This window comes from Actinoplanes sp. CA-030573, assembly GCF_050951115.1.
Classification (GTDB): Bacteria; Actinomycetota; Actinomycetes; order Mycobacteriales; family Micromonosporaceae; genus Actinoplanes.
The window spans coordinates 5,362,501-5,419,606 of sequence record NZ_CP192038.1 but is presented as its reverse complement, the minus strand read 5'-3'; the positions used below and the strand labels follow the sequence as shown (position 1 = coordinate 5,419,606).

The 57,106-nt window shown below is 73.2% G+C and carries 47 protein-coding genes, 1 pseudogene and 1 riboswitch (1 of these 49 cut by a window edge); of the genes and pseudogenes, 26 read left to right on the top strand and 22 right to left on the bottom strand.

All coding sequences use genetic code 11. The features are described 5' to 3' along the window. The 3 genes from ACQP2F_RS25135 to ACQP2F_RS25125 form a co-directional block, all read right to left on the bottom strand. Positions 1 to 46, bottom strand: partial view of a dihydrofolate reductase family protein gene (locus ACQP2F_RS25135; RefSeq protein ID WP_433291308.1) — the beginning only. It extends 548 nt beyond the left edge of the window; the window shows 46 of its 594 coding nt (coding positions 1-46); it begins with the start codon at positions 44 to 46; the stop codon falls past the left edge of the window. A 60-nt stretch (positions 47 to 106) separates the two neighbouring features. Continuing rightward, positions 107 to 916, bottom strand: coding sequence for a glutamate-cysteine ligase family protein (locus ACQP2F_RS25130; protein WP_433291306.1), 810 nt, complete (start codon positions 914 to 916; stop codon positions 107 to 109). An 83-nt stretch (positions 917 to 999) separates the two neighbouring features. Further along, complete coding sequence (locus tag ACQP2F_RS25125; RefSeq protein WP_433291304.1) at positions 1,000 to 2,604, bottom strand: methyl-accepting chemotaxis protein; 1,605 nt, start codon at positions 2,602 to 2,604, stop codon at positions 1,000 to 1,002. Positions 2,605 to 2,700: 96 nt separating this feature from the next. Next, positions 2,701 to 2,798, top strand: a riboswitch (glycine riboswitch). A 122-nt stretch (positions 2,799 to 2,920) separates the two neighbouring features. Here ACQP2F_RS25125 and ACQP2F_RS25120 point away from each other — a divergent pair. The 3 genes from ACQP2F_RS25120 to ACQP2F_RS25110 all read left to right on the top strand — a co-directional run bounded on the left by ACQP2F_RS25120 (position 2,921) and on the right by ACQP2F_RS25110 (position 9,931). Then, complete coding sequence (locus tag ACQP2F_RS25120; RefSeq protein WP_433291302.1) at positions 2,921 to 4,261, top strand: L-serine ammonia-lyase; 1,341 nt, start codon at positions 2,921 to 2,923, stop codon at positions 4,259 to 4,261. Positions 4,262 to 4,351: 90 nt separating this feature from the next. Next, positions 4,352 to 9,508 carry a diguanylate cyclase gene (locus tag ACQP2F_RS25115; protein WP_433291299.1) on the top strand — a complete coding sequence of 1,719 codons (5,157 nt, stop codon included), beginning with the start codon at positions 4,352 to 4,354 and terminating at the stop codon, positions 9,506 to 9,508. Positions 9,509 to 9,511: 3 nt separating this feature from the next. Next, entirely contained in the window at positions 9,512 to 9,931 is a 420-nt protein-coding gene (locus tag ACQP2F_RS25110) for a VOC family protein (RefSeq protein WP_433291297.1), read from the top strand. Positions 9,932 to 9,940: 9 nt separating this feature from the next. On the opposite strand, the gene ACQP2F_RS25105 is transcribed toward ACQP2F_RS25110, so the two are convergent. After that, positions 9,941 to 10,552, bottom strand: a complete 612-nt coding sequence (locus ACQP2F_RS25105; RefSeq protein WP_433291295.1) for a TetR/AcrR family transcriptional regulator — start codon at positions 10,550 to 10,552, stop codon at positions 9,941 to 9,943. 88 nt (positions 10,553 to 10,640) lie between these two features. Here ACQP2F_RS25105 and ACQP2F_RS25100 point away from each other — a divergent pair, with 88 nt between their 5' ends. Next, a complete protein-coding gene (locus tag ACQP2F_RS25100) occupies positions 10,641 to 11,756 on the top strand; it encodes an epoxide hydrolase family protein (RefSeq protein ID WP_433291293.1) in 1,116 nt (371 codons plus the stop codon). Positions 11,757 to 11,809: 53 nt separating this feature from the next. Continuing rightward, the gene (locus tag ACQP2F_RS25095; protein ID WP_433291290.1) at positions 11,810 to 12,310 is read left to right on the top strand and encodes a hypothetical protein; all 501 of its coding nucleotides are present in this window, start codon (positions 11,810 to 11,812) and stop codon (positions 12,308 to 12,310) included. Here ACQP2F_RS25095 and ACQP2F_RS25090 read toward each other — a convergent pair. After that, complete coding sequence (locus ACQP2F_RS25090; protein ID WP_433291288.1) at positions 12,262 to 13,587, bottom strand: hypothetical protein; 1,326 nt, start codon at positions 13,585 to 13,587, stop codon at positions 12,262 to 12,264. The two genes, ACQP2F_RS25095 and ACQP2F_RS25090, sit on opposite strands and share 49 nt — an antisense overlap. 86 nt (positions 13,588 to 13,673) lie before the next feature. Continuing rightward, entirely contained in the window at positions 13,674 to 15,182 is a 1,509-nt protein-coding gene (locus ACQP2F_RS25085; protein ID WP_433291286.1) for an MFS transporter, read from the bottom strand. 112 nt (positions 15,183 to 15,294) lie between these two features. Here ACQP2F_RS25085 and ACQP2F_RS25080 point away from each other — a divergent pair, with 112 nt between their 5' ends. From ACQP2F_RS25080 to ACQP2F_RS25065, 4 genes are read left to right on the top strand one after another with little or no spacing between them, the layout of a single operon-like run. Then, a complete protein-coding gene (locus ACQP2F_RS25080; protein WP_433291283.1) occupies positions 15,295 to 16,839 on the top strand; it encodes an MFS transporter in 1,545 nt (514 codons plus the stop codon). Beyond that, positions 16,832 to 18,187, top strand: coding sequence for a dipeptidase (locus tag ACQP2F_RS25075; protein ID WP_433291281.1), 1,356 nt, complete (start codon positions 16,832 to 16,834; stop codon positions 18,185 to 18,187). The genes ACQP2F_RS25080 and ACQP2F_RS25075 overlap by 8 nt, the downstream gene beginning before the upstream one ends. After that, complete coding sequence (locus ACQP2F_RS25070; protein ID WP_433291278.1) at positions 18,168 to 19,463, top strand: threonine/serine ThrE exporter family protein; 1,296 nt, start codon at positions 18,168 to 18,170, stop codon at positions 19,461 to 19,463. Before ACQP2F_RS25075 ends, ACQP2F_RS25070 begins: the two co-directional genes overlap by 20 nt. A gap of 34 nt (positions 19,464 to 19,497) precedes the next feature. Further along, entirely contained in the window at positions 19,498 to 20,022 is a 525-nt protein-coding gene (locus ACQP2F_RS25065; RefSeq protein WP_433291276.1) for a GNAT family N-acetyltransferase, read from the top strand. Here the strand turns inward: ACQP2F_RS25065 and ACQP2F_RS25060 are convergent. Continuing rightward, on the bottom strand, positions 20,012 to 20,239 hold the full coding sequence (locus tag ACQP2F_RS25060; protein ID WP_433291274.1) for a hypothetical protein: 228 nt from the start codon (positions 20,237 to 20,239) through the stop codon (positions 20,012 to 20,014). The two genes, ACQP2F_RS25065 and ACQP2F_RS25060, sit on opposite strands and share 11 nt — an antisense overlap. A gap of 178 nt (positions 20,240 to 20,417) precedes the next feature. On the opposite strand from ACQP2F_RS25060, the gene ACQP2F_RS25055 reads away from it, so the two are divergent. Next, on the top strand, positions 20,418 to 20,696 hold the full coding sequence (locus ACQP2F_RS25055; protein WP_433291272.1) for a hypothetical protein: 279 nt from the start codon (positions 20,418 to 20,420) through the stop codon (positions 20,694 to 20,696). 340 nt (positions 20,697 to 21,036) lie between these two features. Here the strand turns inward: ACQP2F_RS25055 and ACQP2F_RS25050 are convergent, their stop codons facing one another. The 3 genes from ACQP2F_RS25050 to ACQP2F_RS25040 all read right to left on the bottom strand — a co-directional run bounded on the left by ACQP2F_RS25050 (position 21,037) and on the right by ACQP2F_RS25040 (position 22,939). Then, the gene (locus tag ACQP2F_RS25050) at positions 21,037 to 22,062 is read right to left on the bottom strand and encodes a helix-hairpin-helix domain-containing protein (RefSeq protein ID WP_433291269.1); all 1,026 of its coding nucleotides are present in this window, start codon (positions 22,060 to 22,062) and stop codon (positions 21,037 to 21,039) included. A gap of 198 nt (positions 22,063 to 22,260) precedes the next feature. Next, the gene (locus ACQP2F_RS25045) at positions 22,261 to 22,527 is read right to left on the bottom strand and encodes a GlsB/YeaQ/YmgE family stress response membrane protein (protein ID WP_433291267.1); all 267 of its coding nucleotides are present in this window, start codon (positions 22,525 to 22,527) and stop codon (positions 22,261 to 22,263) included. Between the two features lie 34 nt (positions 22,528 to 22,561). Next, on the bottom strand, positions 22,562 to 22,939 hold the full coding sequence (locus ACQP2F_RS25040; RefSeq protein ID WP_433291265.1) for a YccF domain-containing protein: 378 nt from the start codon (positions 22,937 to 22,939) through the stop codon (positions 22,562 to 22,564). 114 nt (positions 22,940 to 23,053) lie between these two features. On the opposite strand from ACQP2F_RS25040, the gene ACQP2F_RS25035 reads away from it, so the two are divergent. From ACQP2F_RS25035 to ACQP2F_RS25025, 3 genes and pseudogenes are all read left to right on the top strand, one after another. Then, a complete protein-coding gene (locus ACQP2F_RS25035; protein ID WP_433291263.1) occupies positions 23,054 to 27,715 on the top strand; it encodes a molybdopterin-dependent oxidoreductase in 4,662 nt (1,553 codons plus the stop codon). A 138-nt stretch (positions 27,716 to 27,853) separates the two neighbouring features. Further along, positions 27,854 to 28,303, top strand: coding sequence for a hypothetical protein (locus ACQP2F_RS25030; RefSeq protein ID WP_433291261.1), 450 nt, complete (start codon positions 27,854 to 27,856; stop codon positions 28,301 to 28,303). After that, a pseudogene (locus tag ACQP2F_RS25025) lies at positions 28,288 to 29,217 on the top strand (MFS transporter); the annotation flags it as partial. The gene ACQP2F_RS25030 and the pseudogene ACQP2F_RS25025, both read left to right, overlap by 16 nt. 101 nt (positions 29,218 to 29,318) lie before the next feature. On the opposite strand, the gene ACQP2F_RS25020 reads toward ACQP2F_RS25025, so the two are convergent. The 4 genes from ACQP2F_RS25020 to ACQP2F_RS25005 are packed head-to-tail and all read right to left on the bottom strand — an operon-like array spanning position 29,319 to position 32,729. Next, on the bottom strand, positions 29,319 to 30,236 hold the full coding sequence (locus tag ACQP2F_RS25020; protein WP_433291259.1) for a metal ABC transporter permease: 918 nt from the start codon (positions 30,234 to 30,236) through the stop codon (positions 29,319 to 29,321). Beyond that, positions 30,224 to 31,120 carry a metal ABC transporter permease gene (locus ACQP2F_RS25015; RefSeq protein WP_433291257.1) on the bottom strand — a complete coding sequence of 299 codons (897 nt, stop codon included), beginning with the start codon at positions 31,118 to 31,120 and terminating at the stop codon, positions 30,224 to 30,226. The genes ACQP2F_RS25020 and ACQP2F_RS25015 overlap by 13 nt, the downstream gene beginning before the upstream one ends. Further along, positions 31,117 to 31,815, bottom strand: coding sequence for a metal ABC transporter ATP-binding protein (locus tag ACQP2F_RS25010; protein ID WP_433291255.1), 699 nt, complete (start codon positions 31,813 to 31,815; stop codon positions 31,117 to 31,119). The genes ACQP2F_RS25015 and ACQP2F_RS25010 overlap by 4 nt, the downstream gene beginning before the upstream one ends. Continuing rightward, complete coding sequence (locus tag ACQP2F_RS25005) at positions 31,815 to 32,729, bottom strand: metal ABC transporter substrate-binding protein (protein WP_433291253.1); 915 nt, start codon at positions 32,727 to 32,729, stop codon at positions 31,815 to 31,817. Before ACQP2F_RS25005 ends, ACQP2F_RS25010 begins: the two co-directional genes overlap by 1 nt. Before the next feature lie 309 nt (positions 32,730 to 33,038). On the opposite strand from ACQP2F_RS25005, the gene ACQP2F_RS25000 reads away from it, so the two are divergent. Together ACQP2F_RS25000 and ACQP2F_RS24995 are read left to right on the top strand one after the other, a co-directional pair. Further along, positions 33,039 to 34,457: an endo-1,4-beta-xylanase gene (locus ACQP2F_RS25000; protein ID WP_433291251.1), complete on the top strand. Its 1,419-nt coding sequence runs from the start codon at positions 33,039 to 33,041 to the stop codon at positions 34,455 to 34,457. 78 nt (positions 34,458 to 34,535) lie between these two features. Beyond that, a complete protein-coding gene (locus tag ACQP2F_RS24995; protein ID WP_433291249.1) occupies positions 34,536 to 35,891 on the top strand; it encodes an extracellular catalytic domain type 1 short-chain-length polyhydroxyalkanoate depolymerase in 1,356 nt (451 codons plus the stop codon). A gap of 70 nt (positions 35,892 to 35,961) precedes the next feature. Here the strand turns inward: ACQP2F_RS24995 and ACQP2F_RS24990 are convergent, their stop codons facing one another. Both ACQP2F_RS24990 and ACQP2F_RS24985 read right to left on the bottom strand, forming a co-directional pair. Then, positions 35,962 to 37,119: a 4-hydroxybenzoate 3-monooxygenase gene (locus tag ACQP2F_RS24990; RefSeq protein WP_433291247.1), complete on the bottom strand. Its 1,158-nt coding sequence runs from the start codon at positions 37,117 to 37,119 to the stop codon at positions 35,962 to 35,964. Positions 37,120 to 37,159: 40 nt separating this feature from the next. Beyond that, a complete protein-coding gene (locus tag ACQP2F_RS24985) occupies positions 37,160 to 37,903 on the bottom strand; it encodes an IclR family transcriptional regulator (RefSeq protein WP_433291245.1) in 744 nt (247 codons plus the stop codon). A 96-nt stretch (positions 37,904 to 37,999) separates the two neighbouring features. Here ACQP2F_RS24985 and pcaH point away from each other — a divergent pair, with 96 nt between their 5' ends. The 4 genes from pcaH to pcaC are packed head-to-tail and all read left to right on the top strand — an operon-like array spanning position 38,000 to position 41,704. After that, positions 38,000 to 38,746, top strand: coding sequence for a protocatechuate 3,4-dioxygenase subunit beta (gene pcaH, locus ACQP2F_RS24980; RefSeq protein ID WP_433291243.1), 747 nt, complete (start codon positions 38,000 to 38,002; stop codon positions 38,744 to 38,746). Next, on the top strand, positions 38,743 to 39,303 hold the full coding sequence (gene pcaG, locus ACQP2F_RS24975) for a protocatechuate 3,4-dioxygenase subunit alpha (protein ID WP_433291241.1): 561 nt from the start codon (positions 38,743 to 38,745) through the stop codon (positions 39,301 to 39,303). The genes pcaH and pcaG overlap by 4 nt, the downstream gene beginning before the upstream one ends. Continuing rightward, positions 39,300 to 40,451 carry a lyase family protein gene (locus ACQP2F_RS24970; protein ID WP_433291238.1) on the top strand — a complete coding sequence of 384 codons (1,152 nt, stop codon included), beginning with the start codon at positions 39,300 to 39,302 and terminating at the stop codon, positions 40,449 to 40,451. The genes pcaG and ACQP2F_RS24970 overlap by 4 nt, the downstream gene beginning before the upstream one ends. Then, positions 40,445 to 41,704 carry a 4-carboxymuconolactone decarboxylase gene (gene pcaC / locus ACQP2F_RS24965; protein ID WP_433291236.1) on the top strand — a complete coding sequence of 420 codons (1,260 nt, stop codon included), beginning with the start codon at positions 40,445 to 40,447 and terminating at the stop codon, positions 41,702 to 41,704. The genes ACQP2F_RS24970 and pcaC overlap by 7 nt, the downstream gene beginning before the upstream one ends. A 52-nt stretch (positions 41,705 to 41,756) precedes the next feature. Here pcaC and ACQP2F_RS24960 read toward each other — a convergent pair whose 3' ends face one another. The 3 genes from ACQP2F_RS24960 to ACQP2F_RS24950 form a co-directional block, all read right to left on the bottom strand. Next, a complete protein-coding gene (locus ACQP2F_RS24960; protein WP_433291235.1) occupies positions 41,757 to 42,656 on the bottom strand; it encodes a hypothetical protein in 900 nt (299 codons plus the stop codon). Positions 42,657 to 42,730: 74 nt separating this feature from the next. Beyond that, positions 42,731 to 43,777, bottom strand: a complete 1,047-nt coding sequence (locus ACQP2F_RS24955) for an MFS transporter (protein WP_433291233.1) — start codon at positions 43,775 to 43,777, stop codon at positions 42,731 to 42,733. A gap of 239 nt (positions 43,778 to 44,016) precedes the next feature. Next, complete coding sequence (locus tag ACQP2F_RS24950; protein ID WP_433291231.1) at positions 44,017 to 44,940, bottom strand: LysR family transcriptional regulator; 924 nt, start codon at positions 44,938 to 44,940, stop codon at positions 44,017 to 44,019. A gap of 130 nt (positions 44,941 to 45,070) precedes the next feature. Here ACQP2F_RS24950 and ACQP2F_RS24945 point away from each other — a divergent pair, with 130 nt between their 5' ends. From ACQP2F_RS24945 to ACQP2F_RS24920, 6 genes are all read left to right on the top strand, one after another. Beyond that, on the top strand, positions 45,071 to 46,192 hold the full coding sequence (locus ACQP2F_RS24945; RefSeq protein WP_433291229.1) for an FAD-dependent monooxygenase: 1,122 nt from the start codon (positions 45,071 to 45,073) through the stop codon (positions 46,190 to 46,192). Continuing rightward, positions 46,192 to 47,130, top strand: a complete 939-nt coding sequence (locus ACQP2F_RS24940) for a VOC family protein (RefSeq protein ID WP_433291226.1) — start codon at positions 46,192 to 46,194, stop codon at positions 47,128 to 47,130. The genes ACQP2F_RS24945 and ACQP2F_RS24940 overlap by 1 nt, the downstream gene beginning before the upstream one ends. Further along, a complete protein-coding gene (locus ACQP2F_RS24935; RefSeq protein ID WP_433291224.1) occupies positions 47,130 to 48,038 on the top strand; it encodes a fumarylacetoacetate hydrolase family protein in 909 nt (302 codons plus the stop codon). The genes ACQP2F_RS24940 and ACQP2F_RS24935 overlap by 1 nt, the downstream gene beginning before the upstream one ends. Then, entirely contained in the window at positions 48,038 to 49,183 is a 1,146-nt protein-coding gene (locus ACQP2F_RS24930) for an alpha/beta hydrolase family protein (protein ID WP_433291222.1), read from the top strand. Before ACQP2F_RS24935 ends, ACQP2F_RS24930 begins: the two co-directional genes overlap by 1 nt. Further along, positions 49,180 to 50,148, top strand: coding sequence for a cyclase family protein (locus ACQP2F_RS24925; RefSeq protein WP_433291220.1), 969 nt, complete (start codon positions 49,180 to 49,182; stop codon positions 50,146 to 50,148). Before ACQP2F_RS24930 ends, ACQP2F_RS24925 begins: the two co-directional genes overlap by 4 nt. An 86-nt stretch (positions 50,149 to 50,234) precedes the next feature. Further along, entirely contained in the window at positions 50,235 to 51,401 is a 1,167-nt protein-coding gene (locus ACQP2F_RS24920) for a phosphatase PAP2 family protein (RefSeq protein WP_433291218.1), read from the top strand. Between the two features lie 186 nt (positions 51,402 to 51,587). Here ACQP2F_RS24920 and ACQP2F_RS24915 read toward each other — a convergent pair whose 3' ends face one another. Together ACQP2F_RS24915 and ACQP2F_RS24910 are read right to left on the bottom strand one after the other, a co-directional pair. Further along, positions 51,588 to 52,400, bottom strand: coding sequence for an acyl-CoA thioester hydrolase/BAAT C-terminal domain-containing protein (locus ACQP2F_RS24915; protein ID WP_433291215.1), 813 nt, complete (start codon positions 52,398 to 52,400; stop codon positions 51,588 to 51,590). Positions 52,401 to 52,402: 2 nt separating this feature from the next. Further along, positions 52,403 to 53,320 carry a serine hydrolase domain-containing protein gene (locus ACQP2F_RS24910; protein ID WP_433291213.1) on the bottom strand — a complete coding sequence of 306 codons (918 nt, stop codon included), beginning with the start codon at positions 53,318 to 53,320 and terminating at the stop codon, positions 52,403 to 52,405. A gap of 63 nt (positions 53,321 to 53,383) precedes the next feature. Here ACQP2F_RS24910 and ACQP2F_RS24905 point away from each other — a divergent pair, with 63 nt between their 5' ends. After that, positions 53,384 to 55,090: a SulP family inorganic anion transporter gene (locus ACQP2F_RS24905; RefSeq protein WP_433291211.1), complete on the top strand. Its 1,707-nt coding sequence runs from the start codon at positions 53,384 to 53,386 to the stop codon at positions 55,088 to 55,090. Here ACQP2F_RS24905 and ACQP2F_RS24900 read toward each other — a convergent pair. After that, positions 55,087 to 56,700 (bottom strand): amidohydrolase, encoded by a 1,614-nt coding sequence (locus tag ACQP2F_RS24900; protein ID WP_433291209.1) that lies wholly within the window; start codon positions 56,698 to 56,700, stop codon positions 55,087 to 55,089. The two genes, ACQP2F_RS24905 and ACQP2F_RS24900, sit on opposite strands and share 4 nt — an antisense overlap. Between the last annotated feature and the right edge of the window lie 406 nt (positions 56,701 to 57,106).

The following is a 57,106-nucleotide window of genomic DNA, read 5'->3' as shown; positions in this document are numbered from 1 at the left end:
GCATCACGCCGTCGACCGAGATCTGGGTGATGGTGGTCAGCTTCATGCTCGGGGGTGCCCTTCGCTCGGGGACGGTGGACCGCTGGCGGACGGCCCTCCACGTCTACTACGAACGAGGGCTGTTGGCCAGAAGGTCGTCGGCCGGGCAGCGCGACCGCAGGACGTAGCGCTCGGTGAAGGCGGCCAGCGCGTCGCGCAGCGCGCGGTCGGCGCCGTGGCGGGCGAGCGCGGCGTAGGCGGCCAGGAAGCACTCCCGGGCGGCCGCGGCCAGGACCGGGTCGGTCAGGGCGTCCCGGGCGGCCCGCTCCCACAGGCGCGGCTCGGACTCCAGGTGGGCGGTCGCGCGCAGGGCGTCGGCGGCGGCCCGCGGGTCGTCCATCAGCGTCGTGACGACGGCGATCGGGAGGCGCCAGCCGCCGGCCGGCTGGTGGTCGGCGACGTCGATCTCCAGGTGGCCGTGTGCGGACACCGGCGCACCGGGCGCCTGCCGGGCGGTGGCCGCCACCGGCAGGTCGCGGCGGGTGGACTGCCGGGTGCTGCGCCAGCCGGCCGACGGCGTGCCGGCGAAGGCGGCGGCCAGGACCGGCGCCAGCACGTGGGCCCGCCGCCAGCGGCTCGCCCGGCCGAGCACGCCGCCGCCCTCGAGACCGGCCTCCAGACCGACCAGGATGCCGGCGCCGGGGTCGGGCGTCGCGAAGGACCCGGCACCAGCGCGGGCCAGGTCCTCGCCCATCCGGTCGAGGCACACGGCCAGCCCGGGGGAGGGCGGCCCGCTGACCACCGCCACCGAGGACGACCGGGCCTTGAGGAAGCCGTGCGGCAGCGGGACGCGGCCGGAGAGGCCGGGCCGGCCGGGCACGTCGACCGCGGCCCCGACGAAGCCGGGCGGGGCGGGAGCGAACGTCGGTGTGGTCACGGTGCGCCTCGCTGGGTGCGTGGTGGGCGGGCGGGCGCCTGACCATAGCATTCCCATCTGCAAGATAGGAATAGACCGCCGGCTCAGATCGTGAAGCGGTCCACCGTCTGCCGCAGCCGCGCCGCCAGCGCGTGCACGTCGCCGGCCGCGCGGCTCGCCTCGCTGACCGCGCTCCGGCTGGTCGCGGTGCTCTCGGCGACCGACGAGATGCCCTGCGCGATCTCGCTGGCGCCGTCGGCCGCCTCGGTGACGCCCCGGTTCATCTCGGCCGTCGTGGCGCTCTGCTCCTCGACCGCCGACGCGATCGTCGTCTGGTAGTCGCTGATCTGCTCGATGATCTGGCTGATCCCGTCGATCGCGGTGACCGCCTCGCCGGTGTCCTGCTGGATCGCCTGGATCCGCTGGGCGATCTCCTCGGTCGCCCGGGCCGTCTCCTGGGCCAGGTCCTTGACCTCGGACGCCACCACCGCGAAGCCCTTGCCGAGCTCGCCGGCCCGGGCCGCCTCGATCGTCGCGTTCAGCGCCAGCAGGTTGGTCTGTGCGGCGATCGCCTGGATCGTGGTGACCACCGTGCCGATCTGCGCCGACGACTCGCCGAGCCGGTTGATGGTCGCGCTGGTGTCGCGGGCGGCCGTCACCGCGCCCGCCGCCACCCCGGCCGCGTCGGCCGCGTTGCGGGAGATCTCCGAGATCGAGGCGCCCATCTGCTCGGCCCCGGCGGCCACCGTCTGCACGTTGCCGGAGACGCCGCCCGCGGTTCCGGCGACCCGGTCGGCCTGCTCGTACGCGTTGTTGACCGCACCGTCGATCTGCCCGCTCACCCGGTACATCGTGTCCGCCGCCGCGGCCAGGGCCCGGGCGTCCTCGCTGATCTGGCCGATGGTCTGCGCCACCCCGGCCGCGGCGTCGTCGGCGGCCCGTGCCATGTCGGCCAGCTCGTCCGTCCCGCTGTCGTTCACGCGTACGCCCAGGTCACCGCTCGCGATACTGCGGAGCGCGCCCATCACCCGGTGGGCCGGCCGGGAGATGCTGCGCACCACGATGATGGTCAGGACCACCGCGGCCAGCACGGCCAGCGCGAACGTCGCCAGCATCCAGTTGCGGGCGGCCGACGCCGAGCTGCGGGCCTCCCGGGTCGCCGCCTCCACCCGGTGCGTCACCGAGTCGACCAGCTTCTGCGTCAGCTGCACGATGTCGTAGTAGATCTGGTAGCCCGGCCCGAGGATCACCTTGTTGCCCTCCTCGACCTGACCCTTCGCGAAGTGTCCGACGATCTCGTCGTCGGCCTGGAAGTACGACGTCCACTTCTGCTGGAGCGTGGCGAAGATGTCCTTCTCCGCGGGGGTCATCAGGTCGGTACGCGTCGCCGCCAGCAACGCCTTGAGCAGCTTCGCGTCGGCGAGGAAGCCGGCCCGGTTGTCCGAGGTGGGATCGACGGCCTTCTGCGGCGACAGGCGGTAGACGTCCCACGCGTACGCGATCTGCCAGCCGGAGATGTCCCCGTCGTAGTACTTCTGCTCGTCGACCTGGCCGCGCAGGGTCTGCAGGTCGTGCACCTGGAGGGCGGTGTCCGACTGCCGTTGCAGGGCCACCACGCCGATCGCGACCACGATGCCCAGCAGGACCAGGATGAGGGCGAAAGAGGCGCCCAGGCGCGCGCCGAGGCGCAAACGTCGAACCAGCGTCACTTCCTCCCGTTCGGCACGGTTCGGCGCGGGCTGAGCGAGTTGACGCGGGCGATACCGGCTGTCACGCTCGATAGCACAATCGAAGATCGCGCCGCACGAACCGCGGCGGGAGAGCCCCCGGTCTCCGGACCGGGGCGCCGAAGGAGCAAGCCCTCCCCGGGAATCTCTCAGGCACCCGTAACCGCCGCATGGCAGGCGACTCTGGAAAGCCGGGACGACATGGTCCCGCACCCACGGTGCAAACCGCCCCCGCGGCGGTGAAGCTCTCAGGTACCCATGACAGAGCGGGGAGGCCACCCTACGAGGGGAGCCTTTCGTGCCGGTCAGCGCCTTCGACCTCTACTCCATCGGGATCGGCCCGTCGTCCTCGCACACGGTGGGGCCGATGCGGGCGGCCCAGCGGTTCGCCGCCGAAGCGCCCAAGGCCGCGCGCCTGCGCGTCGAGCTGTTCGGCTCGCTCGGCGCCACCGGCCGCGGCCACCACTCCGACGCCGCCGTGCTGCTCGGCCTGGAGGGCGAGGACCCGGCCACCGTCGACACCGCGACGGTGCCGGCCCGGGTCGCCGCCCTCCAGCGAGCCGGCGCCGTCTCCCTCGGCGGGCCGGACGGCGGTCCGGTGCCGGTCGAGCTGATCCTGCACCGCCGCCGCAGCCTGCCCTTCCACCCGAACGGCATGACCTTCACCGCCTGGGCCGGGGACGGCACGGTGCTGGCCGAGCGCACCTTCTACTCGGTCGGCGGCGGCTTCGTCCTGGAGGAGGGCGAGGAGCGGACCGCCGGCGACGCCGCACTGCCCCATCCGTTCCGCACCGGCGACGACCTGCTCGCCACCTGCGCCCGCGCCGGCCTGCCGATCTCGGGCGTCATGCTCGCGAACGAGGGGGCCTGGCGCGACGACACCGCGATCCGCGACGGCCTGCTGCACATCTGGCGGGTGATGCGCGACTGCGTCGAGCGCGGCCTGACCGCCGACGAGGGCGTCCTTCCCGGTGGGCTGGGCGTCCGTCGCCGGGCGCCGGGTCTCCGGCGCGATCTGGCCGTACGCCCGGACGCCGGCGACCCGTTGCACGTGATCGACTGGGTGAACCTCTACGCGCTGGCCGTCAACGAGGAGAACGCGGCCGGCGGGCGGGTCGTCACCGCACCCACCAACGGGGCCGCCGGCATCATCCCCGCGGTCCTGCACTACTACCGCCGTTTCGTGCCCGGCGCGGACGACGACGGCGTGGTCCGCTTCCTGCTCACCGCCGCCGCGGTCGGCATCCTGATCAAGGGCGCCGCGTCCCTCTCCGGCGCCGAGGTCGGCTGCCAGGGCGAGGTCGGATCGGCGGCGGCGATGGCCGCGGCCGGCTTGTGCGAGGTTCTCGGCGGAACGCCCGCCCAGGCCGAGAACGCCGCCGAGATCGCGCTCGAGCACAGCCTCGGGCTCACCTGCGACCCGGTCGGCGGCCTCGTGCAGGTGCCGTGCATCGAGCGGAACGCGATCGCGAGCGTGAAGGCGATCAACGCGGCCCGCCTGGCGCTGCGCGGCGACGGAAGCCACCGGGTCAGCCTCGACACGGCGATCCGCACCATGCGCGACACCGGCCGCGACATGTCGACGAAGTACAAGGAGACGTCGCTCGGCGGGCTGGCCGTGACCGTCGTCGAATGCTGAGCGGAGCAATCGCCTGACCCTTGGAGGGTCAAGTCCGCGCCGATGCTGCCGATGTGAGGTGCGAATCGAGAGCAGCGGAGTGATGTCCCAGTGACTGACACGGCCGGATGGACGCCCGACGGGCGCGGAGCGGCGGAGCTGACCGGCCTGGCCGTCGGGGACGAGCTCGGCCGGGGCGCCTTCACCACCGTGCACCGGGCCCGGCGCGGCACCGGCACGTACGCCCTCAAACGCCCCAACGGTGACGCCGCCGGCGATCGCGGCATGCTGGCCACCTTCCAGCGCGAGGCCGCCCTGCTCGCCTGTGTCGACGACCCGTCCGTCCCGGCCATCCACGCGGCCGGCTTCTTCGAGGGCGCACCCGCCCTCGTGCTGGAGTACATCCCCGGCGGCTCGCTGGCCGACCGTCTCGCCCAGGGCCCGCTCGAGCCCGAACGCGTCGTGGAGCTGGCCGCCCAGCTCGGCCGCGGCCTGGCCGCCGCGCACCGGGTCGGCCTCGTGCACCGCGACGTCAAGCCCGGCAACATCATGCTGTCGCCCGGCCGCCCGGCCAAGCTCATCGACTTCGGGCTGGCCCTGCTCGGCGCCGAGCCGGAGGACGACGACGACCGCGCGGTCGGCACGTTCCTCTACACCTCACCCGAGCAGTCCGGCATGCTCAAACGCCCGGTCGACGGCCGCTCCGACCTCTACTCGCTCGGCGTCGTGCTGTTCGAGTGCCTGACCGGCTCCGTGCCGTTCGAGGCGGACGACGTCGGCCGGCTGCTGCGGCTGCACCTGACCGCGCCGATCCCGGACGTCGCCGCGCTCTGCCCGGGCATCGACCCCGCCCTCGCCGCCGTCGTCACCCGGCTGCTGGCCAAGGACCCCGACGACCGCTACCCGGACGCCGCGGCCCTGCTCACCGCGCTGCGCACCGGTCCCGGCGGCGAGGCCGCGACGGCCGAGCCGGCCGCCGTGCGGTGGCCGCTGTGCGGCCGGGAGACCGAGCGCGAGGGCCTCGCCGACCGCTGGCGGCGGGCCCGCACCGGCCGCGGCGGCGTCACCGTCATCCGCGGGCCCGGCGGCTCCGGCCGCACCCGGCTCGCCGAGGAGGCGGCCTCGCTGGTCACCGACGTGCCGGTGTTGCGCGCCGCCTGCCTCCAGGACGAGGCCCTGCCGCTGGCCGCGCTGCGCGCCGCCGTCGAGGGCCACCTGCAGGCCGTCGCGCTGCTCGGCGACGACGCCCGGGCCGCCGCCGAGCGGCACGTCCGCGACGCCGCCGAGGTGGCCGGCCCGGCCCTGGTGGCCCGGCTCGGCGGCCGCCTCGAGGCGCTGCTCGCGGCCGACGCCGTGGAGGCCCGCGACGACCACCTGTTCGCCGCCGTCGCCACCTTCCTCGGCGAGCTGGCCAAGGAGCACGGCGGCCTGATGCTGCTGCTCGACGACGCGCAGTGGCTCGACGCGGGCAGCCGCACGGTGCTGGCCCGGCTCGCGCCCGACCTGCCCCGGCTGCCGCTGCTGGTGCTGCTGACCGAGCGCGACGGCGAGGACGGCCCCGCGCACACCGAGGCCGACCTCGAGCTCGACTGCGCACCGCTCGACCCGGCCGCGGTGGCCCGGCTGATCGCCACCCGGCTGCCCGGCGCCACCGTCCCGGCCGAGCTGATCGAGCACGTGGCCGGCCGCACCGGCGGCTCGCCGCTGGCCGTCGTCGCCTACCTGCTGCGGCTGCTCGACGCCGGCCTGCTCACCCCGCTGTGGGGCGCGTGGCACTTCGACGCGGCCGGCGCCGACGCGCTGCCGGCCGCCGAGGACGTACGCGCCCTGCTCGCCTCCCGCCTGGCCACCCTCACCGACGGCGACCGGCACCTGCTGGTCACCGCGGCCGTGGCCGGTCCCCGCTTCCGCACCGAGACGCTGGTCGCCGCCGGCGGCTCACCCGACCAGGTCGTGGCCGCGGTCGGCGCCGCCGTGGAACGCCGCGTCGTCGAGGCCCGCCCCGGCGGCTGGTTCGTCTTCCTGCACCCGCTGCTGCGCGAGGCCCTGCTCGACGGGGTCGGCGAGGACCGGCTGCGCGGCCTGCACGCCGCGATCGCCGACGCCCTCGAGGGACTGCCGGAGCCGCTGCGCGACGCCGACCACGTCTACGCGGTCGCCCGCCACCACCGCCGGGCCGGCGACGCGATCGAGCCCGGGCGCCGGCGGCGGAGCGCGTTCGCGGCCGGCCTGCGCGCGCTCGACGACATGGCCCCGGCCGAGGCGATCGGCTATCTCGAGGACGCCCTCGACGGCGACCCGGCACCGGGCTCGGACGTGCTGCACCCGCTCGCGCTGGCCTACCTGCGCGCGGCCCGGTTCGCCGACGCCGCCGCCACCATCGAGCGGGCCCTGGCGGCCGAGACCGACCGGCGCCGGCGGGCGCACCTGCTGATCACCCAGGTCGAGCTGCACCACACCGTCTGGGACGACGAGAAGGCCCTCGCCGCGACCGCCGCCGCCCTCGTCGAGCTGCGCCGCCCGCTGCCGGCGAGCGGCGTCGCCCGGCTCGCGTCCACGGTCGGCATCGCTCTGGCCGGCGGCGCGGTCCGGCGTACCGGATGGGGGTCCGGAAAGGTCTCCGGACGCCGCCGCGACGAGCTCGCCGACCTGGCCGCCGTCCTCGACGCCGGTGGCTACGCCGCCGGGATCGGATTGCGCCTGCGCGAGGCCGGCATCCTGGCCATGCGCGCGATGTACGCCGTGAACCGCCTCGGACCGTGCCCCGAGTACGTCCGCGTCTACGCGCTGATCGGCTACGTCTGCGCCGTGGTCAAGCTGCGCGGCACCGCCGAACGCTGCCTCGCGCGCGCCGCCGAGGTGGCGGCCGGGCTCGGTGACCCGGCGCTGGTCGCCTACGTGGAGTGGATGCGGGGCGTGTCCTGGCTGTTCGGCGGCTACGACGACGGCAGCGGATGGCAGGAGACGATCACCAGGAACGCCCGCTGGTTCGGCCCGGCCCAGCTCATTCCCGGTTTTGCCACGGTCGGCCTGCGGCAGCTGCTGCGCGGCTACACCGCCGAGGCCCAGGCCGAGTACGAGCGCGGCCTGCGCCGCCTCAACGACCTCGAGCTCGTGCGCGGCACCTCGTTCGGCATGCTCTCGGTGATGGTCCCGGCCGTGCAGGGCCGGCACGGCGACGCCGCCGCCGCGCTGGCCGCCATGCGGGCCAAGCTGCCGGACGGCGCCGGCACCACCGTGCAGCGGATGAACATGCTGGTCGCCGCCGCCTGCGCGACCATCGAGCAGGGCGAGTTCGGCGAGCCGTTCGAGGCGATCCTGGCCGAGTTCCGCGCGCTCGGCCTGCGCCGGCGCGACCTGATGCTGCAGCACAAGTACATCTACTCGTACCAGGCGCACGCCCGGATGGCGCAGCTACGGATGGCCACCGACGAGCAGCGCCCGGCCCGCGCCGCCGCCGCCCGCGCCGCCATCGCCGACCTGCGCCGGGTGCGCAAGGCGTCACCGCTGCTCAACGCCTCCTACCTGATCGGGCAGGCGGCCCTGGCCCAGATGCTCGGCGACCCCCGCAAGGCGATCGAGTGGAGCGACAAGGCCGAGCAGGTGGCCCGCGCGGCCGACGCGCCGCTCGTGCACTTCGAGGTCGCCCGGTTCCGGGCCCGCGCGTTCCGGGCCCTCGGCCAGGTCAACGAGTCCGACCGGCAGGCCCGCATCGCGCTGTCGCTGGCCACCACCCACGGCTGGGAGTCGCGGCGCCGGCAGGCCCGCACCGAGTTCGGCGCCGAGGAGGGCGCGGCGACCAACCGGCGCACGGTCGTGGACCGGCGCGGCGACGGCGGCCGCAGCCGGCGCCTCGAGGCCCTGCAGCAGGTCGGCGCCGCGGCGGCGACCGTGCTCGACCCGCAGGAGCTGGCCCGGGTCGCGCTCGACGAGATGCTGCGCATCCTCGGCGCCGAGCGGGCGCTGTTCTTCCTGCTCGACGAGGCGGGGGAGCCGGTGCAGTTCGCCGGCCGCGGCGCCGACGGCGCCGTCCTGGCCGAGACCACCGGCTACGGCACGACGCTGGTGCGCCGGGTGGCCGAGAGCGGCGAGCCGCTCGTGCTGACCGGCACCGAGCAGGGCGCCGCGCTCGGCTCGCGCAGCGCGGTCGTGCACGGGCTGCGCAGCATCATGGTGGTGCCGGTCCGGTTCAAGGGCACCACACTGGGCGTGGTCTACCTGGACAGCCGGATGGCGCGCGGCATCTTCACCGAGGACGACGTCGAGGTCCTCATCGGCGTGACCAGCCACGTGGCGGTGTCGCTGGAAACGGCCCGGGCCGCGCAGCTGCATCTGGCGGTGGCGGCGGCCCAGCAGCAGCAGGCGTTCGCCGAGATGCTGCGGGCGTCGCTGGCCGAGCTGAGCTCGATCCACGAGCCGTCCCGCCTGCTCAGCACCCTCTTCGCGATGCTCGCGGCGCAGGTTTCCGCCCATGCCGGCGTGCTGCTCGATGCCGACGGCAACGTGGTGCTCGAGGTGACCGGGAAAGCCGCGCCGTCGCTGCTGGGCGGTCCGCTGCCGGTCCACGTCGGCGAGGCTCCGATTCTCATGTCGGATTTGTCGCCCGAGCTCGGTGATGTCGCCCTGGTGATCCCGCTGCAGACCCGCGAGGGCCGGGTCGGCGTGGTGGTGCTCGGCGCCGACGCGTTCGACGAGTCCGCGATCCAGGTGGTGAGCGCGCTCGCCACCCAGGGCATGAGCGCCTACCTCAACGCGTGCCTGTTCAGCCGGGTCCAGGAGCTGGCCACCACCGACGAGCTCACCGGGCAGCACAACCGGCGGCACTTCTACGCCATCGCCACCGCGCTGGTCGCCACGGCCGCGCGCGGCGAACGCGATCTCGCCGCCGTCATGCTCGACATCGACAAGTTCAAGAGCGTCAATGACACGTACGGCCATGGCGTCGGCGACGAGGTGATCCGGACGGTGGCGGCGCGGGTGCGGGCGAGCATCCGCCACTCCGACGTGCTCGGCCGCTACGGCGGCGAGGAGTTCGCCCTGGTCCTGCCCGACCACGACGGCGACGCGCCGGAGCTGGCCGAGCGGATGCGCCGGGCGGTGGCCGACGAGCCGATCGCCACCACGGCCGGCCCGCTGCCGGTCACGATCAGCGTCGGCCTCGCCCACCTGGACGCCACCGACAGCACGCTCGACCAGATGCTGGCCCGCGCCGACCACGCTCTCTACCGGGCCAAGGAGAGCGGCCGGAACCGGGTCGTGGTTTGCTGAGGCATGACCGGATTCCCGACCCTGCTCCAGGTCGTGCTGGACGGCCCCGACGCCCGCAAGCTGGCCGAGTTCTACCGCAAGCTGTTCGGCCTGCTGTACCGGCCGGGCGACGAGCCGCCGGCGGCCGGTGAGCCGGACGAGCGCGGGCAGGACTGGCTGGTGCTGCAGAACCCCTCCGGCGGCCTGCAGCTCGCTTTCCAGCAGAACCCCTCGCTCGTACGCACGACGTGGCCGGATCCGGCCGTGCCCATGCAGCTGCACCTGGACACGACCGTCGAGTCGGTGGCGCAGCTCGACGCCCAGCACGAGCGGGCGCTGGCGCTGGGCGCGAGCGTGCTCTACGACCGCAGCGACGACCCGGAGGAGCCGCTGCGCGTCTACGCCGACCCGGCCGGGCACCCGTTCTGCATCTTCGTCGCGTAGCCGGCGCTCTCAGTCCCGCCGGCTCCACCGCCAGCCCAGCTCCTCGACCGTGGGCGGGAGACCGGGCAGCTCGCCGCCCGCGCGCAACCCGTCCAGCAGCATCGTCACGTACCGCCGGCGCAGCTCCTTGGTGCGAGCGGCGTCGGGCACGCGCACGGCCGCGCACATCTCCAGCAGCATGGTGATGTCGGCCGGCACCGCACCCGCCCGCATCCGCGGCCGGGCCCGCTCGAACAGCGCGGTGGCCAGCTCGTTGGCCCGGGCCGCGTCGGCGTCCATCGCCGGGCTGGGCGGGAACGTGCCGGCCAGGTGCACGGTCAGCGAGTGCACGTCGGCGTCGACCACGCCGCGTACGAACATCTCGAACGCCGCCCAGTCGTCGGGCTCGGCCGCGGCCCGCTCGGCCTCGGCGATGAACCACTGCAGACCGTCGTGGCACAGCGTGCGCAGCAGGTCCTCCTTGCCCGCGTACCGGCGGTAGAGCGCGCTGATGCCGACGCCGGCCCGCTCGGCCACCGCCGAGATCGGCGCCCGCTTGTCGGCCAGGAACACCTCCCGCGCCGCGGTCAGGATCGCCTCGTTGTTGCGCTCGGCCTGCCGGGCCCGTCCCGCTTGCGTCATGCGGCCAGATTAACAGTGGAACGGATCATTCCGCTCTGCTACAGTAACGGGAACGAAGCATTCCGTTCCGCTGTCGAGGGAGCCGACAATGTCCGAGATCCGCCCCTTCCGCATCGACATCCCGCAGGCCGACGTCGACGACCTGCGGGACCGCCTGGCCCGTACGCGCTGGGGCAGCGAGATCCCCGGCCAGGGCTGGCGCCGCGGCGTCCCGGTGGCCTACCTGCGGGAGCTGGCCCGCTACTGGGAGCGGGAGTTCGACTGGCGCGCCGCCGAGGCCCGGCTCAACGAGCTGCCGCAGTTCGTGACCACCGTCGACGGCCAGGACATCCACTTCGCCCACGTCCGGTCGGGCAACCCGGCCGCCGTCCCGCTGCTGATCAGCCACGACTGGCCCGGCTCGTTCGCCCTCTACCTGCCGGTCGTCGAGGCCCTGCGTCCCGACTTCCACCTGGTGCTGGTCAGCAACCCCGGCGTGGCGTTCTCCGGCCCGCTGACCTCGGCCGGGTGGAACACGTCGCGCACGGCGACGGCCCTCAACGAGCTGATGGCCCGGCTCGGCTACGAGCGGTACGGCGTGCAGGGCACCGGCGGCGGGGCCGCGATCGCCGTCGAGATGGGCCGGCAGCAGCCGGAGAAGGTGGTCGGCGTGCACGTCAACGGCCACATCACGTTCCCGTCCGGCGACCCGTCCGACTTCGCGGGACTGACCGAGGCCGAGCAGGAGCGCCTGCAGCGTCTCCAGGAGTTCCGCGACGACAAGATGGGCTTCAACGTCATCCAGTCGACCCGCCCGCAGACCCTGGCGTTCGGCCTGCACGACTCGCCGGCCGGTCAGCTGGCCTGGATCGTCGAGAAGTTCCAGGAGTGGACCGACCCGGCGGCGGCGCTGCCCGAGGACGCGGTCGGCCGCGACCTGCTGCTGACCAACGTGAGCCTGTACTGGTTCACCGGCACCGCGGGCTCGTCGGCGAACCTGTACTGGGAGGCGGCGCACGACCCGGCGGCGTGGGCGCCGAAGGAGAAGTCGCCGGTCCCGCTGGGCGTCGCGCTCGGGGTCACCGACATCACGATCCGCCGCTTCGCGGAGCGGGACACGACGGTCACCCACTGGACCGAGCTTCCGGCGGGCGGCAACTTCCTCTCCGCCGAGGAGCCCAAGTTGTACGCCGACGACGTGCGCGCCTTCTTCACCGCTCACTAGATTCGTCCGGGCGCGAGCGATGCGTTTCGCGGGTGCCGCCGGTCTGTCCCGGTGTGGAACACACCGACTCGACGCTCGTCGCCGCCCGGGCCGCCGCGGTTCTCGGGGTGGCCGGTTCGGCCGGCCACCTCGCGCTGGCCGGGGAGCACGCCCGGCACGCACCGGTCGTGACGGCCGGCATGCTGCTGCTCGCGCTGGTCTGCCTACGCTGCAGCGTCCACCTGTGGCGCCGCCCGGCCGCCCCCGCCGCCTGGCGGGACCTGCTGGTCCTGGCCGCGGTGATGACCGGCGTGCATCTGCTGACCGGCATGGGCGTGCCGGCCGGCCCGCACTCGCCCGGCGGCCTGCACCTACCGGCCGGCCTCCTGCTGCCGACCGGCCTGCACTTGCCGGCCGGCGCTCCGGCCGCCGTCCTGCTGGCCGTGCCGGCCGCACAGCTGGCGCTCGCCGCCGTGTCGTTCCTCGGCCGTGCCGCCGCCCGTGCGCGGTCGTCTCGCGAGTCGCCTCAGGAGGCCGCGAATCTGCAGTTCCCCGGCCCGGCGCAGAAGAAATAACTGGAGGCGATCGTCCCCATCGGAAAACGGCCGTAACCATCGGCCGTGAAGGTTCCGCTCACCGCGTTGTAATAGCGCCCACCGATGGATTCGTTCTCCCAGCGCCACCCCGGCGTCGAGAGACGCGGAACAGTCGGCGCCCCGGATTCGCAGCCCGCGGCCGCGCCGTTGGCCGCCCTCTCGGCCGTACCGTTGGCCCCCGTCTCGGCCGCGCCGTTGGCCGCCCCCTCGGCCGGCTCTTCGTCCGTCCGGTAGCCGTTCCCGTGCCGGCAGACGATCGCCGCGTCGTCGAGCGCGACCGGCGGCCCCGACCGCGGGACGACGGTGGTGCGCCACTGCGACCCGAGCCCGCCGAGGTTGGTGCGCAGGACGACGTCGAACCGCCCGATGACCTCCCGGCCGTGCCCGAACGCGACGCCGCCCCAGGTGACGTCCACATAGGAGCTCATGCGCCGGTGGCAGACGCCGTCGTCACACCGATCGGAAAGGCCCGTCCCGCCCGGCGCGGCGATCGTCTCACCGGAGGTGCGACCTTTGATGTCGACCGTCGTCAGCCCGTCGGGCGCGCAGACCCACCGCCGCGCCTGCCGGCTGCGTGCCTCGGCGATGCAGCCGGCCAGCGCCCGCCCGCCGGCACCCGACGGCGACACATCCACCCGGCCGGCTGCGCGCGCCGTCTGCCCTCGCCCCGCGCGTCCCGGCGTCACCTCTCCTTGCGCCACGCGTCTCGGCGCCACCTGCCCTCGCCCCGCGCGTCCCGGCGCCACCTCTCCTTGCGCCACGCGTCCCGGCGCCGCCTGCCCTGGTGCCACCTCTTCTTGCGCGGCGCGTCCCTGCGCCGGGTTGCTACGTGCAAGCCCGGCGGTCCCCGGAATGGCGGCCAGCCCGCGGGCTTGGGCGGCGGCCGCGTGGGCCGCTCCGTCCTCTTCTCGCCCGCGGACCGGGATGGCGGCCGCTCGGGTGGCGCCGCTCGCTGCTTGCCCGCTCCCGGTTTGCGGGTGCGCCGCTTGCGCAGTGTCGGTGGCGCTGTGGGCGGTGCCGGCGGCGGTGTGGCTGGCGCCGGTGGCGGTGTGGGCGGTGCCGGCGGCGGTGTGGCTGGCGCCGGCGGCGGTGTGGGCGGTGTCGGTGGCGGTGTGGGCGGTGCCGGCGGCGGTGTGGCCGGCGCTGTGGGCGGTGTGGCCGGCGCTGGCGGCGGTGTGGGCGGCGATGGCGTCGGCGTGTGTCGAAATGGCGGTGCACGGAAATGCGAGGAAGCCGCACACGGCGGCCACCAGCACATGACGTTTCCTCATCTATTTCCCCCGCGAAATAGAATGCAATGGCGTCCGCGCGCCATTCTAGGCGCGGACGCGCCGAGGAATTGTCAGTGATTTTCCACCGGGGCTGTCGGAATGGTGTGGGCGAGCGCCGCGGCGGCCGCCGCCCGGTGCACGGAGCGGGCCTTCGCGGCCTGGTGGCGGCCCATCAGCACGGCCAGCAGCACGCCGGCGAAGGCCATGACGGCCATCAGGATCGCGGAGCGGGAGAGGCTGGCGGCCAGTGACTCCGACGGGGTGAAGCCGTCGGCTTTGTGAGAAGCGGTCGCGGCCGCGTAGACGGTCGCGGTGGCGGCGGTGGCCAGTGAGCCGCCCACGTAGCGGGCCATGTTGGAGATGCCGGAGGCCTGGCCGACCTCCTCGGGACGCACGGCGGAGGTCGACGCCGAGGACGCCGGGCCGTTGGCGAGGCCGAGGCCGATCGCCATCACGACCAGGGGGACGACGAACATCCCGTACGCCCAGTCGGCCTTGACGAAACCCAGCGCGCCGAAGCCGATCGCCGAGAGCAGGAAGCCGAGCGCGACCGCCTGGCGTGAGCCGATCTTGACCGCGACGGGGGTGATGAGCGGGGTTATGGCGATCATGACGGCGACGGCGGGCAAGGTCGCGAGCCCGGCCTCGAGGGCGGTCATGCCGAAGCCGTCCGGGTCCTGGAAGTACAGGCTCAGGACGTACATCAGGCCGTTGATCGTGCCCGCGACCAGCAGGATCGCCAGGGTGGCGCCGACCAGGACGCGGTTGCGCAGCAGCGCGAGGTCGACCAGCGGGGCCGAGACGCGCTTCTCGGCCAGCACGAAGCCGACCACGCCGAGCGCCGCGATCACGAAGCAGCCGAGGGTCGCGAGCGACGCCCAGCCCCAGTCGCCGCCCTCGCTGAGCGCCAGCACCAGCGGCACCAGGATGACGGCGATCAGGATCGTGCCGGCCCAGTCGATCGAGCGCGGCCGGTTGGGGTCGCTCGACTCGGCCACCATGAGCAGGGTGATCGGGATGCAGGCGGCGGCGATGACCGCGTCGATCCAGAACAGGCCCTGCCAGCCGGTCGCGCCGACCAGCAGGCCGCCGATCAGCGGACCGGCCGCGCCGCCGGCGGCCGACGCCGCGCCCCAGAGCGTGACCGCCTTCATCTGGCCGGCGCCGGCCGAGTCGACCGACAGCAGGCTCATCCCGCAGGCCAGGATCGTCGAGCCGGCGGCGCCCTGGATCATCCGGCCCGCGATCACGCCGAAGCCCTGCTGGGACAGGGCGATCAGCACGCAGGAGGCGACGAACAGCAGCAGGCCGCCGAGGAACACCTTACGGCGGCCGAAGACGTCGCCGAGCGCGCCCGAGGTCACGATCACCGCGGCGCCGACCAGCATGTAGCCGGTCACCGCCCACTGCAGCGTCGACACCGGCGAGCCGGTGTCCTCGCTGATCGCCGGGAGCAGGATCGTCACCGCGGACGTGTTCGCGTTCACCACCAGGGTGGAGATGCACGCGGCGAGCAGCACGCCGAGGCCGGCGGCCTTGTCTTCCACGACCTTGACGGCGCGACCGTTCTGCGAGGACATGCGTGGCCTCCATCGACGAACCTTTTCGCCAGTCTCGGCAGCGGAGCCGTCCGGACACATCGCCCGGCACGGATGATGACCGAGGCCGGGACCGGGCCGAAGACTGATCCACGTGACCGACGCGGCCGTGACGACCCGGAGCCGCTGGATCTCGCTGGCCGCCATCTGCACCGCGGCCGGGCTGGTCTGGCTGGCGTTCGCCGACCTCGGCGTGGCCATCCCGACCATGGCCGAGAAGCTGGACGCCGACCTGTCCGCCCTGCAGTGGGCCAACAACGCGTTCAGCCTGGTCACCGGCGCCCTGGTGATCGCGGCCGGCAAGTTCGGCGACATCTTCGGCCGCCGCCGCATGCTGGAGCTGGGCGTGCTGCTGTTCGCCGGGTTCTCGATCGTGGCCGCGCTCGCCCCGAACGTCGAGCTGCTGATCACCGGCCGGGCCCTGATGGGCGTCGGCGCCGCGCTGATCCTGCCGGCCACCCTCGCGCTGATCCCGGCCGAGTTCACCGGCCCGGCCGAGCTGACCGCGTTCGGCGTCTGGCAGGCGGTCGCCTGGGGCGGGCAGGCCGTGGGGCCGGCCATCGGCGGCGTGCTCACCGACACCCTGGGCTGGCCCTGGCTGTTCTGGATCAACGTGCCGCTCGGCATCGCGACCGTCCTCGTCCTGCGTGCGAAGACCCCGGAGTCGCGCGACGAGCAGGCGTCGCGGCGCATCGACTGGCTCGGCCTGGCCACGATCGGGCTGGCCATCTTCGCGCTGATGTTCGCGCTGACCGACGGCCCGGCCCTGGGCTGGGGCGACCCGCTGATCGTCGGCCTGCTCGTCGCGTTCGTGCTGCTGGTCCTGGCCTGGTGGGCGATCGAGCGGCGCAGCGCCGACCCGCTGGTCAACCTGAGCCTGTTCAAGCTGCGCGCCTACGACGGCGCCCTGATCGCCAACCTGGTGATGAACCTGGCCTTCGGCGGGCTCAGCTACCTGCTCGTGCTGTGGCTGCAGAACGTGCGAGGGTACGGCCCGATCGAGGCCGGCCTGCTGATGCTCCCGTCCACGCTGGGCATCTTCGCCCTCATCCCGCAGGGGTCGCGGCTGGAGTCGCGGCGGGGCGGCCGGATGCCCGTACTGCTGGGTTTGCTCGTCCTCGCTCTCGGTTTCGGGGTCCTCGGGTTCCTCACCGTCGGGACGTCGCTGTGGCTGATCGGGGTGGCGCTGCTGGTCATCGGCGTCGGGCTGGGCGTGCTGTCGACCCCGATCTCGGACACCGCGGTCGGCGAGGTGCCGATCGACCTGGCCGGCTCGGCGGCCGGCGTGTTCAAGATGTCGAGCATGGTCGGAGGTGCCCTCGGCATCGCCGTGCTCAGCGCCCTGACCCGTGGCTTCGCGTCCGGGCCGACCGGCGACGCGCTGCGCGGGGCCGGACTGTCCGCCGCCGACATCGAGACCGCGAAGAACGCGCTGGTCGGCTCCTCCTCGTTCGACCAGGCGATCGCGTCGCTGCCGCCCGACCTCGGCCGCGCGGTGACCGGCGCGGTGGCGGCCGGCTTCACCAGCGGCATCGCCGACGCCCTGCTCGTGACCGGCGGGGTCGTCCTCGCCGCCCTGATCGCCGTCCGGCTGGTCTGGCCCGGCGGCCGCCAACCGAAGGGAGACTCCGGTGCTTGACGACGAGGTGCTCCGCGGCCGGATCAAGTCGCTGATGCCGAAGGCGAAGGACGACCTGGCCGCCATGGTCGCGTACAAGTCGGTGCACGACGCCAAGCAGTTCCCGCCAAGCGAGTGCGACGGCATGGTCGATTGGCTGCTCGGCACGTTCCGCGGCCTCGGGTTCGACGACGTCGACGCGTACGAGACGCCGGACGGCAGCAAGGCCGTCTGCGGCTCCCGCCCGGGCCCGGCCGGCGCGCCCACCGTGCTGCTGTACTTCCACCACGACGTGCAGCCGCCGCTCGACGACGCGGCCTGGCAGACGCCGGTCTGGGAGCTCACCGAGCGGGACGGACGCTGGTACGGCCGCGGCGCCGCCGACTGCAAGGGCAACATCGTCACCCACCTGACCGCGCTGCGGGCGCTCGGCGACGACCTGCCGGTCACCGTGAAGATCGTCGGGGAGGGCTCGGAGGAGCAGGGCACGGGCGGGCTCGAGGCGTTCGTGCCGGCCCACGCCGACCTGCTGCGGGCCGACGCGATCCTGGTCTGCGACGCCGGGAACTTCGCGGTCGGGCAGCCGGCGGTCACCAGCACGCTGCGAGGCCTGGCGAACGTGGTGGTCAGCGTGGACACGATGGCCGGGCCGATGCACTCGGGCATGTTCGGGGGCGCGGCACCGGACGCGCTGGCGGCGCTGATCCACATGCTCGCGACGCTGCGCGACGAGAAGGGCAACACGACCGTACGGGGTCTCGACGCCACCCAGACCTGGCCGGGCGCCGACTACCCGGTCGACCAGTTCCGCACCGACGCGAGCGTGCTGGACGGGGTCGACCTGCTCGGCGACGGCCGGGTCTCGGACCTGGTCTGGGCGCGTCCCGCGGTGACGGTCCTCGGCATCGACTGCCCGCCGGTGGTCGGCTCGTCGGCCGCCATCCAGCCGCACGCCCGGGCCCGGATCAACCTCCGCGTGCCGCCGGGGATGAACGCCAGGCACGCGCAGGACGCCCTCATCGCCCACCTCGAGCAGGTCGCGCCCTGGAACGCCCGGGTGACCGTCGAGCGCGAGGCCGACGGCGAGCCGTTCAGCGGATCCACCAGCGGGCCGGCCTACGACACTCTCACCGCAGCGATGCATGCCGCGTACGGCCGGAACGCGCTCGTGGAGGGGCAGGGCGGCTCGATCCCGCTCTGCAACGTCTTCCAGGACACCTTTCCGTCGGCCGAGATCATGCTGATGGGCGTCGAGGAGCCGCGCTGCCTGATCCACGCGCCGAACGAGAGCGTCGACCCGTCCGAGATCGAGCACATGGCGCTGGTGGAGGCGCTGTTCCTGCGGGACTATGCGGGAAGCCGGCGCTGACCACGCCCACCCGGGCGGTTCGGCGGACGAACGCGCCCTGCTGCGGTTCCTGCTGTTCCTCGGCAGCGGGATGACGGCGGCGGGGGAGGCCGTCAACGAGATCCAGGACCATCTGATCGAGGTGTCGGCGGCTTACGGACAGCCGCACGTGCGGGTGGCGGTCTTCCCGACGTACCTGGAGATCGCTCTGGAACCGGGACGCGCGGCAACGCTCGAACCCACCCGTCAGCTCCGCGGTCTGTTGCGGCTGGACCAGACGGCGGCGCTGTACGAGCTGCTGCGCGAGGCCAGGACCGGGACGGTGGCGCCGGAGGAGGGCAGCAGGCGGGTCCTGGAGATCGTCGACATGAAGCCGCGCTTCGGCCGGTGGGTGACCGTGCTCGGGCACGCGGTGCTCACCGCCGGCATCTGCCTGGTGCTGCAGCCGACCTGGGGCGACATGGTGCTGGCCTTCCTGTTCGGACTGCTCGTGGGCGGGCTGAAGCTGGTCGGCGGGCGATGGCCGAGCGTCCAGCTGATCATGCCGGTCACCGTGGCGTTCGTCGTCGCGTCGGTGACGTTCCTGCTGGCCGGGCCGGGGTGGGCGGACGCCGATCTGCGGGCGATGATCGCGCCGCTGGTGACGTTCCTGCCCGGGGCGGCGCTGACGATGTCGGTGGTCGAGCTGTCGGCGGGGGAGATGATCACCGGAGCCAGCCGGTTGGTCTCCGGGGCGCTGCAGCTGATGTTGCTGGCGTTCGGCATCACGGCCGCCACCCAGGTCGTGCACGTGCCGGCCGCCGAGCAGCTGATCGACAGCCCGCAGAACCTGATCGGCTGGTGGGCGCCGTGGCTGGGGGTCCTGGTGGTGGGGGCCGGCACGTACCTCTACTACTCGGCGCCGCACCGGTCGCTGCCGTGGTTGCTGCTCGTCCTGGGCGCGGCGTGGATCGGCCAGTATCTGGGCAACTCGATCTTCGGGGGCTATCTGAGCGGCTTCTTCGGCGCGCTGGCGATGACGCCGGTGGCGTACTTCGTGGAGCGGCGGCCGTCGGGGCCGCCGGCGCTGGTCTCGTTCCTGCCCGCGTTCTGGCTGCTGGTGCCCGGTGCTCTCGGCCTGATCGGCATCACCGAGTATCTCGACCGGGACTCGCTGGCCGCGGCCGAGGACCTGCTCGGCACCGTCTGGTCGATGATCGCGATCGCGCTCGGGGTCCTGTGCGGCTACCCGGTCTATCGATCGCTGGCACGGTCGCTCGGGTGGATCACGCGGCCGGTCGCCGATCGGGCCGGGTGAGGGCCGGGGGTGGCCGGGATGGGATGATCCGGCCGTGGGGAACCTGCGTCTGCGGCCACTGGAGCTCGAGGACTGGCCGGCCGTCCATGACTGGGCCCGCCTCCTCGACAGCTGCCGCTACCAGGCCTGGGGTCCCAACTCCGAGGCGGAGACCCAGTCGTACGTCCGGGAAGCCGCCCGCCTCTGGCACCAGCACCCGCAGAGCAGCTTCCCGCACGCCGTGGTCGCCGACGAGGACGAGCGGAGCACCGTGGTCGGGGTGGCGGACCTGCACCTGCGCGGCGACGCCGTCGGCGAGATCGGGTACGGCATCCACCCGCGTCTCTGGGGCCGGGGCTACGGGACGGCCGCCGCCCGGCTCCTGCTCGGGCTGGCGTTCCGCGAGCACGGGCTGCACCGCGTCTACGCGACCTGCGACCCCCGCAACACGGCGTCGGCCAGGGTGCTGCGCAAGGCCGGCATGACGTACGAGGGACGGATGCGCGAGACGGTTCTCATCCGGGACGGGTGGCGGGACTCGGAGCTGTACGCGATCCTCGACCGGGAGTTCAAGGCATAGGGGTTCGCCCACCCAGCGCGCTCGTCATCCGGTCGGCGTAGCGCTCGGCGATGGCGATGCTCTCGAGCGCGAGGATGCGCCGGTCGCCGGGGCTGACGCGGCCGGGGGCGGTCAGCCGGTTCCGGATCTCCCGCATCGCCGCCAGGTGGTCGTCCAGCAGCGTCAACACGTAGGCGGAGAGGTCGGCCTCGACGACCGGACCGGCTTCGAGCGTCATCGGTGGCTCCCCGGTGTGGAATGGGATGGCCGCGTGAGCGGCTGCGCTCCCATCTTTTCTGCAAGACCTCGTGATCTCAGCCTTCTTGAGGAAGCAACCACTCACCTCCTTCCCGGGGGGTGATTTCGCGAAGTAGGGTGGTCCGGCGGCTGAACGCACGGTGACGAAGGGTGACCCGATGCGCGCCTCAGTGCTGGAAGTGCGGACGAGCGCCGACGGGAGCGTGGTGATCGCTCCGCACGGCGTGGTGGGCCTGGACAAGGCGGTCGAGCTGCGGCAGGTCCTGGTGCACACGGTGCGGCGTGTGCGGCCGTTGCGCCTGATCGTCGACCTGGCCGATGTGCCCGAGCTGGACCCGATAAACGTCGGCTCGGTTGCGGCCGCGTGCGACCTGGGCGACGACCATCAGGTGGCCGTTTTCGTGCACATCCGCTGCCGGTCCTGGCCGAGCAACTGACCGCGGCCGGCGTTCCGCATCAGCGGCTCCGCCATTCCGTCGACTGATTCCTGACGCCGGTTCCCGCGGCCGGCGAATGGCGGTGGACCGTTTCCGGAGTCGCCGGGCTCGGTCAGCTGCGGGGCGTCTCACCGGCCGGCAATGAATCACCCTTCCGGGGTCGGCGGGACACTCGACCGGGTGACCGGGTGACCGGGTGACCGGGTGACCGGGTGACCGGGTGACCGAGCGACCGAGCGGTAGGCCGATAGGGCGACGCCCGGCGGGCTCGGGGCCGTGCCGGGCATCGCGGGTGTGGGCCGGGCGCCGTGGGTCTCGATCGGCGCCCGGCGGCGTAGGTCTAGTTGGTGGTGTCGAGCAGCTGCTTGGCGCGCTCCGGCCAGGAGGCGACGCCGGGCGCCGAGCGGACCCCGGCCGACGCCAGCGCCGCGCGCAGGCCGGCCTCGTCGGAGTCGGCGAGCTTGCGGTAGGTCGTGATCCCCGCGGTGGTGAGGGCCGCCGCCATCTTGGGGCCGATGCCGGCGATCTTCGTGAGGTTGTCGACCTGGGTGACCGCGGTCGGCGAGCCGTCCTCGACCGCGACAGGCTCGACAGCGACGGCAACCGGCTCCGGGACGGCGACCGGCTTTGTCGCGATCTCCGGCTCGGCGGCGGCAACGGGCTCGGCCGCGGCGGTCTCGGGCTCGGCGGCAGCGGTCTGGGGCTCGGCGGCAGCGGCGGCGACCGGGTCGGGCTCGGCCACGACGACCGGCTCGGGCTCCGTGGCGGCGATCGCCTCGGCGGCCGCGACCGTCTCCGTCTCCTTCGTGGCGGCCGGCTCGGTGGCGGCGGGCTCGGCGGTGGGCGCGGCCTCGGTGACCGGCTCGGCGACGACGATCACCGGCTCGACCTCGACCGCGACCGGCGACGCTTCGGCGGGATCGGCGGGATCGGCGGCCGCGGCGGCCAGCGGCTCGGCGTGGATCGGCTCGGCGTGGACCGGCTCGGCAACAGGCTCGTCGACGGCGGGTGCGGTCTCGACCGGCTCGGTCTCGGCGGCGGCGGGGGCGGCGGCGGGGGCGGTCTCGACCGGCTCGCTGTCGGCGGCGGGCGTGTCTTCGTCGGCCTCCGGAGTGGACTGCGTGGCGCTCTCAGCGGCGGTCGACTCGGACTCGGCGGCCGGCTGGGTGACGGCAGTCGTGGCGGTGGCTTCGGCGTCGGGGGCGGCGGTCGTGGCGGTGGCTGCGGCGTCGGGGGCGGCGGTCGGGGCGGTGGCTGCGGCGGCGGTCGGGGTGGGCTGTGACTCGGTGGCGCGGCGTCCCCGCAACAGCCACCCACCGATCAGGCCGATCACGACCCCGAGAATCAGATAAAGGAACGAAGCCATAAAGGGCCTCCGGGCAATCAAGAGCTGCGGATGTAGCGCGCAGCTTTGCACACGACCGGCGTTGCGCACCACGAGGGTGGGCGTGGTGACGGCCGGAAACTACCCGAGGTCACCGGGTGCGGACGGCGCGCGAACGTGAGGACGGCTCGCGGCGCCGGGTGGGGCGCCGCGAGCCTCGGGTCCATGGTGGAGAGCCGGTCAGGACCGCCGGGCCGCGAAGCCGGCGACCAGGGCCACGCCGGCGGCGGCCAGGGCGATCTGCAGGATGAGCTCGATCCAGTCGATGCCGGGGGTCTTGGCGACGCCGAACGCCGCGGCGATGAACGTGCCGACGAACGACGCCACGATGCCGACCAGCAGGGTCAGCCAGAAGCCGATCTTCTGCTTGCCGGGGAGCGCGAGGCGCCCGAGCGCGCCGATGATCAGGCCGACGATGATCGCGCTGAAGATGCCGCTGATTTCCATGACGGTGCCTCCTCATTCGAGAGCCGAAGGAGCCTTAGCCGAGGTCGACGATCTCGCGTCCCAGCGGCCAGAACGCCACCGGAACCAGCTTGAAGTTGGCGATGCCGAACGGGATGCCGATGATGGTCACGCACTGCGCGATGCCGGCCGTGATGTGCGTGAGGGCGAGCCACCAGCCGGCCACGACCACCCAGATGACGTTGCCGACGCCCGACGCGACGCCGGCGCCGGGCCTGCTGACCACGGTACGGCCGAACGGCCAGAGCGAATAGACCGCCAGCCGCAACGAGGCGATCCCGAACGGAATGGTGACGATGAGCGCGAAACAGATCAGGGCCGCGATCCCATAGGCGATGCCCAGGAGCAGGCCGCTGCCGAAGACGAACCAGAGCACGTTCAGAATCAGCCTCACGTACCAAGCATGACGCGCGCTCACAACCGCCGGCGGCACGTGGTGAGACCCGGGTAACCCCGCGCGCACCCCGGATTTGATCGCGGCGAAACGGCGCCCGCCTACCGTCGAGCCGTGATCGAAGCGCAGGTCCGGACCGTCTGCGGTTATTGCGGCGTGGGCTGCGGGATGGTGCTCGACATCGGGCGCGGACCCGGCGGCCGGCGCGTCGCGCTCAAGGTGCGCGGCGACCGGGACCACCCGGCGAACGCCGGCCGGCTCTGCACCAAGGGCGCCACCAGCGCGGACCTGCTCGCGGCGCCGGGCCGGCTGGCGACGGCGCTGGTCCGCGACGAGCGCGAGGGCGAGCCCCGGCCGGTGCCGGTCACCGAGGCGATCGAGGAGGCCGGCCGCCGGCTGCGGGGCATCATCGACACGTACGGTCCGGATGCCGTTGCTCTTTATGTCTCCGGCCAGATGACGCTCGAGGCGCAGTACCTGGCGAACAAGCTGGCCAAGGGCTTCATCGGCACCAACCAGATCGAGTCGAACTCGCGCCTGTGCATGGCCAGCGCCGGCACCGGATACAAGCTGTCGCTCGGCGCGGACGGGCCGCCCGGCTCCTACGACGACCTCGACCACGCCGACGTCTTCCTGGTCATCGGCGCGAACATGGCCGACTGCCACCCGATCCTGTTCCTGCGGATGATGGAGCGGGTCAAGGCGGGCGCCAAGCTGATCGTCGTCGACCCCCGGCGCAGCGCCACCGCCGACAAGGCCGACCTGTTCCTGCCGATCCGGGCGGGCACCGATCTCGCGCTGCTCAACGGGCTGCTGCACCTGCTGGTGGAGCAGGGGGACATCGACGAGGACTTCATCACCTCGTACACGCAAGGGTGGGAAGCGATGCCGGCGCTGCTGGCCGGATATCCGCCGGCGCGCGTCGCCGAGCTCACCGGCCTTCCCGAGGACGGCATCCGGCAGGCGGCGGAGTGGATCGGCAAGGCCGGGAACTGGGTCACCCTCTGGACGATGGGGCTGAACCAGAGCACGCACGGCACGTGGAACACCAACGCGATCTGCAACCTCCATCTCGCGACCGGGGCCATCTGCCGTACGGGTAGTGGGCCGCTCTCGCTGACCGGACAGCCCAACGCGATGGGTGGCCGGGAGATGGGCTACATGGGCCCGGGGCTGCCCGGCCAGCGTTCGGTGCTGGTGCCGGCCGACCGAGCGTTCGTCGAGAACGCCTGGGGACTGCCCGAGGGGACCCTGCGCACCGAGGTCGGCAAGGGCACCGTCGAGATGTTCTCGGACATGGCGGCCGGCCGGATCAAGGCCTGCTGGATCATCTGCACCAACCCGGTCGCGTCGGTCGGCAACCGGCGCACCGTGATCGCGGGCCTCGAGGCGGCGGAGCTCGTCATCACGCAGGACGCCTTCGCCGAGACGGAGACCAACGCGTACGCGGACATCGCCCTGCCCGCCGCGATGTGGTCCGAGACCGACGGCATCATGATCAATTCTGAGCGGAACCTGACGCTCGTGCACCCGGCGGTGGACCCGCCGGGGGAGGCCCTGCCGGACTGGCGGCTGATCGCGATGGTGGCGGCTTCGCTGGGGTACGGCGAGCAGTTCGCCTACGGCTCGGCCGAGGAGATCCTGGCCGAGATCAAGCAGTTCGGGAATCCCCAGACGGGCTACGACCTCCGTGGCGTGACGTATGCGCGGCTCGCCGCCGGCCCGATGCAGTGGCCCGTGGCGCCGGACGCGCCGGCCCGCAACCCGATCCGCTACCGCAACGACGGGGTGAGCCAGCCGCTGCGCTCGAACCCGGACGGAACCCGGCCCGCCCTGACGTTCGCCACGCCGGACGGCCGCGCGGTCTTCCACGCCCGGCCGCACCTGCCGCCGGCCGAGATGCCGGACGACGACTACCCGTTCGTGCTCAACACCGGCCGGGTCCAGCACCAGTGGCACACGCTGACGAAGACCGGCAAGATCGCGAAGCTGACGAAGCTCAACCCGGGCCCGTTCGTCGAGATCGCACCGGCCGACGCCGCCCACCTGGGCCTCACCGAGGGCACGCCGGTCGAGATCGCGTCCCGCCGGGGCCGGGCGGTGCTGCCGGCCGTGGTCACCGACCGGGTCATGCCGGGGAACTGTTTCGCGCCGTTCCACTGGAACGACCTGTTCGGCGAGTACGTGAGCGTCAACGCCGTCACCAACGACGCGGTGGATCCGCTGTCCTACCAGCCGGAGCTGAAGGCCTGCGCGGTCTCGCTGACGCCGGCTCCGGTGCCGGCACCGGCACCGGCACCGCGGCCGGTGTCGGACGCCGCCTGTGGATCGCCGGCCGAAAATGTCGGTCGGTCGTGGTCTCCTGGGCCCCACCCAGACGGGGTGGGGTTGGAATCCGCTCTGACCGGGATTTCGGGTGGAGCTTCCGCTCCGAACGGGGTGGCCGCTCCGGGCGCGCATCTTGCGCTGGGTGGGGCGTCCGTTTCGGAGCCACCCGCCGCGCTGGGCGGGGCGTCCGCTTCCGGCGCGCATGTCGCGCTGGGTGGGGCCTCCGCTTCGGGCGCGCATGTCGCGCCGGGTGGGGCGTCCGCTTCGGGCGCGCGTCTTGCGCTGGGTGGGGCGTCCGGCTCGGGCAGCGGTCTCGACCAGCTGCGGGGCTTGCTCGGGCTGCCCGCGGCCGCGCCGGTTCTGGACGATGAGCAGCGGCACTATCTGGCCGGCTTCCTGGCCGCTGCGTCGGGTCTGGCTGTCGCGCCGGGAACGGGTGTCGCGCCGGGGCCCGCGCCGGGAACGGGTGTCGCGCCGGGAACGGGTGTCGCGCCGGGAACGGGTGTCGCGCCGGGAACGGGTGTCGCGCCGGGAACGGGTGTCGCGCCGGGAACGGGTGTCGCGCCGGGAACGGGTGTCGCGCCGGGAACGGGTGTCGCGCCGGGAACGGGTGTCGCGCCGGGAACGGGTGTCGCGCCTGGGCCTGTCGCTGTGCCTGCGGTGGGTGCCGGGACATGGGTGGCGCCCACGCTTCCGGGCAACGCGCCCTTCGATCCGAAAACCCGAGCGTGGTTGAACGGGCTGCTTGCGGGGGCTTTCCCGGGCGCGCCGGCGCCGGGGCCAGGGCCGGCGGGCGCGTTAGATCCGGGTGTGGCGGTGGGGCCACCGGCGGCGGTGGCGGCCACCGCGGCGGGAAGCGCATCCCTCACGACCGCCGGAAAGGCACCCGCCCGCGCCCTGCAGGTGCTCTGGGCCTCGCAGACCGGCAACGCCGAGGACCTCGCCCGGGCCGTCGGCCGCCGGCTGGCCGCGGCGGGCCGGCCGGCGACCCTGCGCGGCATGGACGGCGCCGCCACCGAGCTGCTCGGGAGCGACGCCGACCTACTGGTCGTAACCAGCACGTTCGGCGACGGGGAGGCGCCCGACAACGGGACCGGGTTCTGGGAGTCGCTGGCACGCGACGACGCGCCCCGGCTCGATGGCCGTCGCTATGCGGTGCTGGCGCTCGGCGACTCCAGCTACGACGACTTCTGCGGGCACGGCCGCCGCCTCGACGACCGCCTGGCCGAGCTCGGCGCCGTCCGGCTGGCGCCTCGGGTCGACTGCGAGCCCGACTTCGAGGACGCCGCGAACGGCTGGCTGGAGAGCGTCGTGGTCGCGCTCACCGCGCCCGCCCCGGCGGCTGCCGCGACGGCGCCGCAGCCGACCCGGTCCTCCCCGCTGACCGCCCTGCTGTGCGGGAACGAGCTGCTCAGCGGCCGGGGCTCGGCCAAGGAGGTCCGGCGGTTCACGTTCGACACCGGCGGCCGCCTCGACTACGAGGCCGGCGACGCCCTCGGCATCTGGCCCACCAACTGCCCCGATCTGGTCGGCGAATGGCTCGCGGTCACCGGTCTGCGCGCCGACCAGTCCGTCGAGATCCCCAAGCTCGGCCGCCGTACGCTCCTCGACGCCCTCCGCGGCGACCTGGACATCACGCGGATCACCCCCGGCCTGTTGCGGTTCCTGGCCGAGCGGTCCGGTGACCCCTTCCTGCGCACGCTCCTGCGCCCGGACAACAAGGGCGAGCTCGCCAAATGGTCGTGGGGCCGGCAGGCCGCCGACGTCATCGCCGCGTACCCGGTGCGCGCCGCCGCGCAGGAATGGGCCGATGTCCTGAAGCCGCTCCAGCCCCGCCTCTACTCGATCTCCTCGACCCCGCTGACCGACCCGGACCGGGTGAGCCTGACCGTGTCGGTGGTGCGTTTCGAGAAGCGCAAGGGCGTCTGCTCGACGTTTTTGGCCGACACCGCGACCGAGGTCCCGGTGTTCGTGCAGCGGTCGCCGCACTTCCGGCCGCCCGCCGACCCGGCCACTCCGATGATCATGGTGGGTCCGGGCACCGGCGTCGCGCCCTTCCTCGGCTTCCTCCGCGAGCGCCAGGCCCGCGGCGCGACCGGCTCGAACTGGCTGTTCTTCGGCGAGCAGCGCCGCGCCACCGACTTCTACCACGCCGACGAACTGGCCGCCCTGCAGACCTCGGGCGTCCTGAGCCGGCTCGACCTGGCCTTCTCGCGGGACCAGAGGAGCAAGGTGTACGTCCAGGACCGTATGCGTGAGCACGGCGCGCAGCTGTGGGGCTGGCTGCGGGACGGCGCGCACCTCTACGTCTGCGGCGACGCGAGCCGCATGGCCCGGGACGTGGACCGTGCCCTGCGGGACATCGTCGCCGCCCACGGACGCGTCGATCCGGACGAGTACGTGAAGCGCCTGGCCGCCGAGAAGCGCTACCTGCGGGACGTCTACTGACCCTGCGAAACACGCATTGTGGCAACTATCCGACGGAGTGATGGTCAGCTTGGCCACTCCGGGGTTCGGGATCGCAAGCGGGTCTGGCATCCTACGGCGGCTGTGCTGGGGGGCGAATGCGCTGGGGGAAGTCTGGTCATGCCGGCTAGGAAGATCGTGAACGTCGACGAGGCGCGCGCGTGGATCGTCGAGGGCAAGAGCTATCAGTGGATCATCGAGCAGTACCGGGAGCGTTACGACGTCGAGACCACGGTGGCGATGTGGTCCAACTTCCGGCGGCGGCAGGGGGTCTCGACCCGCAACGTCCGGGACGAGAGCCTGATCCCGTGGCGCGTGGAGGCCCCGCACCGGCGGGCCTACCTGGCCGAGATGCTGCGCCTGGAGGCCCGGGCCCGCGCCGACGCCAAGCTCAGTGACCGCGAGCGGCACCGGCTCGGGCTGTTCCGGGCCAACCTGGCCGAGAACGACGCCGTCATCCACTACGACCCGGAGTCGGAGAACGGCTTCCACTACGTGCCGCGGCGGGCCGGCATCGACCTCGACCTGATCCGGGTGCCGGAGCGCACCACGAAATGGACCCGCCGCTGAGGAGATGGGCGGTCCTGGCCGCGGGGCTGCTCGCCACGACGGCCGGCTGCGCTTTCCAGTTCGGCCTGCCGTTCCTGATCCCCGCGTTCCGCGCCGAGGGCCGGACGCTGGCCGAGGCCGGCCTGCTCGCCGCCGCGCCCCAGGCCGGTCTGCTGGTCACGCTGGTCGCGTGGGGTGCGGCCGCCGACCGCTGGGGCGAGCGCCGGGTCATGACCATCGGGCTCGGTACGGCCGGAGCGGTCCTGGTCGTCGCTCCCCGGCCGTCGGTGCCCTGGCTGTTCGTCGCCGGTGCGGCCGGTGCGGCGGTCAACGCCTCGAGCGGCCGGCTGATCCTGGGCTGGTTCGCCGCCCGGGAGCGGGGACTGGCCATGGGCATCCGCCAGACGTCGGTGCCGCTCGGCGTGGCGATCGCTGCCCTGGTGCTTCCGTCCCGGCCGGTGCCGGCCGGCCTGGCGTTCCTCGGCTTGTTCTGCCTGGCCGCCACCGTGGTGGCCGCCGTGGTGGTGCGCGATCCGCCCGGCGCCGCTCCGGTGCCCGGGACCGGCCGCAACCCGTATCGCACGCCCGTGCTCTGGCGCATCCACACCGCGAGCGCCCTGCTGGTGGTGCCGCAGGCGACCGTGGCCACGTTCGCCCTGGTGTTCCTGGTCGAGGCCCACCGGTGGGACGCCGCGGCAGCCGGGCTGCTGCTGGCCTTGGCCCAGGCGGGCGGGGCCGGCGCGCGCCTGGCCGCCGGGTGGTGGTCGGACCGGGCCGGCTCCCGCCTGCGTCCGATGCGCCTGGTCGCGGGGGCGATCGCGGTCACCGTGGCCGTCCTCGCCGCCACCGGCCAGGTCGCCGCCCTGCTGGTGGCCGCTGTGCTCACGGTCAGCCCGAACGGCCTGGCCTACACGGCCGTGGCCGAGCGGGCGGGCCGGGCCTGGGCCGGGCGGGCCCTGGGCATCCAGAACACCGCCCAGAACCTGGTCGGCGCCGGCACCGCGCCGGTCATGGCGGTGCTGGCCGAGACCGCCGGCTACCGCAGCGCCTTCGCCGCCGCGGCCGCCTTCCCCGTGGTGGCCGCGATCGTCGTCCCCCGGGGTCCGGGCCCGGATGTCACCGATGCCGCCTCGGGCGACCCGCTTCCCGAGCTCCCGCCATGAGATCGGCCGCCGCGCCGCAGTGCGCCCACTGCCGTCGCCACGAGCAGGAAGCCCGTCGCGCACAGCGTGATCGAGGCGCCGGCCGCCACGTTCCACCGCCCCGACACGGCCAGCCCGAGAACGCCGCTCGCCATCCCGATTCCCATGGCCAGCGGCGTGAGCAGCCCGAGCCGGGAGGTGAGCGCCCGGGCCGCCGCGGCCGGAGCGACCAGCAGGGCCACCGCCTGAATGGTTCCCACCGCCGGGACCACCGTCACCACGACGACCTCGATCACGAGCAGAAGAACAAGGTCAACGGCTTTCGTCCGTACGCCCGAAGCCCGCGCCCCCTCGGCGTCGAACCCGCCGAAGAGCAGTGGCCGCGCCAGTCCCGCCAGCGTCACCGCCACCGCCACCAGCACCACCGCGGTCGTCAGCACGTCCCGGCCGGTGACCGTGACGATCGACCCGACCAGGAACTCCGACAGGTCGACCGCGAAGCCGTCCCGGGTCGCCACCAGACCCACCCCGAGCGCGAAACCGCCGGCCAGCAGCACCCCGGTGGCCGCCGACGAGCCCTGCCCCGGCCGCCGGCCGAGCGCCGCGACGCCGACCGCCACGATCGCCCCGGCGACGGCGCCGCCGAGGTAGATGTCGACGCCGAGGATGGCCGCGGCCACGACCCCCGGGAACGTCGCGTGGGTGAGCGCCATGGTGAAGAACGACAGCCGCCGCAGCACGACCTGCACGCCGGCGAGCCCGCCGAGCGCCCCGGCGAGCACCGCCTCCGCCCACCAGATCACCGCACCCACCGCACCCACCACGCCCGTCGGGCGAGGAGCGCCGATCGGGGCGAGCGCACGCGTCGAGCCCGCCGAAGCGCCCGGGCAGACCACCCGAGCGGCAGCAGCATCAGGTAGGCGGCCACCAGCAGCAGCACCACCGCCGAGGCCGTGGTCAGCCGCCACCCATGGTCGACGGATGCGGTCCAGCTCAGCCACAACCCGAGCCACCCGGCCCCGGCGATCAGACCGGTCGCGATCAGCATGATCGGCACGAAGCGGCCGGTCACCAGGCGCGCCGTCGCGGCCGGCACCACCAGCAGCGCCACCACCAGCACGGTGCCGGCCGCGCGTACGGCCGCGACGACCACCAGCGCGACGAGCAGGTTGAGCCACAGGTCGAGCCGCGCCACCCGGAAGCCGGCCGCGGCCGCGGCGGCCGGGTCGAACGCCCGGAACAGGAACTGACGGCCACCGGCCGCGAGCGACCCGAGGACCACGACCGCGAGCACGGCCGTCTCCACCAGTTGCCGGGGCGTGACGGTCAGGATCCGGCCGAACAGGAAGGCGGTCAGATCCGACGCGTACGACGAACGCCGCGACACCAGCACCACACCGGCCGCGAACATGCCCGTCAGCAGGACCGCCGTGGCCGCGTCCGAGCTCAGCCCGCCGGCCCGGGTCAGGATCGTCAGCCCGGCGGCGGTCAGCACCCCGGCCACCAGGGCCCCGGCGAACACGCCCTCGGCGCCGCCCGCGAGGAACCCGGCGACCACGCCCGGGAAGACCGTGTGCGTCAGCGCGTCGGCCACGAAGGACAGCCGCCGGACGAGCACGAACGCGCCGACCGGACCGCACAGCGCGGCCAGCAGCAGCAGCTCGCCCAGGGCCCGCAGCATGAACGGCGTGGTCACAGCGTCACCAGAGCGCCGTACGCCGATCGCAGCAGCGGCCCGGTCAGCGTCGCCGACGGCGGGCCGACCGCGTGCACCCGCCCGTTCAGCAGGCACACCTGGTCGGCGTGCGACCGGGCCAGGCCGAGGTCGTGCGTGCTGATCACGACCGCGCACCCGGCGGCGGTCAGCGACGCCAGGACGGCCAGGATCGCGTCCCGGCTCACCGCGTCGACCCCGTTGAACGGCTCGTCGAGCAGCAGCAGCTCGGGCTCGGCGACCAGCGCCCGGGCGACCAGCACCCGCTGCCGCTGGCCGCCGGAGAGCAGGCCGAACCGGTCGCGGGCCCGATCGGCGAGCCCGACCCGGGCCAGGGCGCCGAGCGCCGCCGCCCGGTCGGCCCGGCGGGTCGGACGCCACCACCCGAGGCGGTGGTAGGCGCCCATCAGCGCGACCTGCATTGCCGAGACCGGGAAGCCGGGGTCGAGAACGGCGGCCTGGGGAACGTACCCGCGCCGCTCGGTGACCCGCAGCGACCCGGCGCTGATCGACGCGAGCCCGGCCACCGCCTTGATCACCGTGGATTTCCCGGCCCCGTTGGGACCGGCGAGCGCCAGCGTCTCGCCCGCCCGGACCTGCAGCGACACCGCCCGGAGCACGGGATCGCCGCCGTAGCCGAGATCGCAGCCCGCGAGCCGCAGAACGACCTCGGACATCAGCCGGCCAGTGCCGAGACGATGGTCCGGGTGTTGTGCTCCTCGGCGCCGAGGTAGGTCGCCCCGGGGGAGCCGGCCGGCCCGAGACTGTCGCCGTAGAGCGAGGCGACGACCTCGACGCCCGCCCGCGCGGCGATGGCCTCGGCCGTCTTCGGCGGCAGCGAGCTCTCGGTGAAGATCGCCCGGACGCCGGTCGCCCGGATCGTGCCGACCAGGTCGGTGAGCTGCCGGGCCGAGAGCTCGGCCGAGGTGTCCATGCTCGGGATCACCGAGCCGACGAACTCCAGCCGGTAGCGGTCCACGTAGTACCCGAAGGCGTCGTGGTTGGTGACCAGCTTGCGCCGGGCGGGCGGGATCGTCCGGTACGCGGCGACATTCTCGGCGTCCAGCCGGTCGAGCGCCGTGTCGTAGGCCGCCAGGTTCCTCGCGAACGCGGGCGCGCGCGACGGGTCGGCGGCGGCCAGGCCGCGCTCGATGCCGGCGGCCATGATCTTGACGTTGAGCGGGTTGTGCCAGATGTGCGGGTCCGGCTCGCCGCCCTCGACCCGCAGCGTGACGCCCCGGCTCGCGTCGACCACCGGCCCGGAGTAGCCGGCGGCCGCGATCGTGCCGTCCAGCCACTTCTCGAGGCCGACGCCGTTCTCGACCACGAGCCGGGCCGAGGCGATCGCCCGCATGTCGGCCGGCGTGGGCTCGTAGTCGTGCGGGTCGACGCCGGGCTTGATGATCTGGGTGACCTCGACGTCGCCGCCGCCGATGTTGCGCACGAAGTCCGCCACCTGGGGCGTGGTGGCGACGACCGGCACCGGCTTGCCGGCCGCCGGTTCCCCGGCCGCGGCGGTCGAGGACGTGCCGGAGCAGCCGGCGACGAGAGCCAGGGCGGCGAGCGCCATCCCGAGGGCAAGTCTGTTCATGGCTGGAACGGTAATCATTTCCAATAAGAATGGTCTAATCGCGATATGTGCGCGCAGTGAAACGAATCATTTCCGGTTGGCGACGATGTCCCGGGCCGCTTTCCGAAACTTCCGGAGATTCGACGGCCGCCGTTCGTCCGTATTTATCGGGATTAAACTGGTCCTATTGCCCTAATGGGAGCGCGCCCATACGAGGAGAGCGAAAAGCAAGAGGTTGTGATTACCGGTACAGGCCGTTAATGTTTCGATCGATCCGGATCACTTTCTGCTGTATCGGTTCCACCGTCCCCTGCACAGCTGGAAGGAATCATGAACCGTTCCCCCCGGCGGCGCGTCCTCGCCGCTTCGATCTCCGCCACCGCGGCCGTGCTGGCCGCCGCCGGTTCCGTGCTGCTGACGGCCGGCAACGCCGACGCGGCCACCACGCTCGGCGCCTCGGCCGCCGCCACCGGGCGTTACTTCGGCACCGCCGTCGCCGCCTACAAGCTGAGCGACTCGGTCTACTCGACGATCCTCGACCGCGAGTTCAATATGGTCACGCCCGAGAACGAGATGAAGTGGGACGCCACCGAGCCCGCGCAGAACTCGTTCTCGTACGGCAGCGCCGACCAGATCGTCAGCCACGCCCAGTCGCACAACCAGCGCATCCGCGGCCACGCCCTGGCCTGGCACTCGCAGCAGCCGGGCTGGGTGCAGAGCCTCTCCGGCACCGCCCTGCGCAACGCGATGGTCAACCACATCACCAACGTGGCCACCCACTACAAGGGCAAGATCTACTCCTGGGACGTGGTGAACGAGGCGTTCTCCGACAACGGCGACGGCTCGCGGCGCAACTCCAACCTGCAGGCCACCGGCAACGACTGGATCGAGGTCGCGTTCCGGACCGCGCGGGCCGCCGACCCGGGCGCCAAGCTCTGCTACAACGACTACAACACCGACGGCGTCAACGCGAAGTCGACCGCCGTCTACAACATGGTCAAGGACTTCAAGGCCCGTGGCGTGCCGATCGACTGCGTCGGCTTCCAGTCGCACATCAACCCGCAGTCCCCGGTGCCCGGCGACTACCAGGCCAACCTGCAGCGCTTCGCCGACCTCGGCGTGGACGTGCAGATCACCGAGCTGGACATCGCCGGGTCGGGCACCGCGCAGGCCAACACGTACGCCACCGTCGTGCGCGCCTGCCTCGCGGTGGCCCGCTGCAACGGCATCACCGTGTGGGGCATCCGCGACTCGGACTCGTGGCGCTCGGGCGACACGCCGCTGCTGTTCGACAACAGCGGCAACAAGAAGGCCGCCTACAACTCCACGCTGGACGCGCTGAACGCCGGCGGCACGACCACGCCGCCGACGACCCCGCCGACGACGCCGCCGACCACCCCGCCCACGACGCCGCCGACCACGCCGCCGACCTCGGCCCCGACCACGCCGCCGGCCGGCGCCGGCTGCACCGCCACGGTGTCCTTGAACCAGTGGAACGGCGGGTTCGTGGCCACGATCCGGGTCACCGCCGGGTCGAGCGCGCTCCGGGGCTGGACGGTCGGGCTCACTCTGCCCGGCGGCGCGGCCGTCACCAACTCGTGGAACGCCACCGCGAGCGGCAGCAGCGGCGCGGTGAGCTTCACCAACGTCAGCTACAACGGCTCGGTCGCGGCCGGGCAGTACACCGAGTTCGGCTTCCAAGGCACCGGCACCGGCCCGTCCGGCACGCCCACCTGCACCGCCCGATAAGAGGCCGCGGCCGCGGAACCTCCCCCGTCCGGTGTTCCGCGGCCGCGCCACCCCGCCCGCTCCCGTCTAAGGACCGCCATGAAGAAACTGCTCGCCGGCCTCGCCGCCGCGGCGACGGTCGCCCTCGGGCTGGTGACCCTCCAGGCCTCGCCGGCCTCCGCCGCGTCCCTGCAACAGATCACGAACTTCGGCGCCAACCCGACCGGGCTCGGCATGTACCTGTACGTGCCGGACCGCCTCGCCGCCAAGCCGGCCCTGCTGGTGGCGGTGCACTACTGCACCGGCTCGGGGCCCGCGTTCTTCTCCGGCACCGAGTTCCGCTCGCTCGCCGACCAGTACGGCTTCATCGTCGTCTACCCGTCGGCGACCCGGTCCGGGAACTGCTTCGACAACTCCTCGCCGGGCGCGCTGACTCACAACGGCAACAGCGATCCGGCCGGCATCGTCTCGATGGTCCGGTACGTGCAGCAGCACTACAACACCGACGTGAACCGCACCTTCGTCACCGGCGCCTCGTCCGGCGGCATGATGACCAACGTCCTGCTCGGCGACTACCCGGACGTGTTCGCCGCCGGCGCCGCGTTCATGGGCGTCCCGTTCGCGTGCTTCGCGGCATCGGCCGGCGACCCCACCAACCCCGCGAACCAGGCCGGCTGGAACAGCACCTGCTCGTCCGGTCAGTCGATCAAAACCCCGCAGGCCTGGGGCGATCTCGTACGCGGCGCGTACCCCGGCTATTCGGGCCGGCGGCCGCGGATGCAGCTCTTCCACGGGACGACCGACACCACGCTGGCGTACCCGAACTTCGGTGAAGAGATCAAGCAGTGGACCAACGTCCTCGGCGTGAGCCAGACGCCGGTCCTCACCGACACGCCGCAGTCCGGCTGGACCCGCACCCGCTACGGCTCGAACGCGACCCAGGCCCCGGTCGAGGGCATCAGCGTCGCCGGCGTCGGCCACTCGCTGCCGCTCGCCGGCCAGGCCCGCCTCGCGATCGCGTTCTTCGGCCTCGACGGCAGCACGCCGACCTCGCCGCCGACCTCACCGTCCACCCCGCCGTCCACCCCGCCGACGTCACCGTCCAGCCCGCCCACGTCGCCGTCGAACCCGCCGGCCTCCGGCGCGTGCAAGGTGACCGCCCAGGTCAACGCCTGGAACACCGGCCTGACCGCCAACCTCACCATCACCAACACCGGCTCGTCGGCGATCAACGGCTGGCGGCTGGGCTTCACGCTGGCATCCGGCCAGACCATCACCAGCGGCTGGAATGCCTCGTACAGCCCGGCCACCGGCCAGGTGACGGCGACCAACGTCTCCTACAACGGCGCGCTGCCGGCCGGCGGCTCGACCACGATCGGCTTCCAGGCCACGCACACCGGCAACAGCGCGGCCCCGACCGGCTACACCCTGAACGGCACGGCCTGCACCACCTGACCGGGAGCCACCACCCGGCCGGGAGGGCCGCCGCGGTCACGCCAAGCGCCGCGGCGGCCCAGTGCCGTCTTCAGAAGCCGATCGGCAGGCCCGCGTAGTTCTCGGCGAGACCGGTCGCGCCGGCGGTCGAGGACGTGACCCACTTCAGCTGGGAGAGCTGCAGCTGGGCGTCGAACGGGTCGCCGCCGGTGTGCAGCATCGTGGTCATCCACCAGGAGAAGTGGGTGCACCGCCAGACGCGCCGCAGGGCGTCGTCGGAGTACGAGCTCACCAGCGCGTCCGACCGTTCCCGGAACCGGGCCACCAGCGCCTTCGCCAGCAGCGTCACGTCGGCGATCGCCAGGTTGAGGCCCTTGGCGCCGGTGGGCGGGACGATGTGCGCGGCGTCGCCGGCCAGGAACAGGTTGCCGTGCCGCATCGGGGTCTGCACGTAGCTGCGCATCGGCAGCACGCTCTTGTCGGTGATCGGGCCGGGCGTGAGCTTCCAGCCGTCCTGCCCGTGCCCGAGCCGCCGCCCGAGCTCCTCCCAGATGCGGTCGTCGGGCCAGGACGCCGGATCCGTGCCGTTGGGGACCTGCAGGTAGAGGCGGCTCACCGTGGGCGAGCGCATGGAGTGCAGGGCGAACCCGTTCGGATGCCAGGCATAGATCAGCTCGTCGGTCGACGGCGCCACGTCGGCGAGGATGCCGAGCCACGAGTACGGGTAGGTCCGCTCGTAAGTCTCGGCCGGAACCGCGTTGCGGCTCGGCCCGAACGAGCCGTCGCACCCGGCGATCACGTCGGCGTCGAGCCGCTGGGCCGTTCCCCGGGCGTCGACGTAGGTCACGTACGGCCGGGAGGTCTCGACGTCGTGCACCGTGGTTTCGGAGATCTCGTAGCGGACCTCCGCCGTACCCGCCGCAACCAGGTCCTTCTGCACCTCGGTCTGGCCGTAGACCCAGACCGTGCGCCCGGTGAGATCGACGAAGTCGAGGTGGTGCCGCTCGCCCGGCCACTGCAGGTAGATGCCGCGGTGCTCGTGGCCCTCGGCCCGCAGCCGGTCGCCCAGCCCGACCTCGGTGAGCAGGTCGACGCTCGACTGCTCGAGGATGCCGGCCCGGATCCGCGAGGCCACGTACTCCTGGCTGCGGGTCTCGAGGACGACCGCGTCGACGCCGGCGCGGGTGAGCAGATGGGAGAGGAGCAGGCCGGCCGGGCCCGCGCCGATGATGGCGACCTGGGTACGCATGGGACCAGCCAACCGGGCGGCCACCGGCTCGGGCAAGGCCCTATTTCCACTGGGCGGAAGCGAAGACCCGGGTGATGCCCTGAGCCGCCACCTGCAGCGCCGACACCAGCCGGGCCCGCTCGCGCCGCAGGTCGGGCACCACCAGGCCGAGCGCCGCGACCACCTCGCCGCCCGCGCCGCGCACCGGCACCGCCACCGAGCACGCGCCCAGGCTCATCTCCTCGCCGGTGGTCGCGTAGCCGTCGGCGCGCACCCGCCGGATCTGCTCCAGCAACCGGGCCGGCTGCGTGATCGTGTAGGGCGTCACCCGGCTGAGGTGCTTCAACGCTTCCGCGACGACTTCTTCCGGCGCGTACGCGAGGAGCACCTTCCCGACCCCGGTGGCGTGCATCGGGAGACGGGACCCCACCTCGCTCACCACCGGAACGGACACGTGCCCGGAGAGCCGGTCGATGTAGAGCACCTCGATGCCGTCCCGCACGGCCAGATGGACCGTGGCCAGCGTCGCCCCGTACAGGTCGTGCAGGAAGGGCGAGGCCGCCTGGCGCAGGCCGGCCTGCACCGGGGCGAGCAGGCCGAGGTCCCAGAGGCGGCGGCCGATCACGTACTCCCCGGTGTCGAGCCGGGCCAGCGCGCCCCACTCGCGCAGTTCGCCGACCAGCCGGTGAGCGGTGGCCAGCGGCAGGCCCGAGCGCCGGGCCAGCGCGCTGAGCGTAAGGGTGCGGTGCTCCGGATCGAACGCGCCGAGCAGCGCCAGGGCTCGCGACGTGACGCTGGCCGTCATGGTGGTCCTTCCGATCCCATCCGATCCCGTCCGATCCTTCCGATCAGTGGAAGGCCAGTATCGCGCCCGGCGGCCGGGGAGCCTAGCGTCGGTCGGGTGACGACGACCCAGGCGGACATCAGCCGCGAGATCCAGGACGGTCAGGAGGGCTCGCCCGAGCACCAGCCGCGCCTGGACTACCCGGCCTACCGCAGCAGCATTCTGCGCCACCCGACCAAGGCGCTGCAGCCGGCCGACCCCGAGGGCGTGGAGCTGTGGGCGCCCTGCTTCGGGCACTCCGACGTCGACGACGCCGAGGCCGACCTCACCATCCAGCACGCCGGTGAGCCGCTGGGCTCCCGGATCACGGTGAGCGGGCGGGTCCTGGACGGCGACGGACGGCCGGTGTCGCACCAGCTGGTGGAGATCTGGCAGGCGAACGCCGCCGGCCGGTACGCGCATCTGCGTGACCAGCACCCGGCGCCGCTCGACCCGAACTTCACCGGCCAGGGGCGCTGCCTGACGGACGCCGACGGGTGGTACCGGTTCACCACGATCCAGCCCGGGCCGTACCCGTGGCGCAATCATCTGAATGCCTGGCGGCCGGCCCACATCCATTTCTCGCTGTTCGGCACCGACTTCACCCAGCGGCTGGTGACCCAGATGTACTTCCCGGGCGACCCGCTCTTCGCGCTCGACCCGATCTTCCAGTCGGTGACCGACCCCAAGGCGCGCCAGATGCTGATCGCGACCTACGAGCACGACCTGACCAGCCCGGAGTTCAGCCTCGGCTACCGTTGGGACATCGTGCTGACCGGCAGCCACCGCACCCCGCTCGAGAAGGACCAGGAGGAGCCCGCGTGACCGCCGCGCCCGGACAGACCGTCGGCCCGTTCTTCCACCTCGGTCTGCCCTACGAGGGTGGCAACGAGCTGGTGCCGCCCGGCCGCGCCGGCGCGATCCGGCTGCACGGCCGCGTCCTCGACGGCGACGGCGTGCCGGTCCCGGACGCGATGATCGAGATCTGGCAGGCCGATCCCGCCGGGAACGTGTGCCGGGTGCCGGGGTCGCTGCGGCGCGACGGGTGGACGTTCACCGGGTTCGGCCGGGCCGCGACCGACGTGGACGGGCACTACTGGTTCTCGACGCTCGAGCCGGGGGAGACCCGGCCCGGGCGACCGCCGTTCTTCGCGGTGACGCTGTTCGCGCGCGGGCTGCTCGATCGGCTGTTCACCCGGGCGTACCTGCCGGACCCCGACGTGTACGGCGCCGATCCGCTGCTGGAGGCGGTCGGCCCCGAGCGCCGGGACACCCTGGTCACCACCCGGGACGACCAGGGCCTGGTCTTCGACATCCATCTGCAGGGACCGCGGGAGACCGTGTTCCTCAGCTTCCCGGAACACCGTGGCGTCTGGGGATGAGCGACCTGCTCTGGCCCGGCGACGCCCGGGCCGGCGACCTGTTCACCGACGCGGCCGTGCTGGCCGCGATGGTCCGCGTCGAGGAGGCGTGGCTGGCCGCGCGCGGCGTGCCGTCGTCGCTCGCCGGCCTGGTCACCCCCGCCGATCTGCCGCTCCTGGCGCGCGAGGCCGAGGGCGGCGGCAACCCGGTCATCCCGCTGCTGCGCCTCCTGCGGTCCCGCGGCGCCCCGGACGCGCTGCACACCGGGCTGACCAGCCAGGACGTGCTCGACACCGCCCTGGTGCTGAACCTGCACGCGGCCTGCACGGCCGTGCACGCGTCCTTGTCGCGGCAGATCGGAAGTCTCGGTGAGCTGGCCGATCGGCATCGCGGCACCCGGATGGCGGCCCGTACGCTGACCCAGCACGCGGTGCCGACAACTTTCGGGCTGAAGGTGGCCGGCTGGCTGACCGGCGTCCTCGACGCCCGCGACGTCCTGGCCGGTGTCGCGCTGCCGGTGCAGATCGGCGGGGCGGCCGGAAGTCTCGCGGCCCCGGCGGTCGTGCTGGGGTCGGCCGCGGGCGCGCTGGACGCGGTGGCCCGAGCGGCCGGAACTCTCGGTCTCGCCGCCGCGCCGCCGTGGCACACCGCCCGCGCCCCCGTCACCCGGGCGGCGGACGCGATGGTGAGCTGCACCGACGCCTGGGGCAAGATCGCCAACGACGTGCTGCTCGGGAGCCGGCCGGAAGTCGGCGAGCTGTCGGAGTCGCCGGCCGAGGGCCGCGGCGGATCGTCGGCGATGCCGAACAAGCAGAACCCGGTGCTCTCGGTGCTGATCCGCCGGGCCGCCCTGGCCGCGCCGCCGCTCGCCGCCACCCTGCACACCGCGGCGGCCGACATGATCGACGAACGCCCCGACGGCGCCTGGCACGTCGAGTGGGCCACGCTGCGCACGCTCGCCCGGCGTACGGTCGTCGCCGCCGACCAGACCGCCGAGCTGCTGGCCGGCTTGCGGGTCGACGCCGACCGGATGGCCGCGACGCTGGCCGGGGCCCGTCCCGGCATCGACGCCGAGCGCGACAAGCTCGGCGCCGACGGCCCCTACCTGGGCGCCGCCGGCGACATCATCGACGCCGTGCTGACGCGCGCCGAGGTGAAGCCGTGCTGACGGCGGTCACCCTGGTCGAGGCGCCCGGGCGGCCTCTTCTTCTGCTCGGGCCGTCGCTCGGCACGTCGGCCGAGGCGCTGTGGGGTCGGTGCGCGCGGCTGCTCACCGGGGGATACCACGTGGTCGGCTGGGAGCTTCCGGGCCACGGACGCGGGGCGCCGGCGACGGCGGCGTTCGGGATCGCCGGGCTGGCCGAGGCGGTGCTGGAGCTGGCCGACCGGATCCGGCCGGGCGAGACGTTCCGGTACGCGGGCGACTCGGTCGGCGGGGCGGTCGGGCTCCAGTTGCTGCTGGACGCGCCCGGACGGGTCGAGTCGGCCGTGCTGATCGCCACCGGCGCGAAGATCGGCGAGGCCGGCGGATGGCGCCAGCGGGCCGCGACGGTGCGCGCCGAGGGGACGCAGGCGGTCGTGGCCGGGTCGTTGCAGCGGTGGTTCTCGCCGGGCTTTCCGGAGAAGGAGCCGGAGGTCGTCCGGGAGCTGATCGACGCCCTGCGGGCGGCCGACCCGGAGAGCTATGCGCTGGTGTGCGAGGCGCTGGCGACCTTCGACGTACGCGACCGGCTGGGCGCGATCGAGGCGCCGGTGCTGGCGGTGGCCGGGGTCGATGATGGGCCGACCCCGCCCGAGGACTTGGCCCTCATAGCCGGAAATATCCGGCATGGGCAGTTGGTGATGCTGGATGGGGCGGCGCACCTCCCGCCGGCCGAGTTGCCGGCCACGGTCGCCTCACTGATGGACGACCATTTCGGCGCGGTGAGCACGGAGGATGGCGCCTCGGGTGGCGAGGGCGCGGGCGGCGGAGGTGCCCCGGATGGCGTCGGCTCCGGAAGTTCCGGGGGTGGGGAGCGGGCCCGGAGCGGGCAGCGGTGGCGGCGGATGGAAGACGTGCGGGCGGCCGGGATGGCGGTCCGGCGCGCGGTTCTCGGCGATGCGCATGTCGATCGCGCCACGGCGGGCACGACGCCGTTCACCGCGGATTTCCAGGAGCTGATCACCGCGTACGCCTGGGGGGAGATCTGGACCCGCCCGGGCCTGGACCGCCGCAGCCGGTCGATGATCACCCTGACCGCGCTGGTGGCGCTGGGCCACCACGAGGAGCTCGCGATGCATGTGCGGGCGGCGCGGACCAACGGGCTGAGCGTCGACGAGATCAAGGAGGTGCTGCTGCAGTCGGCGATCTACTGCGGCGTGCCCGCGGCGAACACGGCGTTCCGGATCGCCCAGCGGGTCCTGGAGGAGCTCGACGACTGATACCCGGTGACCGTGCGGTTCGTCGTGGCCCGAGGTGTCCAGCCGCCGCATTTCAGAGAACGAGCCGGCCGGCGGCCCGCAGGACGAACAGGGCGTCGACCGTGACCCACGGATTGCCGCGGCGGGTGCTCGTGCCGCCCCACTCCGGCGCCCGGTCGAACCGGCCGGTGGCCGGCCACCCGTCCGCGAGCCGCAGCGACTCGAGCAGGTCCAGCGCGTCCGCGCAGCGCGGGTCGGTGACGAGGCCGAGCTCGGCCATCGCCTTCAGGCCGCCGAGAACGTCGTAGTGCCAGTGCAGCGGGTAGTGCAGCTTCGCGAACTCGGGCCGGATCAGCTCGCCGTCCCGGCGGCGGAAGGCCAGCCGCCGGGGGAGGAACACCTCGGCCGCCCTCCGCGCCGCCTCGGTACGCCCGTACGCGTGAAGGCCGCGCATCGGGGTGAGCGTCTCGCAGAACGACGAGGTGTCCGCCGCGGGATGGCGGTCGCAATTCCACCCGCCGTCCGGCCATTGCCAGCGCAGGAGCAGCGCCGCGAGCCGGTCGCACCGCTCGTCGGCGAGGCCCAGCGTGGTCAGCGCCCGCAGGGCGTTGCCCTGTTGCGAGGCGTGCGCCCGGTGCCGGCCGTCGAGCAGCGGGACGCCGCGCCCGCCGTACGCCACGGCCGAGTCGCGGTCGTAGTCGGCGGCGAGCCAGGTCTCGAGGACCCGCTCGCGCAGCGGAGACAAGGCCTGATCGCCCGGCGGGTGGCCGATGTCGGCGAGCGTGGCGAGCACCCAGTGCGCGCCGTCCCACTTGGCGTAGGGCCGGCCGAGGTCGGCGCGGTCGAGCAGCCGCCGGGCGAGCGGCGACTCCGGCGGCGGCAGGCCGTGCTCGCCGAGCACGGCCGTGCGCACCCGCCACCGGATCGCCGGCTCCGGCGACGCGAGCAACGCTTCGACGATGGCCGCGTGCACGCAGCGATTGTGCCAGCTCCGGCGACTTCGGACGGCCATTGTGGATAACCCCGGAACGATCGCCGGCGCGTGCTCTAATCGGTGACGTTCAGGGGCGGCGCGCTGCGGGGCACCACCAGCAGGGCGACCACGGCCAGCGCGAGGGCGACCACCGCCAGCACGCCCAGCGCCTGCTGGAGGTCGCCGCTGGCGGCCTTGAAGGCGGCCACGACCAGAGGGGAGGCGAACTCGCCGACGAAGAGGAAGCCGGTCCACAGGCCGGTGCCGCGGCCGCGCTGGTCGAAGTGCAGGCGGTTGGTGGCCCAGGTCAGCAGGACGGGCAGCAGCAGGCCGGTGCCGAGGCCGGTCACCATGGCGCCGGCCGTGACCAGGGCGACGTTGCCGGCGGCGAAGACGATCGCGAGGCCGGCGGCGGCCAGGCCGAAGGCGATCGGCAGCAGGGTGCGCGGACGGCGGGAGGACAGCTTGGCGAAGGAGGCGGAGCCGGCGGCGGTGGCGATCGACATGGCGGCGCTCACGCCACCGATCGCGGCGCTCGAGGTGACGCCGAGGCCGTCGAGCACGAAGGAGAGCTGGACGACCAGGGCGTAGAAGACGACGCCGCCGACCAGCGTGATCAGGCACGGCACGAGCAGGGCGCGCCACGGCAGCGGCGGGAGCTTGCCCGACGAGGGGACAGGCTGCCAGATAAGGCGGTACATCGGCACGACAAGGACGAGCGCGACCAGATACAGCCAGAACGGGGTACGCCAGCCGGCCGCCCCCAGGCCGCCGCCGAGCGCGAGGAAGACGGTCGCCGCAACGGTCGCCACCAGGGTCTGCAGACCCAGGTAGCGACTGCGCCGCGAGCCCGCCCAGTAGTCGCCGATCAGCGTCGTGCAGCACGTCATGATGGCGGCCTCGCACAGGCCGACCACGGCGCGGCTGCCGATGATCGCGCCGAGGGAGTCGAGGTAGAGCGGGGCGGTGCCGGCCGCGGCGTAGACGACGAGGGCGGCCAGCAGCAGGCGCTTGCGGTCGATCGCGTCGATGACCAGGCCGGCGAAGGGGGGCGGTGAGGCCGACCAGCAGGGCCGGGATGGTGAGGACGATCGGCACGAGCACGTCGGCGCCGGCGACACCGGCGAAGTGGTCCTCCATCTGGGGCAGGACCGGCGCGATCAGGACCGCGCCCAGGATGGTCAGACAGCTCCCGGCCAGCAGCAGGACGAGCTGAGCCGGCCCGGCCTGGCGCGGGGGAGCGTCGACGGGAGTGGCCAGTGACATGGCGGTGTGCCCTTCGCAGCGGGGAGAGACGCGGGTCACACCGGACTATCGGGGCGGGGCGGCAATCAGCGGAAGAGCGATCCGCCTATGGCCGTCATAAGCGCAACTGATGGCCGGCCTCGGCGAGCACGCCGCGCAGCCAGACGTGGGCGGGGTCGTTCTGGTAGATCGGGTGCCACCAGAAGGCCTCGGCCAGGGGCACGGCGTCGAACGGGCACGGCAGGACGCGTACGCCCGCGGGGGTCGCCAGCAGCGCGGCGAGACGTTCCTGCAGCAGCGCGACGCGACGGGTTCCGGCGACCAGGAACGGCATCGGCAGGAAGCCGTCGGCGACGACCTCGACCCGCGGCTCGATGCCGAGCATCCGCAGCTGCTGGGCGGCCGGAGCGAAGGCGGTCCGCAGGTTGTAGAGCACGACCCAGGGCAGCGTGCCGAGCTGTTCGAGCGTGAGGGAGTCGCCGACGTCGGGGTGGTCCTCGGCGACGATGCACACCCAGCGGTCCTCGTAGAGGTCGACGAACGGGATGTCGGTCAGGAACCCGTGCGGCAGCAGCAGCCCGTCGGCAGTCCGCAGCGTCTCGGCGGCGTGGTCGACCGTGTACGGCGTCGTGTACTGGAAGCGCAGCCGGACTCCGGGGGCGGCACCGGCCAGCCGGCGGGCGATGAGCGGGCCGAGGACCGTCGCCGCGTAGTCGGACGTGATGACGGTGAACTCGCGCTCGACCGCCGACGGGTCGAAGTCGGGGGTGACGTCGAAGACCCGGCGCACGCCGGACAGCGCCGGGCCGGTCAGCGCCAGCAGCTGGGCCGACAGCGGCGTCAGCTCGTAACGGTTGCCGGCCCGGGCCAGCAGCGGATCGCCGAAGTGCCGGCGCAGGCGGGCCAGGGCGGCGCTCACCGCCGGCTGGCTCACGCCGAGCGCCTCCGCGGTGCGCGTCACGTTCCGCTCGCGCAGCAGGGCATCGAGCGTGACCAGCAGGTTCAGGTCGAGGTTGGCGAGGATCCGGTCGACCGGCACCGGCGCAGTATAAGCGCCAGTGATGGCCGACATCACCAGTTGACTCTTTCCTGATGACGTCCGCCGTCGGAGAGTGGTGCCAGTCACAAACAAGGCAGTCACAAAGACGAGGGGGAAGCCAGTGCCAGCCGTGCGTAACGTTCTCGTCGTCGGTGGCGGAGCCGCGGGCGCCGCCGCCGCGATCCTGCTCGCCGAGGGCGGCGTCTCGGTCGAGCTCATCGACATCAAGCCCGACGTCTCGGCGCTCGGGTCCGGGATCACCCTGCAGGGCAACGCGCTGCGCGTCCTGCGCCGGCTGGGCGTCTGGGAGCAGGTCCGGGAGCAGGGGTACGCGTTCGACTCGCTCGGCCTGCGCGCGCCCGACCCGGCCGGCACCCTGATCGCCGAGTTCGACGACCTCCGCACCGGCGGCCCCGACCTGCCGGCGACGGTCGGCATGTACCGGCCGGCCCTGGCCCGGATCATGCTCGACCGGGCGGCCGCGGCCGGGGTGAAGACCCGGTCCGGGACGACGTACACCGCTCTCGACCAGGACGACACCGGCGTGGCCGTCACCTTCGCCGACGGGTCGGCCGGCCGCTACGACCTGGTCGTCGGCGCCGACGGCATCCGGTCCTGGACCCGGCGCATGCTCGGCATCAACCTCGAGACCCACAGCGTCGGCATGGGCATCTGGCGGGCCTTCACCCCGCGGCCGGCGAGCGTCACCCGCACCGACCTCTACTACGGCGGCCCGAGCTACATCGCCGGCTACTGCCCGACCGGCGAGGACACCCTTTACGCGTACGTGGTGGAGGACGCCCGCGACCGCAGCACGCTCTCCCCGGCCGAGTCCCTCGCGGTCATGCGCGAGTTGTCGCAGGCCTACCACGGGCCGTGGGACGACATCCGGGCGGTGCTGACCGACCCGGCCCGGGTCAACTACACCTGGTTCGAGAGCCACCTGCTCGACGCGCCCTGGCACCGCGGCCGGGTCGTGCTGATCGGCGACGCCGCCCACGCCTGCCCGCCGACCCTGGCCCAGGGCGCCGCGCAGGCCCTCGAGGACGCGTCGGTGCTGGCCGAGCTGCTGCTGGCCCACGACGAGCTGAGCGACGAGCTGTGGGAGTCCTTCACCACCCGCCGCTTCGAGCGGGCCCGGACCGTCGTCGACGGCTCGCTCCAGCTCTGCCGCTGGCTGCTCGACCACGAGCGCGGCGACGTGCCCGGCCTGATGAACCGGATCTCCCACCTTCTGATGCAGGAAGCCTGATGAACGAGCGACTGATCACCCATCTGCGGCACGTCGACCTGGCGGTGCCCGACTACGACAAGCAGTTCGAGTTCTACACGACCATGTGGGGGCTCACGCCGTCGGTCACCGACTCGGGCATCGCCTACCTGGCGGCGGCCGGATCACCGGAGCAGTACTCCGTGCGCCTGCGCCGGGCCGCCGAGAAGCGCCTCGACCTGATCGCGTTCGGCGCCGCGACCCCGGCCGACGTCGACGCGCTGGCCGTGCGACTCGCTCGGGAGGGCGTCGAGCTCGTCCACGAGCCGGGGAAGATGCAGACGCCCGGCGGCGGGTACGGCTTCCGGTTCTTCGACAACGACGGCCGTACGGTCGAGGTCTCCGCCGACGTCGAGGTCCGCGCCCACCGCAAGGTCGAGGCGGGCGAGCCGGTCCCGGTGAAGCTGTCGCACGTGGTCATCAACTCGCCGAACCCGGAGCAGACCGTCTCGTTCTACGAGCGACACCTCGGCTTCGCGCTCTCCGACACGCTGATGCACCCGCGGATGGGCTCGATGATGTGGTTCCTGCGCACCAACCGCTACCACCACAGCCTCGCCGTCGCCCGCGGCCCGCACGTCTCGCTGCACCACGCGTCGTTCGAGATGCGCGGCATCGACGAGTACATGCGCGGCACCGGACGGCTGCTGCGGGCCGGCGTCGAGAAGGTGTGGGGGCCCGGGCGGCACATGGCCGGCAACAACACCTTCAGCTACTTCCTCGACCCGCACGGGAACACCGTCGAGTACACGACCGAGCTCGAGCTGCTGGACGAGGACACCTGGCACCCGCACCTCTACGACTTCTCCGACCCGACGGTGTCCGACCAGTGGGGCACGGCGAACCCGATGAACGAGCTGGTGGCCCGGCAGTCGTTCAACGACCCCGACCGCGGCGTCTTCGTCGCCCCGCCGGTCTGATGCGGCTCGCGACCTTCCTCCACCGCGGCGTCGAGCACGGCGGCGTGGTGCGCGGCCCGCTCGTCCACCCGCTGGCCGGAGGGCTGACGGTGCTGGACGTCGTCCGGGCCGGCCTGGCCGACCCGGAGCTGCTTCCCGGCGTACCGCTGCGGGAAGTGCGACTGCTCGCGCCGCTGCACCCGCCCGCTTTCCGCGACTTCGTCGCGTTCGAGGAGCATGTCGAGGGGGTACGGCGGGCGGTCGACGGCGTGGGCGGGGTGCCCGAGGCCTGGTACGACGCCCCGGCGTTCTACTTCACCAACCCGCACACGTTGATCGGGCCGGATGCCGACGTGCCGTTTCCCGCGTCGTCGGTGGCGCGCGACTTCGAGCTCGAGGTGGCCGCGGTGGTGGGCCCGTCCGGCTCGATCTTCGGCTACACGATCTTCAACGACTGGTCGGCGCGTGACCTGCAGAGCCGCGAGATGCGGGTGAACCTGGGACCGGCCAAGGGCAAGGACTTCGCCGGCAGCCTCGGCCCGTGGATCGTCACCGCCGGCGAGCTCGAGCGCCATCGCGACGCCGCCGGGTTCCTCGCGCTGACCTGCACCGCGTCGGTGAACGGCGCCGAGGTCGGCCGGGACCTGCTCTCGCACATGGGCTGGACCTTCGAGACCCTGCTGGCGTACGCGGCGCGCGACAGCCACGTGGCGCCCGGAGACGTGCTCGGCTCGGGCACCGTCGGCAACGGCGGCTGCCTCGCCGAGCTGTGGGGCCGCCGCGGACGCCAGGACCCGCCCCCGCTCCAGGACGGCGACGTCGTGACCCTGACCGTCGAGGGCATCGGATCGCTGACCAACCGCATCGTGACCGCCCCACCCGCGGCGCCCCTCCCACCGTTCCGCCGGTCCGTCGAAAGGCAACCGTGATGTTCGAGTACTTCCCGGGCAACTACGTCTGGAACCTCAGCGTGGTCGCCGCGCTCAACAGCGGCGGGCTCATCGACGAGGTGGACCGCGCGTGCCGGCCGATCCGGGAGCTGGCGGCGCAGGGCTCCGACGTCGGCACCACGGCGCTGATGGCCTCGTGGACCGCGGTCGTCGACGACCTCGAGGCGCAGGCCGTCGCGGACGAGGCGGCGGGGCACCGGCGGGCCGCGGGACACAAGTACCTCCGGGCCACCAACTACCTGACCCAGGCCGAGCGGATGCAGAGCGCGCACGCCCCCGGCCGGCGGGCGGTCTACCAGCGCTGCCTCGACCTGATGCGGAAGACCTTCGACCTGATCGACCCGGCCACCACCCGGGTCGCCGTCCCGTTCGAGGGCACCACGCTGCCGGCCTACTTCACCTCGGCCGGCCCCGGCGCGCCCTGCATGATCATGTGGAACGGCTTGGACTCGACCAAGGAGCACATGTACGTCTCCGGCTTCCCGCAGGAGCTGGCGGCGCGCGGCATCTCGACCCTGATGGTCGACTGCCCGGGCAGCGGCGAGGCGCTCCGCTTCGGCGGCCTCACCGCCCGGGTCACGACCGAGGACTGGGCCGCGGCCTGCGTCGACTACCTGCTCGCCCGCGGCGACGTCGACGCCGCCCGGATCGGCCTGGTCGGCTGGTCGCTGGGCGGGTATTACGCCCCGAGGGCGGCCGCCTTCGAGAAGCGCCTCGCCCTGTGCGTGGCGTGGGGCGCCAACCACAACTGGGGCGAGGTGCAGCTGCGCCGGCTCGAGCGGGAGGGCGAGAACCCGGTGCCGCACTACTGGGACCACGTGATGTGGGTTTGGGGCTCCTCCTCGATCGAGGACTTCATCAAGACCGCGAGCGACGTGCACCTGGACGGCGTCGTCGAGCGGATCACCGTTCCGTTCCTGGTCGCGCACGGCGAGAACGACCGGCAGATCCCGCTGAGTTACGCCCACCGGTCGTACGACCAGGCCACCGCGAGCCCCCGGCGCGAGCTGCGGATCTTCACGCCGGCCGAGGGCGGGGCCGAGCACATCGGGCTGGACCACCTGCCGCACGTGAGCGTCTTCGTCGCCGACTGGATCGCCGACTCGTTCGGGACCACCGCATGAGCCTCGACCGGACCGACCCCGAGGGCGCGATCGCGGCGGCGGCCAAGCGGAACACCAACTGGGGGCGGTGGGGTGCTGACGACGTACGGGGAACGCTGAATTTCCTGACCCCGGACAAGCGGGTGGAAGCCGCCAAGCTCATCCGCCGCGGGGTCTCGTTCTCGCTGGCGCAGTCGTTCGACATGGACGGGCCGCAGAAGGGCTGGCGGCGCCGCACCAACCCGGTGCACACGATGCTCGACACCGGCACGGACGCGGCCGCCGGCATCCAGGGCTTCCCGCACGGGATCGGCGGGGCCGACGACGTGATCGCGATGCCGCTGCAGTGCTCGACGCAGTGGGACGGGCTCGGCCACATCTTCGACCACGGCAACGCCTGGAACGGCCGGCCGGCGGCGACCACCGTGACCAGCCTCGGCGACGCGGTGACCGGCATCGAGACGGTGGCCGACGTGATCGCCGGCCGGGGCGTGCTGCTCGACGTGGGCCGGGCGCTCGGCGACGGCGGCGAGCTGCCGGACGGCTTCGCGATCACCGCCGCCCACCTCGAGGAGACGATCGCGCGGCAGGGACCCTCGTCCGCGGTCGGGCGGGGCGACATCGTGGTGGTGCGGACCGGTCAGCTCACCCGATGCCGGCGGGAGGGCTGGGGCGAGTACGCGGGCGGGCCGGCCCCCGGTCTGTCCTTCGCCACGGCCGACTGGCTGCACGACACCGAGATCGCCGCCATCGCCACCGACACCTGGGGCTTCGAGGTGCGGCCCAACGAGTTCGACGGCGCGTTCCAGCCGCTGCACCAGGTGGCGATCCCGAACATGGGCCTCTTCCTCGGCGAGATGTGGGACCCGGACGCGCTCGCCGTCGACTGCGCGGCCGAGGGGCGCTACGACTTCTTCCTGACCGCCGCTCCGCTTCCGATCACCGGAGCGGTCGGCTCGCCGATCAACCCGATCGCCGTGAAGTAGAGGTTGCTGTGCCTGGGCTGAGAGGGTGACTCAGGACTCACGCCAGAACTTTGCACGCTGAGAAAGATCGCGACCATCCTGGGAAGATGCGCCGAGCCCTCCGGGAGATCGCCTTCGTGGCCGTGCTGTTCCTGGCCTACAAACTGGGCCGGCTGCTGGTCGAGGGCCATGTCGGGGCCGCGCTGACCAACGCGCAGAGCGTCTGGGACCTCGAACGCGCGCTGCGGCTGCCCAGCGCGGCGGCCCTGCAGGCGACGATCCTCGGCCATGGGTGGTGGGTGCGGGCCGCGAACTGCTTCTACGCGTACGTCCATTTTCCCGCGACCGCCGCGGCGCTGGTCTGGACCTATCGGCGTCGCCCGGAGATCTACCTCTGGTTCCGCCGCACCCTCGCCTCGCTGACCGCGCTCGCCCTGGTGATCCACGCGCTGTTCCCGCTCGCGCCGCCGCGCATGCTGGCGAGCGCGGGCCTGGCCGACACCGGCCACCTCTACGGCCCGTCCGTCTACGGCTCGCCGAGCAGCGACACGTTGAGCAACCAGTACGCGGCGATGCCGTCCTTGCACGTCGGCTGGGCGCTGGCGGTGGCGGTGGCCTTGATCCACGCGTCCCGCTCCCGCCGGCGCTGGTGGTGGCTGGCCCACCCGGCGATCACGGTGCTCGTGGTCGTGGTGACCGGCAACCACTATTGGCTGGACGCCCTCGTCGCGGTTGTGGTCCTCGGCCTGGTGCTGGCCGTGGTGACGCCGCTTTCCCGGCTAGCGCCAGTGCCCGCGGGCCCGGCGGCGTCGCCGGCGCCGCTGGGGTGCACCGTGCCAGTGGCGTGGCCGGCGCCGCTGGGGTCGCTGGCGTCGCCCGTGCCGCTGGCGTCGCCCGTGCCGCTGGCGTCGCCCGTGCCGGTGGCCCCGGCGGTGCCGGTGGCGTCGCCCGTGCCGATGGCTTCGGCGGTGGCGGCGGTTCGGCCCGTTGTCGTGCCCGCTCCTCGGCAAACGATGGAGTCGGCCAAGCCGGCCGAGCTTTCCGAGCCCTCCGCGTCCGCTGAGTTGCCCGAGCCGCGTGAACCGTCCGCGCACTCCGAGCCGGCCGAGCCGTCCATGCCGCCCGCGCTCCCCGAGCCACTCCCGCCCGTCACCGGTAGTCCGGCGTCGCGCCGTCGGCCGCCGAGGCCATCAGTTTCCCGCCCTCACCGCCCTCGCCACCCCAGCCGCCCGGAGCCGACGGCGCCGCGCTCGCGCTACAACCCGCCGCGCTGACTCCCGCCTCGCTGGGGCCGCCTCGCTGGGGCCGCTTTGCGCGGGCCGCCTTGCTCGGGCCGTCTCGCTCGGGCCGCTTTGCGCGGGCCGCTTTGCTCGGCCGCTCTGCGCGGGCCGTCTCGCTGCCGCGCCGCTCGGGCCGCCTCCTCACCTCGCCGCGCGCCTCCCGGCTGCCTAGCGTGCGGATCACTGCTCCGGTTCCGGGGCGCCGGTCATCAGGCGGCGGATCTGGTCCCACGCGGCGGCGCCCAGCCGGCGGTCCGCGGCCTCCGAGCCGCCCCTTGCCATGCGCGCGCCGGCCGTGACGCGCGGCTCGCCGGGCAGCACGGCTCGATGGCCGGCGCCCGGATCGAGCACCACGGTGGTGGGCAGCCCGTGCCGGCGGCGGCGGTCGGCGATCGCCTCGGCGTGCGTTGCGCTCGGCCATACCCGGTCGTCCCGGCCGGCCACCACGATGAGGGCCCGGATGCGCTCGACCGGGATCGCGGCGGCGGCCACCGCCTCCGGATCGGCCGACCGCGACAATTCGTACAAACGGCGATAGCTCGGCGGGTCGTCGGGCGGCGTCCACGGGACGAAGGGGACGAACGGCAAGGGGTGGCCGGCCCGGGTCCAGTGCGAGGTCTGCGTGCCGTCGGGGCGGACGCCCGCCCACACCACGTCGGACGGCGCGAAGGCCACCACCGCGTCGACGCCGGCGGTGTGGGCGCCGGTCAGCAGCGCCGCCTCGGCGCCGAAGGACGTGCCCGCGACCAGGACGCGGTCGCACTCCCGGCGCAGGGCGGCCACCCGGGTTCGGAACTGCTCGAGCGGGATCTCCCACGGGCCCGGGTTCTGGCCCGGACCGCCGAACCACCTGATCGACTCGGCCAGCGCGCCGTGCCGGGCGAACAACCGGGCGCGGCCGGTGTCGACGCGCCCGCTCGACCCGGCCACGGTCAGGACGCCCCAGCCGTCGTGCTCGCGGCCGGTCCGCCGGTCGGGGTGGAAGCGGACCATCGTCAGGCCGCGAACCGGTCGATCCCGGCGGCGATGTCCTGGCCGGTCAGCGGAAGCTGCAGGTCGCTCAGCAGCCGCGCGGCCGCGGGCAACGCGTTCTCGTCGGCGGTGAGGACCACGCTGACGTACTCGTGGGCGGGCACCATCAGCATCGCGGCCCGGTAACCGGGCAGGCGTCCGTTCAGGAACATCTGGCCGGCGGGGCCGAGAGCCCAACCCAGCCCGTACGCCATCGGGTCGTCCCCGGTCGTCCGCGCTCGCCGGAACTCGCCGTCGCCGATCAGGCGCTCGCCGACGGTCAGCAGGTCGGGCACGCAGGACCAGAGGCCGCCGCTCGGCCGCCGGCCACGGGGGTAGTCGATCGGCGGGACGGCGTCGTCGCCGTTGCGGCCCGCCACCGGGCCGGGTGGCTCGGCGAATCCGGTCCGGGTGAGCTGCCACGGCCGAATCACACGGTTGTGGAGACTTTCCTCGTACGGGTGAAGCATCGCCCCCGCCAGGAAATAGTTGCCGTTGTAGTAGGACCACCGGGTGCCCGGCGGGCGCTCGTTGCCCGCACGCACCACCAAGCGCGCCGCCTCGCTCAGCGCTTGGTCGCCGGCGCCCAGCGCCGCGACCGTGGCCGCATCGACCGACTCGCGCAGGCCGGAGACCTGGCCGAGCAGCTGCTCGACGGTCAGCGAGCGGTCGGCGCGCCAGTCGTCGGCGAGGCCGGGCAGCAGCTCGATCGCGGGCGTGTCCAGCGGAATGCCGCGGTCGCGCAGGGTCAGCACCAGCGCGGCCGAGGTGAGGACCTTCGTCAGCGAGGCGATCCGGAAGCTCCCGTCGGCCCCGGCCACCGTGCGCGATCCGGCCACCGAGATCCCGGCCGCGGCGGTGACCGGGCCGAGCCGCCGGGAGAGCGCGTCCTGAAGATCCATCCGGTCAGTTTTCCATCCGGCGCGGGTGGGTCGGGCGCGGCCGTCAGCCGTTAGGTTCGGGCTGTGGCGATCGATCTTCGCGAGTGGGTGCCGGGCATCGGCGTCGCCCGCGGCTACAAGGCGGCCTGGCTTCCCAAGGACCTGGTCGCCGGCATCGTGCTGACCACGCTGCTGGTCCCGCAGGGCATGGCCTACGCCGAGCTCGCCGGGCTGCCGGCGATCACCGGGCTCTACACGTCGATCCTCTGCCTGCTGGCGTACGCCGTCTTCGGTCCTTCGCGCATCCTGGTCCTTGGGCCCGACTCCTCGCTCGGCCCGATGATCGCCACCGTTCTGGTCGGGTCGCTCGGCGCCGCCGCCGACCCGGCGCGGGCGGTCGCGATGGCGTCGGGCCTGGCGCTGCTGGTCGGCATCATGCTCGTGCTGGCCGGCATCGCCAAGCTGGGCTTCCTGGCCGACCTGCTCTCGCACCCGACCCAGGTCGGCTACATGAACGGCCTCGCCCTGACGATCCTGATCGGGCAGCTGCCGAAGCTGTTCGGATTCTCGGTCGACGGCGACGGCCTGATCGCCGAGACCCGCGGGTTCGTCGAGGGGCTCGCCGACGGCAAGACGGTCACCGCCTCGCTCGTGGTCGGCGTCTTCGGGCTCGCCGTCATCGGGGCGCTGCGCCGCTGGCTGCCGCGCGTCCCCGGCATCCTGGTCGCCGTCGTGCTCTCCACCCTGGCCGTGCCCCTCTTCGGGCTGGTCGACCGGGGCGTGGACGTCGTCGGGGCGCTCCCGCAGGGCTTCCCGCCGTTCGACGTGCCCTCGTTCGACCTCTCCGACCTGGGCGTGCTCGCGGCCGGGGCGCTCGGCATCACGCTCGTCTCGCTCACCGACACCATCTCCACCGCTTCGGTCTTTGCCGGCCGCACCGGCCAGGAGGTGCGCGGCAACCAGGAGATGGTCGGCATCGGCGCCGCCAACATCGCCGCCTCGTTCTTCCAGGGCTTCCCGGTCAGCACCAGCGGCTCGCGCACCGCAGTCGCCGAGCAGTCCGGCGCCCGGACGCAGGTCACCGGGGTGGTCGGCGCGGTCGCCATCTCGATGCTGCTGATCTTCGTGCCCGGCCTGCTGCGCAACCTGCCGTCGCCGACGCTGGCCGCCGTCGTCATCGCGGCCGCCCTGTCGCTCGCCGACTTCCCGGCGATGACCAGCCTGTGGCGCCGCCGGCGGGTCGAGTTCAGCCTCGCGATCGCCGCTTTCCTCGGCGTCGCGCTGCTCGGCGTGCTGCCCGGCATCGCGGTCGCCGTCGGATTGTCGGTGCTGAATGTGTTCCGCCGGGTCTGGTGGCCCTATCAGGCGGTGCTCGGCAAGCCCGACGGGGTCAGCGGCTACCACGACATCCGGGTCTATCCGGAGGCGGCGCGGCTGCCCGGGCTGGTGCTGTTCCGCTTCGATGCGCCGCTCATCTTCGCCAATGCCCGGGTGTTCCGCGACCGGATCCGGGCCCTGGCGCAATCCGATCCCGGCATCAAATGGATCGTCGTGGCGGCCGAGCCCATCACCGACATCGACACCACCGCCGCCGACGTGCTCGAGGAGCTCGACGAGGAGCTGAACCGGATGGGCATCAGCCTCGTCTTCGCCGAGATGAAGAGCCCGGTGCACGAGAAGATCGACCGTTATCAGCTGACCCGGACGATCGACCCGGCGCACTTCTTCCCGACCGTCGAGGACGCGATCGCGGCCTACCAGCGCTCGACCGGCGCGGAGTGGAGCCGCTAGCTCTCGTAGACCCGCTTGCCATCGATGAACGTCATGGCCACCTTGGTGTCGCCGATCTCCTCCGGCCGCCCGTCGAACGGGTCACGGTCGAGCACGGCCAGATCGGCGCGGAATCCGGTGGCGATGCGGCCGGTGTCATCGAGGTGATTCGCGAAGGCCGATCCCTCGGTGTACGCGCGCAACGCCGTACCCAAGCTGAGCTTCTGTTCCGGCAGGAAGCCGTCGGCGTCGTCGCCGTGATGGACCCGGTTGACCGCCACGTGAATGCCCTGCAGCGGATCCGGGGTGCTCACCGGCCAATCGCTGCCGCCGGCCAGGCGCGCGCCCGCCCGCTCCAGATCGCCGAACGGGTATTGCCGGCGGGCCAGATCCGGATCGAGGAACGGAATCGTCAGCTCGTCCATCTGCGGTTCGTGCGCCGCCCAGTACGGCTGCATGTTGGCGATGGCCCCGAGCTCGGCGAACCGCGGAACGTCGTCCGGATGCACCACCTGAAGATGCGCCAGATGCGGCCGGGTGTCGCGCATGCCGTTCGCCGCCCGCGCCGCCTCGACCGCATTCAGCGCGTCGCGCACCGCCCGATCCCCGAGCGCGTGGAAATGGGGCTGAAAACCCAGGGCATCCAATTGCGTCACGTACGCCGGGAGCCGCTCCGGGTCGATGAAGGACAGCCCTTTGTTGGCCGTCACGCAGCCGCACCCGTCCCGGTAGGGCTCGGTCATCGCCGCCGTGAAGTTCTCGGCGATCCCGTCCAGCATGAGCTTGACCGAGTCGCAGCGCAGCCGCCCGACCGTCATGCCCTGCCGTTTGGCGACCAGCTCCGGGATCTGTTCCGCGCCACGCTCGCGGTCCCACCAGAGCGCCCCGACCACGGTCGCCGTCAACGTCCCGTCGCGGGCCGCCGTGAGGTACGCGTCGGAGATGTCGTCGTACCCGTTGGTGGCGCTGACCATCGCGTCCTGCCAGGCCGTGATGCCGAGCGCGTGCAGCAGCTCCTGCGCCCGGAGCAGGCCGGCCAGCCGCTGCTCGGCGGTGGTGAGCGGCACGTGCACGAGATCCATGGCGCCCTCCTGCAACGCCCCGACCGGCCGTCCGTCCGCGTCCCGGTCGATGCGGCCGCTCGCCGGGTCCGGCGTCTGCCCGGTGATCCCCGCCAACTCCAGGGCGCGGCTGTTCACCCAGGCCGCGTGGTGGTCCCGGTTCATCAGATAGACCGGGCGATCCTTGACGATCCGGTCGAGCAGGGCCCGGTGGGGAACGCCGTTCTCGAAGCTCTCCATGGACCAGCCGCCCCCGACGATCCACTCCACGTCCGGGTTCGCCTCCGCGTAGGCCCCGACCCGGCGCAGGTATTCGTCGAGGTCGGTGGTGCCGGTCAGGTCGCAGAGGCCGAGCTCGACGCCGCCCATGACGGCGTGGATGTGGGCGTCCTGAAAGCCCGGCAGCAGCAGCCGGCCGCCGAGATCGACCACGTCGGTGCGGGGGCCGACCTGCGCACGTACGGCATCGCCGAGGGCAACGATCCGGCCGTCACGGACCGCAACCTCGGTCCGGTGGCGCTCACCGCTCGTGAAGACGGGGCCGCCGTGGAAGACAAGGTCTGCGTGCATGGTGGGGCTCCGATCCGAGGCCGGGAGGGGGCTCTCGCATCATCGCCTGGGGTGGGGGGTGCTGTCAGGTCGCTCTTGCGGGGTGGAGTGGTCGGGCCCGTTTGTGGGGGTGGTCCGCATGACGTGGGATTTCCGCGCGTGGGAAGAGGGCTTCGCCTAGCGATGGCTGTTTCGGCACCCAGGGTGAGAGTGCGGCTTGCGTGGCGACGCGGCGTTCACAGCCGGGGTCCGGTCCCGGTCTTTGCGGGAGGCGGGTCGCGGTCGTCCCCAGCACACGGCCCACCCATAGGGTGGGGGAGGTGGCGGCGAGTTGAGCCCAGTGTTGGCTTTGGTTGCTGCCCGCCCGATCGCCTGCTGCCCACCCAAAGGGTGGGGGAGGTGGCGGCCGGTGGGGGAGGTGGCGGCC

What these genes read in the sequence shown, in the direction of transcription:
- ACQP2F_RS24995 (WP_433291249.1), top strand. Translation starts at nt 34,536, where the DNA reads ATGAAGAAACTGCTCGCCGGCCTCGCCGCCGCGGCGACGGTCGCCCTC.
- ACQP2F_RS24915 (WP_433291215.1), bottom strand. Translation starts at nt 52,400, where the DNA reads ATGGTCCGCTTCCACCCCGACCGGCGGACCGGCCGCGAGCACGACGGC.
- ACQP2F_RS25110 (WP_433291297.1), top strand. Translation starts at nt 9,512, where the DNA reads ATGACCGGATTCCCGACCCTGCTCCAGGTCGTGCTGGACGGCCCCGAC.
- ACQP2F_RS25005 (WP_433291253.1), bottom strand. Translation starts at nt 32,729, where the DNA reads ATGAACAGACTTGCCCTCGGGATGGCGCTCGCCGCCCTGGCTCTCGTC.
- ACQP2F_RS24940 (WP_433291226.1), top strand. Translation starts at nt 46,192, where the DNA reads ATGAACGAGCGACTGATCACCCATCTGCGGCACGTCGACCTGGCGGTG.
- ACQP2F_RS24925 (WP_433291220.1), top strand. Translation starts at nt 49,180, where the DNA reads ATGAGCCTCGACCGGACCGACCCCGAGGGCGCGATCGCGGCGGCGGCC.
- ACQP2F_RS24985 (WP_433291245.1), bottom strand. Translation starts at nt 37,903, where the DNA reads ATGACGGCCAGCGTCACGTCGCGAGCCCTGGCGCTGCTCGGCGCGTTC.
- ACQP2F_RS25085 (WP_433291286.1), bottom strand. Translation starts at nt 15,182, where the DNA reads ATGTCCTCGCAGAACGGTCGCGCCGTCAAGGTCGTGGAAGACAAGGCC.
- ACQP2F_RS24970 (WP_433291238.1), top strand. Translation starts at nt 39,300, where the DNA reads ATGAGCGACCTGCTCTGGCCCGGCGACGCCCGGGCCGGCGACCTGTTC.
- ACQP2F_RS25050 (WP_433291269.1), bottom strand. Translation starts at nt 22,062, where the DNA reads ATGGCTTCGTTCCTTTATCTGATTCTCGGGGTCGTGATCGGCCTGATC.
- ACQP2F_RS25100 (WP_433291293.1), top strand. Translation starts at nt 10,641, where the DNA reads ATGTCCGAGATCCGCCCCTTCCGCATCGACATCCCGCAGGCCGACGTC.
- ACQP2F_RS24900 (WP_433291209.1), bottom strand. Translation starts at nt 56,700, where the DNA reads ATGCACGCAGACCTTGTCTTCCACGGCGGCCCCGTCTTCACGAGCGGT.
- ACQP2F_RS24930 (WP_433291222.1), top strand. Translation starts at nt 48,038, where the DNA reads ATGTTCGAGTACTTCCCGGGCAACTACGTCTGGAACCTCAGCGTGGTC.
- ACQP2F_RS24920 (WP_433291218.1), top strand. Translation starts at nt 50,235, where the DNA reads ATGCGCCGAGCCCTCCGGGAGATCGCCTTCGTGGCCGTGCTGTTCCTG.
- ACQP2F_RS24990 (WP_433291247.1), bottom strand. Translation starts at nt 37,119, where the DNA reads ATGCGTACCCAGGTCGCCATCATCGGCGCGGGCCCGGCCGGCCTGCTC.
- ACQP2F_RS25060 (WP_433291274.1), bottom strand. Translation starts at nt 20,239, where the DNA reads ATGACGCTCGAAGCCGGTCCGGTCGTCGAGGCCGACCTCTCCGCCTAC.
- ACQP2F_RS25010 (WP_433291255.1), bottom strand. Translation starts at nt 31,815, where the DNA reads ATGTCCGAGGTCGTTCTGCGGCTCGCGGGCTGCGATCTCGGCTACGGC.
- ACQP2F_RS25070 (WP_433291278.1), top strand. Translation starts at nt 18,168, where the DNA reads ATGCGGGAAGCCGGCGCTGACCACGCCCACCCGGGCGGTTCGGCGGAC.
- ACQP2F_RS25030 (WP_433291261.1), top strand. Translation starts at nt 27,854, where the DNA reads ATGCCGGCTAGGAAGATCGTGAACGTCGACGAGGCGCGCGCGTGGATC.
- ACQP2F_RS24935 (WP_433291224.1), top strand. Translation starts at nt 47,130, where the DNA reads ATGCGGCTCGCGACCTTCCTCCACCGCGGCGTCGAGCACGGCGGCGTG.
- ACQP2F_RS25105 (WP_433291295.1), bottom strand. Translation starts at nt 10,552, where the DNA reads ATGACGCAAGCGGGACGGGCCCGGCAGGCCGAGCGCAACAACGAGGCG.
- ACQP2F_RS24910 (WP_433291213.1), bottom strand. Translation starts at nt 53,320, where the DNA reads ATGGATCTTCAGGACGCGCTCTCCCGGCGGCTCGGCCCGGTCACCGCC.
- ACQP2F_RS25045 (WP_433291267.1), bottom strand. Translation starts at nt 22,527, where the DNA reads ATGGAAATCAGCGGCATCTTCAGCGCGATCATCGTCGGCCTGATCATC.
- ACQP2F_RS25055 (WP_433291272.1), top strand. Translation starts at nt 20,418, where the DNA reads ATGCGCGCCTCAGTGCTGGAAGTGCGGACGAGCGCCGACGGGAGCGTG.
- ACQP2F_RS25000 (WP_433291251.1), top strand. Translation starts at nt 33,039, where the DNA reads ATGAACCGTTCCCCCCGGCGGCGCGTCCTCGCCGCTTCGATCTCCGCC.